This is a genomic window from Nonomuraea sp. NPDC050202 (assembly GCF_040656115.1).
In the GTDB taxonomy this organism is placed as follows: domain Bacteria; phylum Actinomycetota; class Actinomycetes; order Streptosporangiales; family Streptosporangiaceae; genus Nonomuraea.
In genome coordinates, this window is record NZ_JBFALF010000031.1 from 1 (window position 1) to 55,850 (window position 55,850).

General features: G+C 69.0%; 59 protein-coding genes (1 of these 59 running past the window's edge). 16 read left to right on the top strand and 43 right to left on the bottom strand.

Features of this window, described 5'->3' with window-relative positions; translation table 11 throughout:
• The 3 genes from AB0I79_RS47075 to AB0I79_RS47085 form a co-directional block, all read left to right on the top strand.
• The coding region (locus tag AB0I79_RS47075) for a transposase (protein ID WP_357888131.1) at window positions 1-196 on the top strand (196 nt) is incomplete at its 5' end.
• A gap of 376 nt (window positions 197-572) precedes the next feature.
• Entirely contained in the window at window positions 573-1,304 is a 732-nt protein-coding gene (locus AB0I79_RS47080; protein WP_357888134.1) for a DUF6461 domain-containing protein, read from the top strand.
• Window positions 1,259-1,708 (top strand): hypothetical protein, encoded by a 450-nt coding sequence (locus tag AB0I79_RS47085; protein ID WP_357888137.1) that lies wholly within the window; start codon window positions 1,259-1,261, stop codon window positions 1,706-1,708. The genes AB0I79_RS47080 and AB0I79_RS47085 overlap by 46 nt, the downstream gene beginning before the upstream one ends.
• Window positions 1,709-1,759: 51 nt before the next feature.
• On the opposite strand, the gene AB0I79_RS47090 is transcribed toward AB0I79_RS47085, so the two are convergent.
• Entirely contained in the window at window positions 1,760-2,956 is a 1,197-nt protein-coding gene (locus AB0I79_RS47090) for an FAD-dependent monooxygenase (protein ID WP_357888140.1), read from the bottom strand.
• Between the two features lie 893 nt (window positions 2,957-3,849).
• A complete protein-coding gene (locus AB0I79_RS47095; protein ID WP_357888143.1) occupies window positions 3,850-4,302 on the bottom strand; it encodes a MarR family transcriptional regulator in 453 nt (150 codons plus the stop codon).
• Between the two features lie 59 nt (window positions 4,303-4,361).
• Here AB0I79_RS47095 and AB0I79_RS47100 point away from each other — a divergent pair, with 59 nt between their 5' ends.
• A complete protein-coding gene (locus tag AB0I79_RS47100) occupies window positions 4,362-5,498 on the top strand; it encodes an NAD(P)/FAD-dependent oxidoreductase (RefSeq protein ID WP_357888146.1) in 1,137 nt (378 codons plus the stop codon).
• Window positions 5,499-5,527: 29 nt separating this feature from the next.
• Here AB0I79_RS47100 and AB0I79_RS47105 read toward each other — a convergent pair whose 3' ends face one another.
• From AB0I79_RS47105 to AB0I79_RS47155, 11 genes are all read right to left on the bottom strand, one after another.
• On the bottom strand, window positions 5,528-5,935 hold the full coding sequence (locus tag AB0I79_RS47105) for a hypothetical protein (protein WP_357888149.1): 408 nt from the start codon (window positions 5,933-5,935) through the stop codon (window positions 5,528-5,530).
• Window positions 5,881-6,213, bottom strand: a complete 333-nt coding sequence (locus tag AB0I79_RS47110; RefSeq protein ID WP_357888152.1) for a hypothetical protein — start codon at window positions 6,211-6,213, stop codon at window positions 5,881-5,883. The genes AB0I79_RS47105 and AB0I79_RS47110 overlap by 55 nt, the downstream gene beginning before the upstream one ends.
• A gap of 392 nt (window positions 6,214-6,605) precedes the next feature.
• A complete protein-coding gene (locus AB0I79_RS47115; protein ID WP_357888155.1) occupies window positions 6,606-7,895 on the bottom strand; it encodes an MFS transporter in 1,290 nt (429 codons plus the stop codon).
• Window positions 7,895-8,233 carry a hypothetical protein gene (locus AB0I79_RS47120; RefSeq protein WP_357888158.1) on the bottom strand — a complete coding sequence of 113 codons (339 nt, stop codon included), beginning with the start codon at window positions 8,231-8,233 and terminating at the stop codon, window positions 7,895-7,897. The genes AB0I79_RS47115 and AB0I79_RS47120 overlap by 1 nt, the downstream gene beginning before the upstream one ends.
• 138 nt (window positions 8,234-8,371) lie before the next feature.
• Complete coding sequence (locus AB0I79_RS47125) at window positions 8,372-9,508, bottom strand: methyltransferase (RefSeq protein WP_357888161.1); 1,137 nt, start codon at window positions 9,506-9,508, stop codon at window positions 8,372-8,374.
• Window positions 9,505-10,497, bottom strand: a complete 993-nt coding sequence (locus tag AB0I79_RS47130) for an ABC transporter substrate-binding protein (RefSeq protein ID WP_357888434.1) — start codon at window positions 10,495-10,497, stop codon at window positions 9,505-9,507. Before AB0I79_RS47130 ends, AB0I79_RS47125 begins: the two co-directional genes overlap by 4 nt.
• Window positions 10,498-10,904: 407 nt before the next feature.
• Window positions 10,905-11,840 carry an SAM-dependent methyltransferase gene (locus tag AB0I79_RS47135; RefSeq protein ID WP_357888164.1) on the bottom strand — a complete coding sequence of 312 codons (936 nt, stop codon included), beginning with the start codon at window positions 11,838-11,840 and terminating at the stop codon, window positions 10,905-10,907.
• Complete coding sequence (locus AB0I79_RS47140; protein WP_357888167.1) at window positions 11,837-12,343, bottom strand: hypothetical protein; 507 nt, start codon at window positions 12,341-12,343, stop codon at window positions 11,837-11,839. The genes AB0I79_RS47135 and AB0I79_RS47140 overlap by 4 nt, the downstream gene beginning before the upstream one ends.
• Window positions 12,344-12,469: 126 nt before the next feature.
• On the bottom strand, window positions 12,470-13,396 hold the full coding sequence (locus AB0I79_RS47145) for a hypothetical protein (protein ID WP_357888170.1): 927 nt from the start codon (window positions 13,394-13,396) through the stop codon (window positions 12,470-12,472).
• A gap of 821 nt (window positions 13,397-14,217) precedes the next feature.
• Window positions 14,218-15,099 carry a hypothetical protein gene (locus AB0I79_RS47150; protein WP_357888173.1) on the bottom strand — a complete coding sequence of 294 codons (882 nt, stop codon included), beginning with the start codon at window positions 15,097-15,099 and terminating at the stop codon, window positions 14,218-14,220.
• 319 nt (window positions 15,100-15,418) lie between these two features.
• Window positions 15,419-15,697, bottom strand: a complete 279-nt coding sequence (locus AB0I79_RS47155) for a hypothetical protein (protein WP_357888176.1) — start codon at window positions 15,695-15,697, stop codon at window positions 15,419-15,421.
• Between the two features lie 64 nt (window positions 15,698-15,761).
• On the opposite strand from AB0I79_RS47155, the gene AB0I79_RS47160 reads away from it, so the two are divergent.
• Both AB0I79_RS47160 and AB0I79_RS47165 read left to right on the top strand, forming a co-directional pair.
• Complete coding sequence (locus tag AB0I79_RS47160) at window positions 15,762-16,220, top strand: hypothetical protein (RefSeq protein WP_357888179.1); 459 nt, start codon at window positions 15,762-15,764, stop codon at window positions 16,218-16,220.
• Between the two features lie 26 nt (window positions 16,221-16,246).
• Window positions 16,247-17,590, top strand: a complete 1,344-nt coding sequence (locus tag AB0I79_RS47165) for a hypothetical protein (RefSeq protein WP_357888182.1) — start codon at window positions 16,247-16,249, stop codon at window positions 17,588-17,590.
• Window positions 17,591-18,269: 679 nt separating this feature from the next.
• Here the strand turns inward: AB0I79_RS47165 and AB0I79_RS47170 are convergent.
• Window positions 18,270-19,088, bottom strand: a complete 819-nt coding sequence (locus AB0I79_RS47170) for an aminoglycoside phosphotransferase family protein (protein WP_357888185.1) — start codon at window positions 19,086-19,088, stop codon at window positions 18,270-18,272.
• Window positions 19,089-19,341: 253 nt separating this feature from the next.
• Here AB0I79_RS47170 and AB0I79_RS47175 point away from each other — a divergent pair, with 253 nt between their 5' ends.
• Both AB0I79_RS47175 and AB0I79_RS47180 read left to right on the top strand, forming a co-directional pair.
• Window positions 19,342-19,590, top strand: a complete 249-nt coding sequence (locus AB0I79_RS47175; protein ID WP_357888188.1) for a hypothetical protein — start codon at window positions 19,342-19,344, stop codon at window positions 19,588-19,590.
• A 112-nt stretch (window positions 19,591-19,702) separates the two neighbouring features.
• Window positions 19,703-19,921, top strand: a complete 219-nt coding sequence (locus AB0I79_RS47180) for a hypothetical protein (RefSeq protein WP_357888191.1) — start codon at window positions 19,703-19,705, stop codon at window positions 19,919-19,921.
• Here AB0I79_RS47180 and AB0I79_RS47185 read toward each other — a convergent pair.
• Complete coding sequence (locus AB0I79_RS47185; protein ID WP_357888194.1) at window positions 19,900-20,394, bottom strand: NUDIX hydrolase; 495 nt, start codon at window positions 20,392-20,394, stop codon at window positions 19,900-19,902. The genes AB0I79_RS47180 and AB0I79_RS47185 overlap by 22 nt on opposite strands.
• 150 nt (window positions 20,395-20,544) lie before the next feature.
• On the opposite strand from AB0I79_RS47185, the gene AB0I79_RS47190 reads away from it, so the two are divergent.
• From AB0I79_RS47190 to AB0I79_RS47205, 4 genes are all read left to right on the top strand, one after another.
• Window positions 20,545-20,991 (top strand): hypothetical protein, encoded by a 447-nt coding sequence (locus AB0I79_RS47190; RefSeq protein ID WP_357888197.1) that lies wholly within the window; start codon window positions 20,545-20,547, stop codon window positions 20,989-20,991.
• Window positions 20,992-21,094: 103 nt separating this feature from the next.
• Window positions 21,095-21,325, top strand: coding sequence for a hypothetical protein (locus tag AB0I79_RS47195; protein ID WP_357888200.1), 231 nt, complete (start codon window positions 21,095-21,097; stop codon window positions 21,323-21,325).
• Complete coding sequence (locus AB0I79_RS47200; RefSeq protein ID WP_357888203.1) at window positions 21,322-21,519, top strand: hypothetical protein; 198 nt, start codon at window positions 21,322-21,324, stop codon at window positions 21,517-21,519. The genes AB0I79_RS47195 and AB0I79_RS47200 overlap by 4 nt, the downstream gene beginning before the upstream one ends.
• A 182-nt stretch (window positions 21,520-21,701) precedes the next feature.
• Entirely contained in the window at window positions 21,702-21,875 is a 174-nt protein-coding gene (locus tag AB0I79_RS47205) for a hypothetical protein (RefSeq protein ID WP_357888206.1), read from the top strand.
• A gap of 713 nt (window positions 21,876-22,588) precedes the next feature.
• Here the strand turns inward: AB0I79_RS47205 and AB0I79_RS47210 are convergent.
• The 18 genes from AB0I79_RS47210 to AB0I79_RS47295 all read right to left on the bottom strand — a co-directional run bounded on the left by AB0I79_RS47210 (window position 22,589) and on the right by AB0I79_RS47295 (window position 36,178).
• Window positions 22,589-22,717 carry a hypothetical protein gene (locus AB0I79_RS47210; protein WP_357888209.1) on the bottom strand — a complete coding sequence of 43 codons (129 nt, stop codon included), beginning with the start codon at window positions 22,715-22,717 and terminating at the stop codon, window positions 22,589-22,591.
• A gap of 197 nt (window positions 22,718-22,914) precedes the next feature.
• Complete coding sequence (locus AB0I79_RS47215) at window positions 22,915-23,316, bottom strand: hypothetical protein (protein ID WP_357888212.1); 402 nt, start codon at window positions 23,314-23,316, stop codon at window positions 22,915-22,917.
• 254 nt (window positions 23,317-23,570) lie between these two features.
• On the bottom strand, window positions 23,571-23,792 hold the full coding sequence (locus AB0I79_RS47220; RefSeq protein ID WP_357888215.1) for a helix-turn-helix domain-containing protein: 222 nt from the start codon (window positions 23,790-23,792) through the stop codon (window positions 23,571-23,573).
• Between the two features lie 458 nt (window positions 23,793-24,250).
• Entirely contained in the window at window positions 24,251-25,009 is a 759-nt protein-coding gene (locus tag AB0I79_RS47225; protein ID WP_357888217.1) for a 6-carboxytetrahydropterin synthase, read from the bottom strand.
• A gap of 99 nt (window positions 25,010-25,108) precedes the next feature.
• Complete coding sequence (locus AB0I79_RS47230) at window positions 25,109-25,273, bottom strand: hypothetical protein (RefSeq protein ID WP_357888220.1); 165 nt, start codon at window positions 25,271-25,273, stop codon at window positions 25,109-25,111.
• The gene (locus AB0I79_RS47235) at window positions 25,270-25,548 is read right to left on the bottom strand and encodes a hypothetical protein (protein ID WP_357888223.1); all 279 of its coding nucleotides are present in this window, start codon (window positions 25,546-25,548) and stop codon (window positions 25,270-25,272) included. Before AB0I79_RS47235 ends, AB0I79_RS47230 begins: the two co-directional genes overlap by 4 nt.
• Before the next feature lie 66 nt (window positions 25,549-25,614).
• Window positions 25,615-25,848: a hypothetical protein gene (locus AB0I79_RS47240; protein ID WP_357888226.1), complete on the bottom strand. Its 234-nt coding sequence runs from the start codon at window positions 25,846-25,848 to the stop codon at window positions 25,615-25,617.
• Window positions 25,849-26,983: 1,135 nt separating this feature from the next.
• Entirely contained in the window at window positions 26,984-27,229 is a 246-nt protein-coding gene (locus AB0I79_RS47245) for a hypothetical protein (protein ID WP_357888229.1), read from the bottom strand.
• A gap of 184 nt (window positions 27,230-27,413) precedes the next feature.
• On the bottom strand, window positions 27,414-28,022 hold the full coding sequence (locus tag AB0I79_RS47250; RefSeq protein WP_357888231.1) for a hypothetical protein: 609 nt from the start codon (window positions 28,020-28,022) through the stop codon (window positions 27,414-27,416).
• A 24-nt stretch (window positions 28,023-28,046) separates the two neighbouring features.
• On the bottom strand, window positions 28,047-28,721 hold the full coding sequence (locus AB0I79_RS47255) for a hypothetical protein (RefSeq protein ID WP_357888234.1): 675 nt from the start codon (window positions 28,719-28,721) through the stop codon (window positions 28,047-28,049).
• 91 nt (window positions 28,722-28,812) lie between these two features.
• Window positions 28,813-29,907, bottom strand: a complete 1,095-nt coding sequence (locus AB0I79_RS47260; RefSeq protein WP_357888237.1) for a DUF3560 domain-containing protein — start codon at window positions 29,905-29,907, stop codon at window positions 28,813-28,815.
• Between the two features lie 86 nt (window positions 29,908-29,993).
• Window positions 29,994-30,464, bottom strand: a complete 471-nt coding sequence (locus tag AB0I79_RS47265) for a hypothetical protein (RefSeq protein WP_357888240.1) — start codon at window positions 30,462-30,464, stop codon at window positions 29,994-29,996.
• Window positions 30,465-30,516: 52 nt separating this feature from the next.
• The gene (locus AB0I79_RS47270) at window positions 30,517-31,659 is read right to left on the bottom strand and encodes a DUF932 domain-containing protein (protein WP_357888243.1); all 1,143 of its coding nucleotides are present in this window, start codon (window positions 31,657-31,659) and stop codon (window positions 30,517-30,519) included.
• Window positions 31,660-31,740: 81 nt separating this feature from the next.
• Entirely contained in the window at window positions 31,741-32,589 is an 849-nt protein-coding gene (locus AB0I79_RS47275) for a hypothetical protein (RefSeq protein WP_357888246.1), read from the bottom strand.
• A 71-nt stretch (window positions 32,590-32,660) separates the two neighbouring features.
• A complete protein-coding gene (locus AB0I79_RS47280) occupies window positions 32,661-33,320 on the bottom strand; it encodes a hypothetical protein (RefSeq protein WP_357888249.1) in 660 nt (219 codons plus the stop codon).
• Window positions 33,317-33,664 carry a hypothetical protein gene (locus AB0I79_RS47285; protein WP_357888252.1) on the bottom strand — a complete coding sequence of 116 codons (348 nt, stop codon included), beginning with the start codon at window positions 33,662-33,664 and terminating at the stop codon, window positions 33,317-33,319. The genes AB0I79_RS47280 and AB0I79_RS47285 overlap by 4 nt, the downstream gene beginning before the upstream one ends.
• 81 nt (window positions 33,665-33,745) lie before the next feature.
• Entirely contained in the window at window positions 33,746-35,521 is a 1,776-nt protein-coding gene (locus AB0I79_RS47290) for a hypothetical protein (protein ID WP_357888255.1), read from the bottom strand.
• Window positions 35,522-35,716: 195 nt separating this feature from the next.
• Complete coding sequence (locus AB0I79_RS47295) at window positions 35,717-36,178, bottom strand: hypothetical protein (RefSeq protein ID WP_357888258.1); 462 nt, start codon at window positions 36,176-36,178, stop codon at window positions 35,717-35,719.
• 1,137 nt (window positions 36,179-37,315) lie between these two features.
• Between AB0I79_RS47295 and AB0I79_RS47300 the strand changes: the two genes are divergently transcribed.
• On the top strand, window positions 37,316-37,855 hold the full coding sequence (locus AB0I79_RS47300; protein WP_357888261.1) for a GntR family transcriptional regulator: 540 nt from the start codon (window positions 37,316-37,318) through the stop codon (window positions 37,853-37,855).
• Here AB0I79_RS47300 and AB0I79_RS47305 read toward each other — a convergent pair.
• Window positions 37,837-38,193, bottom strand: coding sequence for an immunity 8 family protein (locus AB0I79_RS47305; protein ID WP_357888264.1), 357 nt, complete (start codon window positions 38,191-38,193; stop codon window positions 37,837-37,839). The genes AB0I79_RS47300 and AB0I79_RS47305 overlap by 19 nt on opposite strands.
• Window positions 38,194-39,132: 939 nt before the next feature.
• Between AB0I79_RS47305 and AB0I79_RS47310 the strand changes: the two genes are divergently transcribed.
• From AB0I79_RS47310 to AB0I79_RS47320, 3 genes are all read left to right on the top strand, one after another.
• Window positions 39,133-39,642, top strand: a complete 510-nt coding sequence (locus AB0I79_RS47310) for a hypothetical protein (protein WP_357888267.1) — start codon at window positions 39,133-39,135, stop codon at window positions 39,640-39,642.
• Between the two features lie 801 nt (window positions 39,643-40,443).
• Window positions 40,444-40,884 carry a hypothetical protein gene (locus AB0I79_RS47315; RefSeq protein WP_357888270.1) on the top strand — a complete coding sequence of 147 codons (441 nt, stop codon included), beginning with the start codon at window positions 40,444-40,446 and terminating at the stop codon, window positions 40,882-40,884.
• A gap of 461 nt (window positions 40,885-41,345) precedes the next feature.
• On the top strand, window positions 41,346-44,825 hold the full coding sequence (locus AB0I79_RS47320) for an NB-ARC domain-containing protein (RefSeq protein WP_357888273.1): 3,480 nt from the start codon (window positions 41,346-41,348) through the stop codon (window positions 44,823-44,825).
• A gap of 163 nt (window positions 44,826-44,988) precedes the next feature.
• Here AB0I79_RS47320 and AB0I79_RS47325 read toward each other — a convergent pair whose 3' ends face one another.
• The 9 genes from AB0I79_RS47325 to AB0I79_RS47365 all read right to left on the bottom strand — a co-directional run.
• Window positions 44,989-45,516: a hypothetical protein gene (locus AB0I79_RS47325; protein WP_357888276.1), complete on the bottom strand. Its 528-nt coding sequence runs from the start codon at window positions 45,514-45,516 to the stop codon at window positions 44,989-44,991.
• Window positions 45,517-45,527: 11 nt separating this feature from the next.
• Entirely contained in the window at window positions 45,528-47,255 is a 1,728-nt protein-coding gene (locus tag AB0I79_RS47330) for a TraM recognition domain-containing protein (protein ID WP_357888279.1), read from the bottom strand.
• Window positions 47,256-47,295: 40 nt separating this feature from the next.
• Entirely contained in the window at window positions 47,296-48,006 is a 711-nt protein-coding gene (locus AB0I79_RS47335; RefSeq protein WP_357888282.1) for a hypothetical protein, read from the bottom strand.
• 59 nt (window positions 48,007-48,065) lie between these two features.
• On the bottom strand, window positions 48,066-49,823 hold the full coding sequence (locus AB0I79_RS47340) for a hypothetical protein (protein ID WP_357888285.1): 1,758 nt from the start codon (window positions 49,821-49,823) through the stop codon (window positions 48,066-48,068).
• 15 nt (window positions 49,824-49,838) lie between these two features.
• Window positions 49,839-51,605 (bottom strand): hypothetical protein, encoded by a 1,767-nt coding sequence (locus AB0I79_RS47345; protein WP_357888288.1) that lies wholly within the window; start codon window positions 51,603-51,605, stop codon window positions 49,839-49,841.
• 99 nt (window positions 51,606-51,704) lie between these two features.
• On the bottom strand, window positions 51,705-52,388 hold the full coding sequence (locus AB0I79_RS47350) for an isochorismatase family protein (protein ID WP_357888291.1): 684 nt from the start codon (window positions 52,386-52,388) through the stop codon (window positions 51,705-51,707).
• A 73-nt stretch (window positions 52,389-52,461) separates the two neighbouring features.
• Window positions 52,462-53,622, bottom strand: a complete 1,161-nt coding sequence (locus AB0I79_RS47355) for an isochorismate synthase (protein WP_357888437.1) — start codon at window positions 53,620-53,622, stop codon at window positions 52,462-52,464.
• A 63-nt stretch (window positions 53,623-53,685) separates the two neighbouring features.
• Complete coding sequence (locus AB0I79_RS47360; RefSeq protein WP_357888440.1) at window positions 53,686-54,435, bottom strand: 2,3-dihydro-2,3-dihydroxybenzoate dehydrogenase; 750 nt, start codon at window positions 54,433-54,435, stop codon at window positions 53,686-53,688.
• Between the two features lie 92 nt (window positions 54,436-54,527).
• A protein-coding gene (locus tag AB0I79_RS47365; RefSeq protein WP_357888294.1) for a thiamine pyrophosphate-binding protein crosses the window boundary here: on the bottom strand, window positions 54,528-55,850 show its 3' portion. The gene runs 312 nt beyond the window's last position; the window shows 1,323 of its 1,635 coding nt (coding positions 313-1,635); its start codon lies beyond the right edge, outside the window — the gene reads right to left on this strand; it ends in the stop codon at window positions 54,528-54,530.

The following is a 55,850-nucleotide window of genomic DNA, read 5'->3' on the forward strand; positions in this document are numbered from 1 at the left end:
AGACCTGGTTCGCCTGGCCAAGATCCGCTGGCGCATCGAGCATGACTATCGCGAGCTCAAGACCGGCCTGGGCCTGACCCACTTCGAGGGGCGCTCCTACAACGGCTGGCATCGGCATGTCACCTTGGTCTCGGCTGCCCACCTGTTCCTCACCGAGCTGCGGTTGACCAGCCCAAAAGCGGCTCGCGCGGGCTGACCTTCTACAAGATCCTGGCCGTTCTCCAGGTGTTGTTAGCCACCTGGAGTGGACGCTGTCCCACCTGCCATCAGCGCCCACCCTAACGAACTAACAAAGTACTACTAGCGAGTTACGGCCAAGGGAGTCCTGCACCACTGGAAGGGTTCCGTGCTCCGCGTCGAGGCGGACACTCGCTACTCCGCTGGGGACAACAGATCACCGTTGCGCTGCCCCTGAAGGGCGAGGTACTCGACCAGGAGCAACTCGAAGGCAAGGTGCCCTACCAGGTGCCCGGCGCCTGGAATTAGCCACTTGGCGATCGAGTCGGTGCTCGCCGCTAGCGTGGGCGTCCGCATCGTCGAACACAGCCACCACCGATCGAGCGAGGCCATCCGTGACGCATGCGACAACGCAGGATTACCTCTGGTGGGAGGAATTCCGAAGCAGCCTCGGCGTCTCGGGGTTCTGCTTCACCCTTGTTGCCGGTCCGCAGCCCGCAGAGGTACTGGAACGCCTCGCGGTCAAACCGGACGAACCTCTACAGGCAGGGGGCTACATCGAGGTGGGCCCTGCTGAGGGCGGCTCGGTCATCGTCGAGCCTGCAGGCTATCTGGGGATCATGCGCGACGCCGTTCGCCCGCTATCGGCGGCTACTGTGCTGGCCAGCGTTCACAACAACGTCAATCACCACGCCAGGTTCATCTACGCCGTCGATGGAAAGGTGATCACTGGTCTCGACCCGATGTTCCCCGATGAACCGCGCTGGGGCGCCGAACCGGACCGACTCCTGCCGCATCAGGAAGACCTCGGACTGGTCGATGAGTTCGATGAGGATGACGAGGAATGGCAAGCGCCCCGTGGGCGGTTCGTCGAGGCGGCGTTAGCGCTGGCCGAACGTTGTACTGGCATCCGGCTGACACCTGAGCACGTACGCGGCCCGCTGCCACATGCAGCTTCCGTCGCGCACCTGTATGAGGTCCGGGACGGGCAGGCTCCCGTGCGAACGACCCTTCATGCCGGTCGGAGGGGTTGGTCCTGCTTTCTTCGGCAGTTGCGGGGCGGGGTGGGCCAGTCCTCGTCGTGGAGGTCGTCGCGCAGGATGCGGGCAAGTTCGGCCATGGTGTGAAGGAGCACCACACGAAGGTCTCCTTGAGGGTCGGCGAGTTCGCTGCCGAGGTAGCCGAGCAGTTCGGTGAGGTCGGCTCGTACTGTGGTCGTCATCATGGCGGGGCCTTTCGTGGCGGGCCGGGGACAGTCACCGGCATGCGCGTCGGCGGCTGGGCGGGTTGCGGGCCGGCGTTATCGGTGGGGATCGTTGGGCGTAGCTGCGAGGTGGTCTGGTGTTCGGGCGAAGGCCCCGGCGTCGGCGGCGTTGGTGACGGCGTTGGTGACGGCGTTGGTGAGGGCGTTGGTGAGGGCGGCGCGGCTTTCGGTCGAGGAGCCCAGATCCGCTGTTGGCCGTCGTCGGTGGTGGTGTCGATGCGCAGGTGTAGGGGCATCCGCTCGCCGGGTGTTGCTGGGTGTGTGTGAGGCGGACGTGCCAGCCCGGGTGGAGGTCCCGGGCTGGCCGGTAGGGACCGCTCAGGCGGGAACCGGTGTGGGGTTCAGGCCGAGGCCCATGGCGGCGCCCAGGTAGGGGCCCAGGTGGAGCGCGTGATGGACGGCGGGCAGGGAGCGTTCCTGCCATCCGGCCAGGGCGGCGTCGAGGTCGGCGCCGTGGTGGAGGTGCTGGCTGAGGGCGATGGCCAGGCCGTGGGCCTGGTGGATGCCGTGGTTGGCGCCGCGGCCGGTGTGCGGGCGGACGGGGGCTAGGGCGTCGCCGAGCAGGATGGCCGGCGCCTGCCCTACGGCGTGGAGCATGCGCTGGGGTGGGTCGATGTCCAGGACGGGGGCGGCGTTCCACTCGCTGGTCGCGCTGATCATTGCGACGGCCGGTGGGGGCAGCAGCCGTTCTGCTTCGGACAATACGACGGTGCGGGCGGCGGTGCCGATCTGGTGGGGCAGGACGTAGGTGCGGTGGGTGGGGTCGTAGCCGAGCAGGTCGCGGAAGCGCTGGCTGGTCATGTTGAGGTAGAAGGTCCAGTCGACGGCGATGGTGCCGTCCTTGCGCAGGATGGGGAAGAGGTTGAACTGGCCGCTGTCGGGCTCGTAGCGGGTGAAGGCGCACAGGTTGGGCAGGTGCTCGGGGAGCTGGCCGCGCCAGGCGACGTAGCCGGCGTAGCGCAGGGGCCGGGAGGGGTCGAGCAGGCGGCGGCCGAGGGAGCGGCGCCCGTCGGCGAACACCACCACGTCGGCGTGGATCGGGGCGGCGCCGGCGATGTCGAGCACCGCCGTGCCGTCGTCGGCGGCGCGTAGGGCGCGGACGCGGCGGCCGGGTTGCAGCCATCCTTCGGGGAGCCGGTTGAGCAGGGCGGTGTTGAGCAGGTGCCAGCCGGTGTTGCGGCCGGGGTAGACGAAGTGGATGCGGCCGGTCTCCCGGCGGTCGGCGACTTGGATGGCGGTGACGCGTTCGCTGGGGAAGGGCACCAGCTCGGTCTGGGGGATGCCGAGGGTGTCGAGGGTGGCGAGCGAGACGTGGTCGAGTCCGAGGACGCCGCCGGATTGGGCGTATGGGGTTGACGAGGCTTCCAGGACGGTCACGTGGGTGAAGCCGGCCTGGTGGAGCAGTAGAGCGAGGGCGGGGCCGGTGATCGAGCCGCCGACGATGGCGATCGACGGCTGGGGCTCGCCGGCGGGCGTCGTGGTCGACGCTGGGGAGGGCGGGACGAGCGTGATCATGGCAGCTCCTTGGGGGTGCGACGGTAGGGGCTGCCGGAAGGCGGCTACGGTGCTCGGCCGATGTTGTGGGCTGGGGCGGGGTGGCCCCCCTTCCGGCGCTCGAGCCGTCGGCGGTGCGGCGGACTGCCCTCGCAACCGTGTGGTTGCGGCCTGGCTGAAGATGTTTTGCGCCAGCAAAAGATCTCTCAGGCAGGCCGCAACTCGCCCACCAGGGGCGGCGGAGCCGGGGCGAGAACACGGTTGCGAGGGTGGGAAGCCGTGCCGCAGGCTGCGAAGCCGGAAGGGGACCCCGCCGCTACGCCAGCAGGAGCTGGAACCGGGGGACTCGCCGACAGGAACATCAGGCGTCGGCCGCCCAGACGCCCCAGATGGGTTCCCGCCTCGGTCCCTGCGTGAGCTGCAGCGCCTATCGGGACCGGCGACGAGCAGCCACGGCGGCGACCGGGCAGACATCGTCGCGCCCCGCCATCTGGTCTTCCTGGACGTGCGGTCCCCTTACCGAGTGACGAGCACCGCGGGCACGGCTGTGACCATTCAGTAAGGGGCGTCCGGCGCGAAGTGACCGGGGCGGACGGAGGTCGAGCGCCGAGATGTGGAATCTCAGGACTATGGGCCAGCTTGTCCACACTGCGGAGACCGTAAGGGAGCCGCGAGGTGCATCCACACCCGTACGAGCGCTACCGCCATGATGATCCCAGGGGCGGTCCACACCTTGTAGTCCAAGGACGGCAGGACGGGAAGCTGCGCGAAGTTGACAGCTGCCACGATCAGCGCGCCAAGGTGCAAGCCATCCGGGAGGGAGAACCGGCCGCGGCGGCCGCCACGTCGGCCTGTTGAGAAACTCGCTGGTCAGGGACAAGGACAGCCGGAAGGGAACGGGCGGATGGGGCGGTTCAGGGTGTGTCCTCTCGTAGTTCTTCGCTGGCCGAGCGGTAAGCGGTGGCGACGCGGGCGAACATGTCCAGCAGCAATGGCGCCTGCTCCGGCTCGTAATGCTGGGCGATCGTATCCAGGTGCCGCCTGGAGGTCTGGCAGGCGGCGTTGTAGTCGTCCAGGCCGTCCTCGACCAGTTCGACGGTGACGGTGCGCCGATCGCGTTCGCCGCGCAGTCGCCGTACGTATCCCGCTTTCTCCAGCCTGTCGATCAGCCGCGTCGTCGAGGCGGACGGCAGCCGCAGCTCTTCGGAGATCGAGCCTACGGGGAGCGGGCCGCGTGTCTCCAGCAGCATCGTGGCGGCGACGTCGATCGGTTGCAGGCCGAGCCTGTCGGCGACCGCCTCGTTGTGCAGCAGGACCGCGATCATGAACTCGCGGAAGATCGTCTCTTCTGGGTGCTGGGCGGCCACCCGACCAACCTACTCCACAGTGATGTATCTTCAAATCGGAGATACTTTGAAACGGAGAAATGATGGATGTTCTCGTCATCGGCGCGGGGGTGGGCGGCCTGGCCGTCGCGCGGGTGCTGCTGGCCATGGGCCACCGGGTACGGGTCTACGAGCAGGCCCCGGCCCGCCGCACAGGAGGCAAGGCGCTGCTCGTCTGGAGCAACGGCAACGCCATCCTGAACGATCTGGGCATCAGCCTGGACGACGTCGGCGCGCGCATCGACAGGATCGACGCGCTGACCTCCGGCGGCAGGCTGCGTACCAGCATGGACCTCGCCCACGCGGCCGGCCGCTACGGTTTTCCCACCAAGGCGGTTCCCCGCCACCACCTGCTGCAACGCTTGGCCGACGGGCTGCCCGACGACGTCGTCCGCTACGGCGTGACCTGCGAACGCGTCACGCAGGACGGCGGCGGCGTCATGGTGACCTTCGCCGACGGATCGACGGTTACGGGGGATGTGCTTGTCGGCGCCGACGGCCACCACTCGGTCGTACGCCGCACGCTGTGGGGCGACGGTGCCGTCCAGCCGGCGACCTTCGGAACCTGGCAGGGCCTGAGCCCGATCGACATCGCCATCACCGACACGACTCGCCATCTCATGGTCTCGGGACGGGAAGGCGCGTGCGGCCTCATGCCCGCCGGCAAGGGGCTGCTGCAGTGGTGGTTCGACGTGCGCTGGTCACCCACCGACCCGCGACCCGCCTCACCGCTGGCCGAACTGCGCCGCCGCTTCGGGCACTGGGCCTCGCCCGTCTCCGAGGTGCTCGCCGCCGCCACCGACGACGATCTCGAGTTCTTCGGCCACCACTGGAACAAGGTCCGCCCGGTGTGGGGCGAAGGTCGCATCACGCTGGTCGGCGACGCCGCCCACACGATGCCGCCCACGCTGGGGCAGGGCGCCAACCAGACCCTTGAGGACGCCTGGGTGCTCGGGCGCGAGCTCGCCAAGGACGGCGACGATCCCGCGGCCCGGTTGCGCGCCTACGAAAAGGCCCGCTACCCGCACATCTCGCTGGTCTCGAAGCTGGCCAAGCGCAATCCCGCCAACTGGCGCACCCCGCCGATGCTCGCCCGGCTGGTCCCTGACACGATCCAGACCACCATGCTCGCCCGGTTCAGCAACCGCCTGACCGCGGCCGCTGCGCGAGAGCCCTGACCGTGTCAATGTGAGGTCTCAAGACATGGTTAACCAGTTGTCCTCAGGACTTGGTTGACGAGTCGTTGGTCTGGGGTGCCCACGCCGCGGACATGGATCCGGGTGATCGGAGCGGTGTTCTTGCGCGGTCTGATGGCGAGTTCTTCTTCGCCGTGCAGGACCTGAAAGTGGGTGTCTTCGATGATGACGGTGACGAGCTTGCCGGCGTGCCGGGGTCCGACCTTGATGTACTGCCCGTCGACCATGAATCTGCCCTGGGCGTGGACACGACGCTGGACGCGAATGGAACCCGGCGCCAGCGGAGGTGGAGGTAGCGGCGTGGCCGCCGAGCGCGCTCCGGTCAGCTTGGCAAGTTGGTCGGCGGGTATCGGGCAGGTGCCGATCAGAGCGTTGTCGGCGATGGCGTGCAGGAGGTGGCCGTCCAGGCGGAGCACCACGGTCGGCCGAGATAGCCAGGCCCGATGACGATCTTCTGGCCGGCCAGTTTCACATGACCGTCGCGGCTGTGGACCTTGCGTTCGACTTCGACAGGTTCCCCGGCGGCGAGAATGGTCCGGCCGATGGCGCGGGGCAGCGCTGCGGTCGCCGGCTCCGGTCCAGCGGGCCGGGCGCCACGCATGGTCATGGAGGCGAGGTCTTGCGGAAGGAGCCGGGAGGCGAGGGTGCGCACCAGATGGCCCTCAAGCAGACCTACCTGTCCACCCGCGTCGCTCACAGCGTCTTGCATGGTCTGCGCTCAACGGTCTACGTCCGGCTGCAGCGCATGTCGCTGTCCCCGCCGAGCGCCGGCAGGCCGGCTTCCCCGCCTACTACGAGCACATGCCATGACGGCCCGGCGGCCGCCCCGGCGGCACGGCCGTCCAGCTCTACCGGCGCCTGCGCTGGGGCGTCCTCGCCGCCCTGCACGTTCGACACCCGGCAGTACCGCGACCCGCACCTGTGCGGCGCCAGCATCGGGGCGGTTCAGCCTGTCCGTCAGCTGACACCGTGCTGTACGTCATCGTGCGCCAACGTTCTCCAGCATGGCTGACACAGATAGCTCGAACCGTAACGATCACAAACTGTGGGCCAGATCCCGTTTGGCACGCGAACCAGCATCGTTGAAGATCACCGAACGGGGACCGAGTCCATCACCAGGCGGGCCTGTCCTTCACGCGAGAAGTCAGGTGAGGCGGGTGCGCCGAGGTGGCGCACGTCACGCACGCTGAAGGCAGCGGCCGCGCCGGTTACGGCGATGGCGGCGCAGCCGGCGAGCACGAGCCGCACTCCGACGGCGTCAGCCAGCGGGCCGGCCAGCGCGGAGAAGACAGGCGCGAGCGCACTTCCGACCGTTGAGGCCGTGGCGGTGACCCGGCTGAGTTGTCCGTGCGGGATCTCGCGTTGTTGCAGGCTGGTGTAGGAGACGAGTTTCAGCGTCGCTGCGGCTCCGGCCAGCGCGCTGGCGATGGCGATCCACCATGTGGGGGCTGCGGCGGCCATGCTGGCCAACAGCAGCGCCTCGGGTAGGGCAGCGGCGCACAGCAGCATGCCCATGCGGGAGGGTGGCAGCAGCAGGGCGGTGACTGAGCCGATGATCAGGCCTGCGCCGAAGGCGGAGCCGATGATGCCCCAGCTGAGCGCGCCGTCCTCGAGGTGGCGTAGTGCGAACAGCGGTCCGAGGACCGTGAATCCGGCGCTCCAGCAGGCCGAGGTCAGGGCGTGCAGGCTGGTCAGTACTCGTAGCCAGCGGCGGTTGGCGAAGGCGGACAGCCCTTCGAGCAGTTCTCTGCCGATCCCGTGGCGCTGGTCTGGGGTGTGGGCGTCTGGGCGGCGCACCGTGAGGAACATCGCGCCGGACAGCAGGTGGGCGGCTCCGGTCCAGGCGAGGATCCAGCCGGGCGAGCCGAGCGCGATCACCAGCCCGGCAGTGGCGGGACCGATGATCGCGGCAAGGCTTGCGGCGATCTGCAGGAGGGCGTTGGCTGGGACGAGCGCGTCGAGGGTGACGAGGGCGGCGAGCATGCCTTTGGCCGCGGGCTGGAAGAACGCGGCAGCGGCGGCGGTCAGCATGGCCAAGCCGCCGAGGGACCAGGTGGTGGCCGAGCCGTTGATGACCAGCGCGCCTGACAGGCCTTGGCTGAGGCCGCAGACGAGCTGGGAGGCCACGATGATGCAGTGCCGGGGTAGGCGGTCAGCCAGCACGCCGGCGATCGGGGTGACGGCCAGGTAAGCGAGCAGGCCGATGGTCGTCACCAGGCCGAGGGTGGCAGCTGCGCCGTCCTCGGCGAGGAGCGCGAAGGCGAGCCCGGCCGGTGCCGTGGTGGTGCCCAGAACGAAGGCGGTGCGAGCCGCGGTGTAGCGGCGCAGGTGCCGGTTGCGGCGCATCAGCTTCGCGGCGGCCCCGAGGCGTTTGCGCATCACCTCGGCCTGCTGCTGATCGGCTGCTGTGCTGACAGTGGTGAGGGGGCTAGACGGGGCCGGGCGCCGGAGTGGGCCGCGATCCGCGCTTCGCTCTGCTCAGCCTCGACATCGGGGTGGAGATGCCCGGCCGACGGGGTGGCGATGCGGTCGGTCCGGGCAGAGCCGGCGTGCTGCAGCGCGGCAGGGCGGGTGGTGATGTGCCGGATGTGGTCGAGGTGGCGCCGCCAGGAGAGCTGGTCAGGTGTTGGGCTGGCGGGTTCCGGCCAGATGGGGAGCTGTTGATACGGCTGCCGCATTGCCGCGCAGGGCAGCGCGGCGTCGGCGTGTTCGTCCATGGTTGTCCTGGAGGGGTGGCGTCCCTGGCCTGCCGATGTGGTGTGTCGGCTTGGCCAGGGACGCGGCTATTTCGGGGGTTCAGCGTCCGGTCAGGGCCAAAAGCGCGCGCAGCTCACGGCGTGGGTGGGGCCGGCTGTTCAGGGGTGGGTGATCATCAGGGTCTGCTGTGACGTCGGGAGCTGGTTGGTCTTGCGGACGTGCAGGCCGGCCTCTCGCGCCATCCGGAACATGGCGTCGCGGTCCTGTACCCCGTCGCCGGGGAACAGCGACAGCATGCGCGCGTCGGTGCTGTACCAGCGGCTTGGCTGGCCTGCCAGGCCGGGCAGCATGCCCTGGATGATCCACACCTCGGCGGGATGGTCGCCAGCTTCGATGGTGTGGCGCACCGTGGTGAGCAGGTCCACGCCTTGGGCGGTGCTGTAGTTGTGCAGCACCGACGACAGGAGGTACACCTCTGCGCCGTGCGGGATGCGGTCGAACAGGTCGCCTGCGGCGAGCTGGATGCGGTCGGCCAGCCCTTGGGTGGCGAGGTGGTCGCGGGCGCGGTCGAGAACGTCCTGGCGGTCGGCGAGGATGCCGCGCAGGTGCGGGTGTTTGCGCAGGATGGCGGTCAGGACGCCGCCGAGTCCTCCGCCGAGGTCGGCGATGGTTCGCACGTGGTCGTAGTCGAAGGCTGCCAGGTCCTGGCTGACGGCGGCGCTGCGGGCTGTCATGAACAGGTCGAATTCGCGGCCGATGGCCGGGTGGTGGGCCAGGTAGTCGTAGGGGGGCAGGCCGGTGGGCCATGCGGGGTGGCCGCGGCGGACGGTCTCGGTCAGGTTGCCGGCGGCGTCCCACCAGTACGACGATCCGGTGACCAGGACGGCGTGCCGCTGGGAGCGTTCGGCGGCTGCGGTGAGGACCTGCCCGTACGGGGTCAGCTGGTAGCGGTCGCAGTCGAGGGTGACGAACCGGCCGCCGTGCAGCCAGCGCATCAGCCGGCGCGTGGCTGCCGGGTCGCATGCGCAGCAGGCCGCCAGTTCGTCGCTGGTCAGCTTCTCGTGGCAGAGGAGTTCGAAGATGCCGAGCTCGACGGCGGCGTGCAGGGCGGCGAAGTCGGGCACGGCGTCCATCATGTGCTGGATGAGGTCGAACGGGCTGATGCCGAGGTCGGCGCCGCGGGCCGCGGCGGTGGTGGCGCGGGTGCGCTGGGGCAGCGCCGGCGGCGGGGCCGCCTGGTCGTGCTGTTGGCCGGAGGGGTCGGTGGGCTGGCCGGTGAACGGGTCGGCGGTCATGGGGTCAGTTCCTGGTGGCGTCGGCTGGCGGGCGGCGGCGGGAGGATCGAGGCGGACGGTGTGGTGGGGATGGGCGGCGGCGGCATCAGGATGGGGCGGACGTCGAGGGCGTCGGCGAGGTAGTCGTATTCGAGCATGAGGTCGGCGACTTTCTGGATCCGGCTGGGCGCCAGGTCGAGCGGGAAGATGCCGATCGTGATGTTGGCGGCGGCGTCAGCGTCGATCTTGGTGTAGGTGGGCAGGAGCCTGGCGATGAGTCCGCGGTCGGCGGCGACGTCGGCTTGAGCCCGCTGCATGGCGCGTTGGAAGGCCAGCACGGTGCTGGGGTGGTTTTTGGCGAAGGTGGCGGAGGTGGCCCAGCCGGCGATGGGCAGGTCGGCGGTTTGGCCGGTCATCATGTCGGCGAGTTTGCGTCCGCCGTGCTGGGCGTAGTAGGCGCTGATGAAGGGTTCGGTCATCCAGGCCGCGTCGATCTGTCCGCGTTCCAGGAGGTTCATCATCTCGGTCACGGGCTGCTCGGACAGGTGCACGTCGTGCTTGGTGAGGCCGGCGACTTTCAGCGCGGCTTCCAGGGTGAGGGTGCCGACGGAGTTGAGGGTGAGCACGGCGATGCGCTTGCCGTGCAGGTCGCTGACGGTCTTGAGGGGGCTGTTGCCGGGGACCATGAGCACGAAGGCGTTGGGGGCGGCCTGGTAGGCGTCGGTGACGAGTTTGATCACGCCGGGTTCGCGGGATTGTTTCTGGATGGCGGCGACGTAGTTCATGATCGCGAACTGGAGTTCGCCGGATTCGAGCTTGGGCAGGGCGATGCCGCCGCCTTGGACCTGCACGGTGGTGACGCGTAGGCCTTCGGCTGTGAAGTATCCCTTTTGCTGGGCGGCGGCGATGGTGGCGCAGTCGGGGATGGGCATGATCCCGACCGTGATGGCGGTCGGGGGCGCGCCAGTGTCGGCGGTGTGCGGGGTGGGGGCGCCGCAGCCCCCCAACATTACCACGAGTGATAGAGCAATCACTATTTGTAACTGTCGCATGGGTGGCTGATCTTTCTGGGTGGTGGGTGTGGGTCAGGCGCCGTCGGCGGTGGACGTGCGCGCTGGCGGTGGCTTCCTCACCGGCCGCAGGCACCGCGCGGCCGGTGAGGAAGGGCTATGGGCGGTGGCGGGGCGCACCGTCTGGGGTGCCCGCTTCGCCGTCTCACCGTCGAGGACGGGGACAGGGAAGGGGATGGGGATTGGGGATGGGGGTGGGCAGGGCGTGCGGAGCGGGGCCGCGAGGCAGGCGAAAGGGTGTGCGGCCTGCCTGCCTCGCGGCCTGCCGGGGCCAGGTTCGGGCGAAACCCGGCCTCCTGGGAGTGCGGCACGGCTTGCGACGGGGTGTGGCGCGTGCCGCGGAAGGTCTAGGTCATGCTGCTGCCGTTGTGGCCGGGGTGGGTGGTCGGGGTGGGCTGGTGCGGGGGCGGGATGGCGACACCACCGATGATCTTGGCTCGGGTTGCGTCGAGCCGAGCGGTGACCTCGTCGCTGCGCCAATCCGAGACAGGAACGATCCGGCCCGGAGGATCCGCCCACGTCCAGTCCGGCAGCAGGGCCTGGAGACGTTCGCTGTCGCGCAGGGTCATCGGGGCGTTGGAGTTGCCGTTGTAGATCTTCAGGCCTTCGCTCACGAGGCCTGGCGGCAGGTCCTGATCGCTGCCGTGGGACAGGACCAGGCGGCTGCCGTCGGCCATGTGCTCGCGCGCGGTGTCGACGATCGCGGCGACCTGATCATCGTCGGGCAGGAAGTGCAGCACGGCAACCATGAGCATGGCGACCGGCCGGTCGAAGTCGATCAGCGCGGTCACCTCGGGCATGGCGAGGATCCAGCGCATGTCGCGGATGTCGGCCTGCACCATGCTGGTTCGGTGGTCGCTGGCCAGCAGCGCGCGCCCGTGGCAGGCCACCTGCACGTCCATGTCCACGTAGACGACGCTCACGTCCGGATTGACCTGTTGGGCGATCTCGTGCACGTTGCTCTGCGTGGGCAGTCCGGAGCCGAAGTCGAGGAACTGGTCGATGCCTTCTTCGGCCAGTGCCGTGACGGCGCGGCCGAGGAAGTTGCGGTTGGCCCGGGCGGTGTCGCGCAGTTCCGGAATCTTCTTCAGCGTTCGTTCGGCGGTGTCCCGGTCGATCTGGTAGTTGTCCTTACCGCCGAGGAAGTAGTCGTACATGCGGGCCACGTTGGCGGTGCTCGGGTCGATGCCCTCGGGTGCCCGCTCGCGCGGTGCCGGCGAGTGGATGGCTCGACTTGCGCTCGGGGTGGGCGGTGGGCCGAGGTTGGGCAGGTCCGCGCTCATCGCGGCGCCGTTTCGGGCGTTGAGCCGCGCAGCGGGCAGGCGCCGCCGGCCAGGAGCGGGGTGAGGCGGTCGTTGCTGCGCGTTGCGGCGCAGGGCGGCCCGCTGGCCGCAGTCACGTGGGCGGTCGCAGGCCGCGGGTCCATGCGCCAAAGCGGGTGGGGCGGCGGGACCGGACGCGCCTGCATCGCCAGGGGGATCCGCGGCTCGGCCGCTGGCGGGCTTTCGGCCGCTGGGCGGAGTTCGCCGCCGCTCCCCCAGGTCAGCGCCTGATCCATCAAGGAGTGCGGGTGGGCGATGCTGGATTCTCCCGGAGTGCTGACCTGGTGGAGATGGAAGCCGCCGTAGCCGGGGGACGGGACGGGCACCGCGGTGGTGGGTGCGGTGGTGGGTGCGGTGGTGGGTGCGGTGGTGGGTGCGGTGGTGGGTGCGGCGGTCACGGCGTCGGTGAAAAGCGATGCCGATGGCGTCGCCGCGGCGGCCGATGTTCGTCTGTTGTTCGTCATGGTCGGATCTCCGTCCGATGGGCTTTGGTCGTGCCGCTGCGGTGGTGTGAGCGGCTTATGCGTGGTCCGGGACGCCGGTTGCTGCTGAGGTGCGAGCGCCGTGCGATCCGGTCCCGGGTCGGGGGCTCAGTCCGGGCGTGTCCGGTGGCGCAGCCAGAGCAGCCCGGCGGGGACGAGCACGGCGGCGCCCTGCTGCTGGGGGTGCCGGACGGCGCGGAAGATGTGGTCGGCCGTCCACGCCGCGATCAGCCCGGTCACCGCCTTGTGCGGCGCCGCACGCCAGCTGCCGAAGGAGTCGGCCAGTAGTGTCTCGGCCTGGCCGGGGGCGTGGCCGTCGTGGATGAGGTGCAGCCCGAACGGCACCGCGTCGAGCCAGGCTGCTCCGTAGGCCGCCCGGCCCCAGTCCAGGAGGTGGACACCGCCGGGGGTCAACAGGATGTTGCGCGGGTCGAGGTTGCCGTTGAGCAGGGTGGTGCCGGCGGCGGCGTCCATCTCGAAACCGTGCAGCGCTCGCTCGAGGAGTCCTCGTTCCTCGCGCGCCAGGTGCGGCGTGTGGCTGTCGAGGATGGTCCACGCGTCGTCCACCACGCGGCTGAGGTCTGCCTCGGCCAGGACCGCGTCGTCCGGGACGCTGCCGGCGGTGAGCCGCGGGGCGAGGCCGGCCAGGGCCGCCAGCACGGGTTCGAGGTGGGCCGAGTCGGGGTGCAGGCGGGCGTTGGAGCCGCTGACGTGGCGCAGGAGCGTGACGTACCAGTCGTCGATGGTGTCGGCCAGCACCAGGCCGGGGGCGGGCAGGTCGTCGCGGAGGGCTCGGGTCCGCTGCTCGCGCCGCACCGCCAGGCCGGCCGCGGTGCCGACGCGGGCGGCTTTGAGGCAGACGCGTTGTTCCGCTTCGGTGCGCAGGAAGATCAGGCTTCCGTTCGGATGGGGCTTGGCGTGCCGGACGGGACCGCAGGCGTCGATCACGGCAGCCCGAACGGCGTCCGGTAGGTGGTGCCACGCGAGCCGGGTCGTCGTCGCCTCCGGTGCGTCTGGCTCGCCTCGGTTGGTCATGCGTTGATCTCCTTGGGGGGTTGGGGGTGGCGGATCGGGTTGGGTGGCCGTCGTGGTTCATCCGGGGATGGCTTGTCGGTCTCGCCGAGAAGCCGGAGCAGGTGGGCGAGCCATGGCCAGCGCGGCGGCTTGCCGGCCGTCGGCGCGCTGCCGTAGAAGCCTCCGTCCGGGGGCAGGAGCTCGCCGCCTGCCTCGGGTAGGTCGTTGAGGTGAGCGGGCCGTGGGACGGCGTCAGCGATTCGCCGTCCCACGGCCGGTCGCCTCGGCCGGAGCCTCACCGGGGCGGCTGCTGCGAGGGCTCCGACCGGGCGCGTGCGCTGCCCTCCGCAGCGGAGGGTGGCTGGGACGTGGGCGGATCTCCTGCGTGTGCGCCGTCGGACGCGAGCGGCGACGGCTTGCCGCGACTGGCTCCTTCCTTGTCCAGTCCGGTGGGGAAGTTCTGGTTCATGGCGAGGAGGATGGCGTTGAGCATGAAGGTGCCTTTGCAGGTGGACGGGCGTTGGAGCCCGAAAGGGGTCGGGGTAGGCAGGGGCCGGCGGTGGTGTGCCGAACCTGCTCTGTCGCCAGGATCCAGCGGCGGGCGGCCGCCCGAAAGGGCGCGGCCGGCGGTGCCTAGAGCGCCGGACATGGTGGGTGGCGCAGGCCGGGCGTCAGGAGCCGATGGTGAGCCGACGCCCGGCCTGCTGCCGGGTGGTGCGGTGCGGCGGGGACGTCGACACCGGGCCGCCCGCACACGGCGTGGCAGCGCGGCGCCGGTGACGGCGTCGCACCTGGCCAGAGTTGGCCACGCCACGATCATCATGTCCTTGAGGTGGGCCGGGTCAGAGCCTGGCCAGCCGGTGCGTCAGCCACGCTGGGCAGGCGTGGGCGAGGCGCAGCGCATCGTCTCGGCGGTTGTCGGGCCCGTGCTCGGCCTGGTACAGGTGGTGGGAGCCGCAGATCGCCGTCAGACCGATCACGTCACGCGCGGGTGCGTTCGCCCAGGCGGGCGCCGCGGCGGACAGCAGCTCGTCGACCTGCTGCGGGCTGTGTCCTTCGGCGATGAGCTGCGGTGCGAGCAGGGCCAGGTCGATCCACCAGGCGCCGAGGGACGCCGTCGACCAGTCGATCGCGTAGATGACGGTGTCCTTGGTGAGCAGGGTGCGGGGGCCGAGATCGCCGTGGATGAGCGTGCTGCCGCCCAGCCGGTCGATGTTGAATCCTTCCAGCGCGGGCAGGTAGGGGTTGCGCACGTGCGGCTGGTCCAGCATCAGGCGTCCTTTGGCGTACAGGCTGCTGAAGTGCTCGACTGCCGATGGGCCGGGTATCGCGCAGTGCTGGGCGGCGAGCCATCCCACCGCGTCCAGCACGAGGGGCAGGTCTTCGGAGTCGTGTCGCAGATCCACGTGGCGGGCGTGATCGTTGACGAGTTCGGAGGCCAGCACGAGCCAGCCGTCGATCTCCAGGCTCCACAGTGAGCGCGGCGCAGGGGCCTCCACTGGCAGGTGCCAGCCCGCCCACTGTTCCCGCCGGTAGGGCTCGGCGGCGGGGCTGTCGGCCGGGATGGCTTTGATGAAGATGTCGTCCTGTGCGGCGTACAGGTGCGCGGCGAGCCCCGGCCGACGGCCGATGACGGTTTCGGCCTTGATGACGGTGCCGGTCTTGTCTTCGATGACGTCTCGTACGCTCTGGGGAAGGTGCTCCCAGTCCAGGCGGTCGTTCATTGAGGTCTCCAGCAAGAAGGTGAGGGTTTCAGGGACGATCGGTCATCCATATGAGGGAGGAAGTGCGGGGCGGGGACGGACGTCGGCCTTTACCGGTTCCGGCGCGAACTCGATCGTGCGCACTACTCCCGGCTCGCGGATGACGAAGGGGCCTGCCAGAGCCGTGATCTCATCTCGTCCCTGGTGCGGGGGTAGATGTCGATGCCGTGCTTGGCCTTGCAGGCCGCCGCTCCAGCGGCCGCCTTCGCTGGATCAGCATCGGCGCTGGTGAAATAGATGGCGACCATCACGCTGCCGAGCCCAGAGGGAGGATCGGTTATCACGCGGCGCCTCGACAGGGCCGCTGTGGCGCTACGCGTGACGTGCGAGGGATCCCGAGGAGATAACCAAGACGATCAGCTGTCGCCAGCTCGTCACCTCGCTCTCCGAGTTCATATCCGTAGTCGGTCAGATAGCTGCCGTTGATGGCACCCACGGCTTCACCAATGCGCGGATACAGCGGGTTTCTGACGATTACCGACCCGTTGTCACCGTTCGTCACGGACAGTCCGCGCGCCCTGAGGATCTCGGCCAGAATGGCGAGACGGTTCGCGTGCATGGGTCAATCGCATCTCAGTGGGCACGCGAGCGGGATCTGACAACCTATGACACGGAGTTGATCAATGCCTCTCGCTGTGGCGATAACCGGTACACGGTCGACAGGACACCGTGAGCTCTCCTGGTACGCGGACCTGTTCGATGCCTTTCTCGGGCCGTTCGCGAGGGAAGATGCGCATTTCTATATCGGCGGCGCGGCGGGCATCGACAGTTTGTCCCTGCTATGGCTTGCCGGGAACTCAAGCTCGCGGATCACGATCGTCACGCCCGGCACTGTCGAACAGCAACCCGCTGAGGCACGGCAAGCCGTCGCCCGCTGTCGTGATCGCATCATGGAGATCATCGAGCTGAGTGCTCCCACGCTCCGAACGCCCGCGTATCATGCGCGAAACCAGTGGATGGTCGATCACGCTGCCATGGTGATCGGATTCCCCCTCCAGGGGCCAGAAGGCACGTCCGGCACCTGGCAGACGATCAATTATGCAGCCTCACAGGGAAAACCACGGCTGATCGTACCCGTGTGAGGCACGGGAGCGGGCATCATGAGCCTATGAACGCCCGCGACAAGCTCGTCGGCGCTGCCATCATGAAGCGACTCCGACTGGCCCGGGGCTGGTCCCTGGCCGACACGGCCCGAGCCATCATCGACACGGCTGCCCGGCTCGGGCAGCCCTTCGACGTCAGCATCGCGAGCGTGCAGCGAACCGTCGCCCGATGGGAAACCAGCACGAAGCCGATCCTGCCCAGCGAGCGGTATCAACTGCTCCTCGCGCACCTGTACGCGGGTGACACCGAAGGACGGCCATCCCTCGGCACCGGCAGCGACTTTGCCGAACTCCTCGATGCCCTCAGGCACCTCGGCGAGAGCGAGCAGCGTCTCAGCGAACTCCACACCCTGCTCGTGCGTACGACCACCGACGCCGGTGCCGGCCTGCTCGCGCTGCTCGGTCCGCCAACGCAGCAGTTGCTCTCCGCAGCTCTGGCCGATCCATCTCGTATCGACGAAGAGCTGCTTGTGGCGCTGCGTGAGGCGGTATCCAACGTGAACGGGCAAGTCGGGAGTATCCCGTTCGTACGGCTGCATCTCATGCTGGCGCCGATCGTGGAGTCCTGCCGTCGGCTGACCACCGGAGCGCTTCCTCCGGCACATGTGGCCGACCTGCAGTGGATCGCTGCGCAGGCGTTCATGCTGGCCGGCCGATTCGCCTTCGAGACCAGAGACGACGAAGCCTCGAGGGCCTTGTATCTTGCGGCAACCGATGCGGCCGGCAGGGTCGGCGCGCCATGGCATCGTGCAGTCGTTCGCTTGAGTCACGCGCTCGTCACCCTGTATTCAGCGCCGGGCCTCGACGCCGCCAAGGCACTCGTCGACGCCGCCGTGCGTGACGCCCGAGCCGGGGAGAGCGTGACGGTGCGGGCACGGGCCCACGCCTTGCAGGCGGAGATCGCAGCTCGAGCCGGTCAGAAGAAGCACGCGGAGACCGCGCTCGCTCTCGCTTGGTACGACATGGACAGTGATCGCGACGGGGACCCGGCGACCGGCTCGTTCTCGCCCGCTCTCCTGCGTGGTTTCGAGGGCGTCACGAAGCTGTATGTGGGGGACGTGTCCGAGGCGCACGACTACTTCGCTCGCTCCACCGAGTCGCTTGTCGCGCCACGCGAGCGGGTACAGCGCGCGATCGTGGCCACGGATCAGGCCATCGCGCGGATCCGCCTTGACGATCCACGATCAGGCACCGACCTGCTGCATGGTTGCATCGACGCCGCGTCGGAGACGGGTGGCCGAGTCGTCATGATCAGGCTGCGCGGTGCACGCCACGACTTGCGGCAATGGAGGCGCGAGGATTTTGTCGCTGACCTTGACGATCACCTCATCGAGTTGTTTGGCGTGTGAGGGGTCCTACGGGAGTGACCGCCCTGCCAGATCAGATTCCTGTCGCCGTCCTCGTTTTCGATGACATTTCTCTTCGCGACTGTCTGGATTGGGTGCCAAAGATGGGAGATCAGGAAAGTGCCGGCCCCGGTTCAGAGCCGCCTGGCCATGCCGAGGCTGTGTTCGCGGCTCAGGGTGAAGGCGATGTCACCAGCACGCACCGATTCATCGGTCTCCGCCGTTGGCGGGAAGCTCCTGTCGCGTGAGCCTCTTGGGAGACGTACTTGGCGTCGAGCGGAAGGGCAGTTCCCGTGACCACGAACCGGCTCGTTCTCTGGGACATCGATCACACCTTGATCGAGACTGGCGGCGTGGGGAGGGAGGTCTTCGCCGACGCCTTCACGCAGGTGACTGGTACGCCCATGCAGGGTATGGCCGAGGTCAGCGGCCGAACCGAGCTCGTGATCTTCGGCGAGACCCTCGACATGCATGGGATCCCTCGCTCAGATGAGTACTTTGCACAGTTCGTCAAGCTTCAAGCACGCGGATACGAGCTGCGGGCTCACGAACTGCGCCTGCGTGGCCGCGTGCTTCCGGGTGCGCTAAACGCGTTGCAGACACTTGATCGCAGACCGACTGTCACTCAATCCGTGTTGACCGGAAACACACGAGCATCGGCTGGTGTTGCCCGTGCGGCTGGTCAGCCGAGGAGTTCCAGAACTCTCTCGGCCTGGCGCTTCACGGCGCCTACCGGGTTGTGCGGTGTCGCCGGCCCCGAGGGACCGAGTTGAAGGAACCAGCCGAGCGCGATCAGGCGGCGGAAGTCGTGCACGCGCTCGGCTTCGCCGGCGGCCAGGTCGAGGTGGGCCAGGAGTTGCGCCGCGTCCAGGGTGCCGTCGAGGCGGGAGATGTGCTCGCAGAGCTCGCCGAGCTCGAATGCCCGATCGCTGCGGCCGGAGTCCTCCCAGTCGATCAGCCGGACGTGCCTCTCGTGGCTGGACCACAGGTAGTTCGCCCGGTTCCCGTCCGCCAGGCCGAGGACGGGCGGCAGCGGGTTCACGGTGAGCCTGTCGGGGGCGGTGGAAGCCAGCCACGCGGCGCCTGTGCGGAAGGCCTCCCGCACGAGGGAGTTGTCGCCGAGGTCGGGCCGCCTGCCGGCCCAAGCCCGGGTCTTGTCCACCGCTGCGGCGGGTCCCCACGGGGCGGGCTCGACGTTTTCCACCACGCGGGCGGGGATCTGGTGCAGCCGGTTCAGGGCGGCGGCCATGGCCGTGATCTGGTCGTCGGTGGCGTGTTCGCCGCGCAGGACGTGGCCGGGCAGCCTGCTCATCACGATCATGGGCGGGTGGGCCTCCAGCGCGGCCTCGACCGGCGCGGGTGCGAGGTCGGGGCCGTGTTCGGCGAGCAGGGTGAGCGCCGCCCATTCCCTGCGCGGCTCACCTCTCCCCCACGAGGTGTAACGCTTGACCACGACGTCGTCACGAATGTCGAGGCTGTGGGTGCATCGGCCAGCCGTCATACGTCCGTTTCGCCCTTTCTGATTCTCGGGCCGGAGGTCAGCGCAGCCTCCGGCCACGTCCCCTGAAGGGGAAGGGCTGAGATTACCGCAGGCTGTGGCCTGTTCTCAGGACGAGTGGAGATCGAGCACGGTTAGTGCCTGCGTCGCTATTCGCGGTCGGACAGGGTGAACCGGGCGCGGCCCAAGCCGGTGTCCCGAGCAGTCTTCACCGAGCTTGCCCGGTTCGACGACGCGACTTTCGTCAACGACCCCCGTGTTCGACGGGGTGATCGTCACCGAGTTCTCTGGGTCTCGAGTAAACAAGGCCGAATGGGTCGAAATCACCGACGATCCGGCTCAGGTGTGGCCGCCAGGCTGGCGTACGGCGACCGGTCCGGATGACAGTATCGTTCTGGTCCGCCAGGAGGGTCTTTCGGGCGAGGGAAACGGCGAAGGCACCGTCACGGCGTCGTCCATATCGCCAGAAGAGCCGATTGGCGCGGCGGAGCAGCCCAGCGAATAAAGAGCGGGTGCCATGGGAATCGAGGACCTGAGAGCAGTGAGGCCAGAGTCGCGGGTCTGGCTGCATGTGCGCCCTGATTATGCCGCTGTGTCTGATATGTATAGTTTTGCTTGTGAGGGTATGGCGCGGCCCCAACGGCTTCCAGATCGAGGTCATCACACTCGACCGGCGTGCCTGCTACCGCATCACCCAGCGCGTGAACGACCGCCGCTACATCCTCGCCTACACTCGCAGCATCTACGAGATCGCCGCCCATGTCGACTTGGCCGACCTGGTCGAGGTCGTCCACCTCCACCAGCGGCGCCGAGCTCAGCCGCCTGCGGGCCGATAGACCGTGATCCCGCGCTCCCGCGCGGCCAGCGCCACCGGGACCCGGGCCGCAACCCCCGCCGCCAGCCGGGCCGCCGCCTCGCCAGGTTCGAAGAACCCGGCGTCGTCCAGCTCGGCATCCTGCAGCCGGAAACCGGCCCGTCCACGGTGCCCGCGTCGAACAGCAGATACAGCAGGGGCCGCGTCCGGTGGCCGGACGGCGGCGCCCAGTCGACCACGAGCAGCCGCCCCACCTCGACACGCAGCCCCAGTTCCTCGTCCAGTTCGCGCGCACGCGACCTCGGGCGGCTCGCCTTCGTAGGCCATACCGCCGGGCAGCAGCCAGTGCGGCCGGGAGAAGGGCTTGACCAGCAGGACGCGGTCGGCCGGATCGGTGATGAGAGCGCCGGTGGCCACGTGAACCGCGGCGAGCTGGGCGTAGTAGGTTTCCGGCGCGATGAAGGTCCGCTGCTGGCCGGCGTCCGACTGGTTCATGGTTGCGTGAGCGCTTCCCGGGATCGCTCGATGTAGTCGCGAATGCATCGTACGTCCCGGTGCGGGCGCAGGCGGCGATCAACATCATGAAGCCTGGCCTCCAGCCGCGCCGACGCCAGATACGGGGAGGCCACCAGAGCCTGGCGGGCGGTGTCGCAGGCGGGCGTCGAGGTCGCCGCGGCCGGCGTGCACGGTGGCCAGCAGCACCTGGTGCAAGGCGTGGGCGCGGACATTGCAGGCGGGCAGTTCAAGGGCGGCCTTGGCGTACCGTTCGGCCTCACGGCACAGGCCGAGGTCACGCAGCGCGTGCATGACCGATCCGGCGTGGTGGGCCGGGGTGAAAGTGCTCAGCCACCCCGGATCAGCGGCAGGATCGGATCGCGTCATGGCCTGATCAGCGCGGCGGATCGCGGCCCGTGCCTCGCGCCGGTCGCCGGCCAGGGCCCAGCCGCGCCCGCCGAGCAGGCCGCGCCCGTCGAGCGTCAGGCCCCCCGCGTCACACCGCGCCGCCGGGCCTGGCCGGGCCCCGCGCACTCGGCACCGGCCTCCCGCCGCCTCGACATCGGCCGCCGCCGCCGTTCGACCTTGACCCGCTGACCCGACATCGTGCGGGCCCGTACCCACGAGCCCGCACCTCGCGGAGCCGCGGCGATCGGCCCGCGCCACCCCCGCAACCAAGCCCCAGGAACAGGAACCCCGAGTGAACTACTCGCAGCTTGCCGACATCATCCGCGCCGCCCAGCTCGACGAGCGCGGCCCCCACCAGCACCACGCCCACATCAGCCTCAACCGGATCGAGGTGTGCATCCGGCCGTGCGTCGGCGTGCTCGGCCTCGCCCGCGCCTACTTCGACGCGATCCGCCCGCTCCTGGCGCCGGGCTTGGAGCTGGAGGTGGTCACCTACCACGGCGAGGACGGGAGCGCACGGTGACGTTCTCGGGCCGGTCCGCCCCGGCCGTCGAGGACGACGGGAACCCGCCGAACGGCTGCCTCCTGCGCGGGCTCGAAGAGTACGACCACGGCCAGCGGTACAAGACGGGCACCGGCTACCACTACTGGATCGACCCGGGCGACGCGCTACGCAAGGCGCGCATGCTCGCCCGCCGCGCCCGCGCCACGGCATAGCCATGGCCGCGACATATCGCGAGTGCCCGTAGTCAAGGAGAAAGGTGCGTCCCAACGGAACCGCGCGCGGGGCACACGCGTCCGGCCTTGTATAAGGCACGCCACAAGGGCCGAACCGCTTGCGGTTCGGTCCTTTCGCTTTGCCGGTCACTGATCTGAGTCAGTTCCCGAACGGAGTCCCCATGCCAGCCGAACGCGTCGTACTAGTCGCTCTCGCAGTCGTCGCCGCCATCACCATCGCTGCCGCACTCATGCTTGCGGACGGCTCGACGTGGCCCGCTGCACTCCTCACGGGGCTCGCCGCGGGCGGCGCGACCATGTGGGGACTGCTCGGCTGGTTCGGCCGGCACCCGTAGAGACGAGGAGCCCGAACCCGCCACATGGGTTCGGGCTTTCCTCTACCATGTGCCCTGATCCACCAAGAAACGGCGGAAGGGAGCTGCGGCAGAGGCACGCATCAGGTCTTGGGCGAAATGTATGCGGCCAGGGCGGACGAACCGCCTGGTCACTGCCCCAGGCCGTATTGTGTCCGCTCTCAGATTGGTGGGTCGACTTCATGTCACCTGATCGCATGATCTTGATTGTTCTTGCGGCCCTCGCCGCTGTCGCCATCGCTACTGCCCTCATGCTCGCGGATGGCAAGACACGTGGCCGGCGTCCCTCTTCGCTGGGCTCGCCGCTGGAGGAGTCACTTTGTGGGGGCTGCTTGCCTACCTCGGCCACCCATAGACGACGAAGGGCCCGAACCCCCCTTTGCCGAGATTCGGGCCCTTCCGCATGCCGTACGGCTACCAGCCGCCCATGTGCGCCCGCATACCGCCAAAGTGCCGCATGCCGCCTGTAGAGCGGACACCGCCCCCCACGCTGGCCGTCCAGCCGCCCGTGTCGCTCGCGGCCCATCCGCCGTTGTCGCCGTGTCTGATCACGACCTGGAGCCTGCCAGGGCCCACCCGCCCGCCACAAGCCCCGCCGCTCGGCTGTCTCGCGCCCATCCAGCGAGTGATGAACCTGATGAACTTCCAGCCACCCGCTCACCCAGACCCCCAGGGCGGGTAGGCGTGCAACTCGTTCACAGCTCGACCATGCGCGGCTTCTCGCTCGCGAGCGTGGACACCTCGATCATGTCGCGGCCCTCCACCACGGCGAGACGCGCCTCCCAGCTCGGCCACGCGCGCCTCCAGCGCCGTGTACCGCCCAACCACCGCCCCCTGCGACACCGGCTCGGGCCGCTCGACAGGCACGACGGGCTCCGGCGGCGAGAGCCACGAATGCGACTGGGAGAAGATCCCCGTCAGCGCCCGCCCGGCGGGGTGTCGACGCTTCGCCTCCTCCCGGGCCCGCCACTCGTCGAACGCGCCCGCAGCAGATTGCCGTACGGGTCCGTTTCCACCTCGATCACCACCCGCACGTAACGCTCCGTGGGGAGGTCTCCCGAATCCCCCCCGCCTCATGACTACCCACCGTGCTCCCCCGCCTTCTGCCGCTCCAGCTCGGCGCGGGCTGCCGCCTCGGCCGCCGACGCTCCTTCGCCTTCCGCACCCGCTCCCGGATGCCCTCCACCACACCCTCCTGACCAGCCACCCGCACCGGACCGCCGTCCGGGCCCGACACCTCCAGCTCGACCGCCTTCACCGGCCGCCACTCATCCGGGTCCATCCGCGACATCAACTCCAGCGCGATCTTCCCGTTCGGCGGCGTCGTCTGGACCTCCTGCGTCCCATCCGGCCGGACCGCCCGCTTGATCTCCACCCCACCGATCGCATCCTGGTAGGCCGCGTTGAACAGCTCCCCCAGCACCTTCGTACGCGCACGCGTACATCTGTCCGCGAAGTCCGCGAACCAGCTCGTGGGCGTTGTCCTGTTCTCCTTGGGCGAGCCAGTCGTAGAGGGCGCTGCGGCTGACGCCTACGAGGGCTGCGGTTCGGCGTACGGAGTTGCCTGCCTCGAACCGGCGACGATCTGGTCTGCGAGTTCGGGGGTGAGCGTGTTGCGGCGCACCATGGTGTGGTGCGTCCTCTCGTGCGGGCGGGGGGTGGGCGGGGCTGGACGGGTTATGCGGCGGGCGGGGTGTTGGCCGGCTCGGTGGTGGGCGGGGTGCCGATGGTGTCGATGTAGGCGAGGGCGCCCTTGCGGTGGACCATGGTTACCTTGCCGACGCGGCGGCCGTCGAGCTGCCCGGTCTCGACCATCTCGCGGATGCGGGGGATGGACAGGCCGAGGGCGTCGGAGGCTTCGGCGGCGGTGAGGTCGTGCTGGGGGATGCGGCGGCGCATGGCGGTGGTGACCGTGTTGCGGTGTTCGGTGGTGTACCAGCGGTTGACGCCGTGGCCGGTGTGGAAGACGCGGCCGCGGGCTTCGAGGGTGCGGATGGCTGAGTGGACGCGGGCCGCGGTCTGGCCGTTGGTGGCGGCGAGGTCGGATGTGGTGGCGCCCTGCGGGCGGTGGCGGCGATCTGCTGGTAGAGGTGCTCGCGGTTAGCGGCGGCATCGGCGTGGCTGGCGCGGCTCTTGACGGCCGCGGGCTCGGCCGCCGGCGCGGAGATGGGGATGGGGATGGGGATGGTGGTCTGCTCGCGGGTGGAGACGGGCTGGGCGAGCGAGGAGACGAGCTGCTGGGCGGCGGCGCCGAGCTGGTCGGCGAGGCTGGTGACGCGGGTGAGCTCGGCGATCGGGGCGAGGGTGTACGCGTCGGCGGGGAAGCGGTTGGCCATGGTCGGTTCTCCTTCAGGGGGTTACTTGTCGGGGGTGTCGAGGATCTGGGCGATCTCGTGGTCGAACTTGGCCTGCTGCTCGGCGACGACTTCGGCGTACACCTGGTCGACGCAGTAGCGGGCGACGGAGAGGGGGACTCCCATCTGGGCGGCGATCTCGGCGGCCGTCTGGGGGGCGGTCGCGGTGAGGAGTTCGCGCAGGACGTCAGGCGGCAGGTTGCCGAACGCCCGGGTGGCCTCGACGCGTACGGCCGACGCCGTGGCGTTGGCGGCCGTGGGCGGGTCGGGGTTGTGCCAGGTGGCCGAGTTGTGGTCGGTCTCCCGGACGGTCACCTGGGAGATGTAGACGTCGCGGCGGGTGGTGGCCTGCTCCAGCCGCGTGTGGGCATGGTGGGCGAGCAGCTGCGCCACGCCCTCGACGCTGGGCCATGGGGCGTCGGGGAAGTCGCGGCCGAACACGAATAGCCGCTGGGAGCGCTCGATGAACGCGGCGGCGAGCGGGGACCGGGGTTCGCCGGCGGGCTGGTCGAGGTCGAGGAGCGGGATCAGGTTGTCTCCGGCGCCGAGCATGAGCGAGTGGTCAAGCCGGGAGTCGATCCAGTCGCGCATGCGCTGCTTGAAGGCGCCGAACTCGACCAGGATGCCGGCCTGGTCGAGGGAGGGGCCGGCCACGGTGATGGAGGCCCGCCAGGTGTGGCCGTGGAGGCTGGAGCACTTGCCGGGCAGGTGCGGGAGGGAGTGGCCTGCCTCCCAGGTGTGTTCGACGGTCTCGGTGAACATCGGCGGGTCTCGAGGTCCTTCGGTTGGTGGTACGGGGTTGTGCGGGCGGGAGTGTGACAGGTTTCGTCGTTAACGTCCTGCCGGCCGATCAGGGGCCGGTTAGTCGACCAGGACGTCGGCGATGAGGACCAGGACGGCGCTGCCGACGAGGACCCAGCACAGGACGGCGAGGGCGGTGATGTCGGTGGTGGCGCCGCTCCAGACGAGCGCGGCGAGCGTGGCGAGGTAGCCGAGGACGGGCGCGCACCCGGCGTCGCGCCTCATGCGAGGGGCCCGGTCGTGAGGACGAAGGGCCGGGGGTCGTTGACGGCGAGGCCGATGTGCGCCGTGGCGAGGATGTTGGCGATGCCGCGCAGGCCGTGCGGCGTCGGCTCGGGCCGGGCCTGGACGGGCTCGGTCGGCTCGGCGGGGGCGAACCAGTCGTGCGAGCGGCGCTCGGCGGGCAGGGTGGCGGCGGCCGCGGAGCGGCGGGACGGGACGGTGTTCTGACGCTGTTCGCGCAGCTCGGCGACCAGGGCGTCGTAGATCGGTGTGTTCACGCCGTGTTGGGTAGCAGGTCTGTTCGTTAACGTCGCGCGGCCCAGCTCAGGGGGCCGCGCCGGCTGCTACGCGGCGGGGGTCTTGCGGGGGCGTCCCCGCTTCTTGGCCGGGGCCTGGTCGTGGTTGCAGACGCCGCACGCGCAGGGCAGCTCGATCATCTCGACCGGGCAATCCGGGTCGGGGTTGATGTACCGGCCGGTGCAGTCCTCGTGCTTGCCGGTGGCGCACACGTTCGACCAGGTGTCGAGGTCGGCGAGGGTGTAGCCCGCGGGGATGACGACGTCGGGGTTCACGACCATGCCTCAAGGATCGCACGCCGTTACCGCTGCACAGCAATACGTACAGATGTTCGAAACTGTCTCTGACTAGGCCATGGACAGGCCCATCTCACCACGTGTCAGAGCCGTCCGAATCTGGGCATGGCAAACCGTCAGAAACCCCTTATGACCAGGCAAAAGAGGCTTCTGATGGACGGGCGTCTAATGGCGGCGCGCGCACACAACAGAAGAGGGGCCTCATGACGGTTTCCACCGTAGCGGCCCCACCGCTCGACGGAACGACACTTCTCGAACTACTCCTCATCCGAGGCCACCCCTCGGACCTGCGGGAAGCTGACCGGGATGCGGCATCGCCGCTGCAGCTCTGGACCGACTGCAGAACGCTCAACATCCGGCGGCTGATTGGCTGGTGTACGCGCTACTAAAAGCATCAGCGCGACGACTGTGGAAATTATCGGTGGCAGTAATCGGCACTCACAATGAAGGGCCTGACATGCAAATCTAAATAGTCAAGGATATAGCGCCGGACATTATGGCTGGGGGGTGTGCAGTGTGTAGCGCACTACACGTTGCACCTGCGGCTGGGCAGTGGGCAGCCCACTGCCCGCGCAGGTAACGGAATCGCAACGCCCGGCTTGTCGCGTCTTTTCCGCGCAGCCTCTGCGGCGTGCCGGGTAAGCGCTCGAATTTGCTGCGGGTGGGGCAGGAGTGGCATTAGGCTGACCCATGAACACGAGAGCCCGGCACGCCATCGGGTGCCGGGCTTCGAGTGTCCGGCCTGGGGCATGGTGGCCCGGGGGCACGGACTGGTAGATCTGAGCAATCGCCAGTGTAGTGCTTCCCTTGCACCGTTGTCCCAGGCCCAGCACCTTTCGGTCATGGCGCGGGCAGAGTGCCCGCAGGGAGGGGAGCCCACCTTGGAGCTCATCGGTTCGCACATCACCGTCTCAATGCTGAAGCCGGCGGCCCGGCTCGTCTGGGGCGCGATGGTGTTCGTGCTCGTGATCGTCGTGATCGTGCAGCACGGGGCGGCGATCAGCTTCACGATCGGCTGATGCCGCGTCGTAGGAGCTTGTAGGGCGTGAAGAAGGCGGCCGTCCCCAGGGTGTGCGGGGAGGCCGCCTTTACGTTGTAGACACGTTCCGTCCGGGTTTGGTCAATTGCCGGCCTGCTCGGCGGGGAGCTGGGTGAGGTGCAGCCGGAACGGCTTGCCCTCCAGGATGACCGTCACCTCGGGCTGGTCGTCCTGGCCGTACACCACGGTGGTGTCGATGCCGACGTCGTCCAGGGTGTCGGCGACGAACACCGTGGCGATGTTGGCGAAGTCCACGGTGGGCGCGGTCGTGGTCATGCTGGTCTCCTTGCTGTTGGTGAAGAGGTCGAGGCGGGTCTGTCCGGTCACGTACTGCCACGCGCGTGCAGGGCGGCCGTGACCGCGTCGGCGGTGGCCTCGGCCGCGGCACTGCCGGCCGCGGCGGTGGAGCAGGGACTTGGTGGACCAGATGCGGTGTCCACACCCGAGGCATCGGGCCCAGGGCCGCCGCCGAGCCGCTGCTGGTGTTTCGGTGGGCGTCCCCGGAGGGGTGTCAGTGGCGTGTGCTGTCGCGGTCGTCGTCGGTGAAGCCGTCTTCGCCGTGGGAGTGACGCGTCCGAGGCGGGTGAGCACCTCGAGGGTGTGGTCGGTGCTGAACGGCGGCGTGGTGTCTCGTTTGATGCCGCGGTCCGCGGCTTGGTGAAGGCGTCCGGGGTGGCGTCGAGGTAGTGGAACTTCCAGCCTTGGGAGGTTTGCTCCTCGATGAGGCGGCGGATCTCGGTATGTGAGCGCCATCGGGTGGAGGCGTTGTCGTGGGCCATCGGTGAGGATGACCACGATGATCTCGCAGGGGCGTTGCCCCCTCGGGCATCGCCTCGAGGTGCTCCCTCATCCGGGTGATGCTCGTGCCGACGGCGTCCAGGAGCGCGGCCTTGCCGCCGGGGAGCAGCACGAAGTCTGGGGTGTCGGCCAAGGTCTGGTATGCGTGGGCCGCCTCGTAGCGGTGGTCGAACAGGTACAGCGACACCAGCATTTCGGCGGGGTGGGTCTGCTGGGCGGCGAGGAAGGCGCTGAGTCCGCCTTCGGCGTCGTCCTTGATGCGGTTCATGGAGCCGGAGCCGTCGAGGATGACGGCGAGGTGGCGGCGGTTCGCCTTCGGCAAGGCCGGCCTCGTAGCGGGCTGTGTTCAGGCGGCCTGGCCGGTGTTCGGGGAACGCGATGAAGGCGAGGTGTGGTCGGCCAGGAGGGCGGTCATGCGGGCCAGTTGAGCGCGTTGTTCGGCGAGCTCGCGCCGGCGGTCGGCGATGAGGGCTTCGAGTTCGGCAATGGTGGCGCGCTTACGGTGCAGCCCGATGCGCTGCAGAAGGGTGCGGGCCGCGGCGCGGCGGAGCTGGTCCAGGTCGGGGCGCTGGAGCCAGTGGGTGGCCAGCGCGGCGAGCACGGTGGTGACGCGCCGGGCGATGAGGGCGGGGACGCGGGCGCGCCGGTGGGAGCTGGTGGCATCGCGGTGGTAGATCCGCAGGCGATGGTCACGTGCGGTGCGGGCGTCGAGGGTGGTGGAGTCGACCAGCCGGATGGTGCCGTCGATCAGGGGGCGGTGGGGCCGGTAGGTGCCGGTGTGGGCTCCGGCGGGCAGTTCGTCGCCGTGGTGGATGTACAGCCGGGTGGTGACGGGGTCGGGGTTGTCGCAATCGAAGGCCGGTTCGAGGAGGAACACGCCAGTGATGAAGGTGCCGCGGACCAGGCAGCGCAGTGTGCCGGTGGCGGGGTTGGGCCGGGCCTGGAGACATAGGTCGCCGTAGGGGGCGGCGGACAGCGTGATGGTGTCGACCGGAACGGGCGCCGATCCGGTGCAGGGCAAGGCGGACCTCCCTTCGGGACAGGTAGCGGTGGGGTGGGGCAGGGCCGGCGCTTCGGGGAAAGGAAGCGCCGGCCCTGGCTTTCGGGAGTGGTCAGCCAGCCGACGCGGACGGGAACTGCGCGGCGGCGTCGCTGCTGCTCAGGTGGCCTTGGACGTCGGCGTAGGGGATGCGTCCGGTGGCGCGGGAGGACCGGCCGGAGCGATCGACGTTGTCGCTGCGGCGCAGGATCTGCCGGCCGACCTCGAGGGGGCCGGTGGGAACGGTCAGGCTCTTGGCGTTGACGCGGATCACCTCGTACCAGGTGCCGAGGTAGAGGGCGAAGTCGCCGACGTCGAAATCGTCCGGGCGCCAGATCTTGACGCCCTCGGCCGCGGCCTGGGCCACGACGTCCTCCCAGTAGGTGATCCTGGCGGACAATCGCGACTTCTCCAGGAGGAGGCGGTCGCGGTATTCGCCGGTGGCGGGCTGCCACTGCAGCAGCGGCGCGCCATCGTCTCCATAGACGATGTGGCCGTCGCGTTCGGCGAACTGGGGGTGGGCTTGGCCGCTCAGCTCGCGTTCCACGCGCCGCAGCCGTTGTTGCAGGCGGTCGATGCGGCGCAGCGTGGCCCGGGGGTCGCGGCGGTGCTGCTGCAGGTCGGCTGCCCGGGCCCGGCTGATCCAGTACCGGTGCCGGTCGGCCTCCTCGATGGCCTGGCGGGTGTGCGTGTGGTGGCGTTCGATCGCCTTGTCGTGGGCGTGCTGCCGTGAGCTGCCGAGCAGGATCGGCTGGCCGGCCGGGTAGCCGGGGGTGGCCGCTGCCGCTTGTTCGCGGTGCCGCTCAGCTCGGGCGGCGGCGTTGGCGGTGAAAGCGTGATAGGGGCGGGCCCGGTCGGTGGCGCGTTCGGACAGGTCGGTCTCGGCCTGCTCAATGGGGCGGGTCTGTTCGGTGATGTCGAGGCTGGTGGGCAGGCCGGCGGCCTGGAGCGCTGTGGCGATCTCCTGGGCGCGGTCGCGATGCTGGCTGGGATGCCGGTCGCGGGAGTAGGGCTCGTACCAGGCGCCGCGCCGGCCGTGGTGTGTGATGCGGTCGGACCATCGCAGGCCGAGACCGCCGCGTTGGCGGCTGCCGAGCAGGCTGCGCTGGTGTTGGCTGGTGCTGGTGACGATGATGCCCTGGGCGGGCGACACATGGACGGTGATCACAAGATCCTCCCTTCACGAGACGCCGCTCATGCGGCGGCGCCTCCTGCCTGCCGGGCAGGCAGGAGCCGCCGGGCGGCGTGAGGGTTTCAGGGGCGCGGGCCGACCCGTCGCTCCAGCAGGTCGGCCAGGGCGGTGGCGGTGAGGCGGGGGTCGAAGATGCCGCCGAATTCGTGGGGCTCTTCGGGGTCGAGGCCGATGAGGCGAGCCGCTCGGAAGCGCACGTGGATGACCTTCTTGCCGCGAACCGTCTCCAGGAGATGGGATGGATCGCCGGTCTCGGCGATCAGGTATTGCTCGACGGATCCGTTCAGCTGCGCGGTGTCGGCCTCGGTGACGGGATGTGCGTCGATCCACTCCTGCCGTTCGGCGTCGATGCGTACGAGCCAGCGGCCGCCTGCGGCGAGCGCCAGGTGGCTGCCGTAGCAGCACACGGTTCCGCAACGCTCGTGTGATCGCCACGTGGTCTGGTCCCACGTAGCGCAGTCGGGGGCGGTGACGAGGTCGTATCCATGCCAGGCGAGCGCGGCTCCGCGGAGCGCAACAGTCTGGATAGCCATGGAGGCGGTGTCCTTTCTCGTGGCAGGGGGTTGTCGGTGGGGGTTGGCCGGTTTAGAGGGCGGCGGCCAGGTGCATGGCCTGGACGCCGCGGCTTTCCAGCTCGAAGGCTTTCTCCGCGTCGTCCAGGACCTGGGCGGCGCTGGTGACGGCGTGCATGACGCCGCCGGCGGTGATCGCGCCGCCCTTGATGAAGTGCTGCAGGATGAGCTGCTGCTGGTCCTTGGTGAAGGACAGCTTGGTGGCGACGAATTCGATCGTCTTGTCGGGCTCGGCGACTTCGACGCTCGCTTCCCGGCTCAGTTCGGCGATCTTGGCGCGGACGTAGCCGACGTCGAGGAAGGTGCGCACGGCGTCGCGTGCCCGGGCGGTGACCAGCGCCATGCTCTTGGCCAGCGTGTCGGGGCTCCAGCGCACGATCCCGTCGTCCATGCGGCCGCCGAGGTGGATCTCGCGCATCACGTCCCGGTTGATGGTCATGCCGTTGCGGCACACCTGCAGCGTCAGCCGGGGGGTGATGGTGAAGGCGCCGTCGCCGGTCTCGCTGTTGGCCAGCAGGAATCCGGCGAACACGACGGGGTAGCTTGCTGCGTCGGCGCCGGAGAAGGGGCTGCGGTAGCCGGTGACCAGGTCGGGGGCATAGGCCTGGATCTGCTCGCAGGCCACGCGCAGGAACATGCGGCGTTCAGTGAGGTCGGCGCCGTCGATCTGGACGGCGACGCCGCTGTCGGCGATGCCGGCCAGGGCGGCCATGAGCACGTCGAGGTTGTCGACGATCTTGTAGCTGTTGGACAGCAGGGCCCGGCCGACGCCGGTGCGGCCGTTGCCGGCCAGGGCGCGGAACAGGAAGCGGCGGTGCGGGTCGGCCTGCAGCCAGCCATTGATGTTCGCCTCATACAGGCGGGGGTGCTCCTGTCGGGTGCGGCGCAGATACGGCGAAGGGATGCCGAGCTTGGTGGCGATGTCCTGGTCGCAGTGCGCGGTGGGCAGGTAACGCCCGGCGGTGGCGGTGACGCCGTCCTCGGTGACGAGGGGTTCGGTGCCGACCAGCTCGATGTGGGTGCCCACGGCACGCAGACGTTCGGCCGGCACGATGACGTCGATCTTGCGGGCGTGCTGGGCGCGCAGCACGTCGACCAGGTCGTCCAAGGTGGCGTTGCGGAGAGTCAAGGGTGGGACGGGTGCGGCGATCGTCATGCGAAGTCCTTCAGGTCGGGTGTTCGAGATGTGTGGCTCACGGGAGCTTCGGCTTGGCCGATGGGTCGTGGCCGATGCTGGTCAGGCGGCGCGCAGCAGCGGCGAGGCGTGGCGTTCGAGCGGCGCCGGCTCGCCAGACGGGGCGGGGACGGGCCGCCGCAGGGGCGCGAGTGCCTGGGCGGTGCCGGGACTGTCGAGGGTGGGCAGGTCGATGACGGCGACGGTGAGGTTGTCGAGCGCGCCGCGTTGCGTGGCGGCGTCGATGAGTTGCGCACAGGCCGTGGCGGCGGAGTTGTAGCGGCGCAGGAGCCGAGTGAGGTCAGCGGTGCCGAGCGGGAGGGTGAGGCTGTCGGAGCACAGCAGCAGCCTGCGGATGTTGAGGATGCGCTCGTCGTGGAGGTCGCCGCCGGGCGGTTCGCGCCACAGCTGCTGCCGCCGGACCGGCCGGACCGCGTGCAGGGGTCCTGCTCGCTGCTCGCGGCGGGGATGGACCAGCGCGTGCAGGGCCAGATCACCGGTCAGGGCGAACGCGTGCACCCTCTCCCCCATCCAGCACAAATCGACCGTCCAGTCGGTGACCACCGCGGTGAGGAGAGAATCGACGATGCCAGTGGTCTCCGGCGAGAACGGCAGCCCCTCATCGGCGATGCTGGTCTCCAGAGCGCATCGGCCCGCGTAGAGGCCGGCGGCGGCGTTGGCGGTGTGGGCCGCGGCGACCGCGCTGGCTTCGGAGGCGATCCGGGCGTGAGCGCGGGCGCGTTCCTTGTCGGGGTCGAGGCTGTCGCCTTCGCAGATCGACACGGCGAAGCTGGCGCGGTAGCCGGCTACGCAGACGCGGTGGACGTTCCAGGGGTGCGGCCCGGGATCGGACTGCACGGCGAGTTCACCACCGATGGACAGGGGCAAGTGGCGCGTGTATGTGGTGGACATCGAAACTCCCTACGGGCATCAAGACGGCGCCCCGGCCATGGCCGGGGCGCCGTGAGAATCAGGAACGCATGTCAGGAGGTGGCGGGCGGCTGCCAGGGCAGGCCGAGCAGCAGGATGCGAGCGACCTCGAGGTCGTCGGGATGGCCCGGCGTCACCAGCCGCGCCGTTTCTGCGGACCGGGCATCGATTCGGATGCCCCGCACCCGGCCGCCTTCTTCCTGGTGCAGCCGGTAGGTGTGCAGCGGGCTGCGGATCCGGTAGAAGGGGGATTCGCGGGCACCGGCTCGGGCCTGGATGTCGGCGGCGTTGGCCCACCCTCGGCACTCACAGGCCGCATCTGTGCATCGGTCGGATGCCAGATCGAGGGCGCGGCGGTAGTGGGTACGGCTGCCGTTCAGCATCGGGCAGGCGCGCTCGGCGTAGGCGGCGCACTCGGCGTGCAGGCCCGGCTCGCTGCTGTACCCCTGCAGCAGGTCGCTGGGGCGCAGGAGCAGGACGAAGGCGTGGTCGGCGATGAGGCTGGGCAGCGGTTGCCGGTTGAGGCGGTCGGCCAAGGGCTGGCCGCACACGCTGCACCGTGCCTGGAGCAGGCATCGGTGATGGCGGCGTGGGTCGTTGGTGCTGAAGTGGGCTCGTCCGTCGCGGTGACGGACGGTGATGTACGGGATGACCATCCCGCCTTGTGTTGGTGCCGTGTTCAGCCGGATCGGCACCGTCAGGCGGCTGGTCATGGCCGGCTCGGCATGAGGTTGGGTGGTGGTGGAGCGAGGTGCGCGCCGGCCAGCAGGGCTTGGGCGTGCTGGCGAAGAGCCGGATCGGCGATCTGTTCGATGCTGTCGTAGCGTCCCGTCCAGTCGCCGGCGCGGCTGCTGTCGTGGACGGCGTCGGCGTGGTTGAGGAGCATCAGGCAACCGCATCCGCCGTCACACGGTTGCAGCAGGTAGAGGGTCCACGTGGCCCGAGATTCGTCGTTGCCCCTGGTGCAGGCTCGGCAGCCGGGGTCGTGGCCGGTGTCGGCGAAATTCTGGGCTGACTCCTTGATCTGGAAGAAGTACGGGGGTGCGGTGTCGGTCATGGTGGTGAAGCTCTTTCAAGGGGAGGGAACGGTCTGGTCCTGGCTCGCAGCGCCCAGGACCAGACCGGAGCTCGGACAGGGTTAGGCCGCCTCTGCGTTGCCGAGGTTGCTGTCCTGGACGTCCTGGCCCGCCTCGGCGAAGTCCGTCACCTCGACCAGGTCCTGGCTGGAAGGAGCCTCAGCGAGCACATCGTGCAGGAGGATCGGCTCGTCATCGGGCGTTGGCGCAGGCTCGCTCAGCTCGCTGGAGGCGCCATCACCTCCGTCGCCGTCCTCGCGTCCGATGTTCACGACCTCGCTTGTCTCCGGCTCGGTTTCGGTGGGCTCCTCCCCCACCACTTCCGCCTGATCAGCTGGGGCGTCTCCCCGGTACGGGGTGCCGTCGATCAGCGCTCGCTCGATCGGGGCCGGCTGGTAGGGCTGAATCGTCCGCGTGCCGAGCTCCGGCCCGAGCGTGTTGACCAGGAACCGCAGCCACAAGGCCGCGTCCGCCCTCGAACAGGGGCTGTACTTGTCCGGCCGCCAGGTGTTCTTGCAGTCCTGGCTGGCCTTGGTCATCTGGTGCTCGAACGCCACCGCGATGAGCCGCAGCAACATCATGGCCTGCTGCCCGGCCGAGGCGCCTTTCAGCGCCTGGTCGAGGTCGGTCGGGCCGCCGAACTCCGCGTACAGCGGGCTGCGGTGCGCCGCCGTCAGAAAGTCACGCACCGGCCCCGGCATGTCCAGCAGCATCTGGGTGACGAAGGGCAGCACCGGCTTGGGCGCGCTCTTGCGCTGGAAGAACTCCGCCAGCCACTGCTGGCGCAGGGTACCAGCGCGCGGCCAGGCGTTACGCCCTTCGATCACGATCTTCCGCGACGGCTCGTCCCCGCTGGGCTTGGCGGGTCCGCTGGCCGAGGCTGCCAGCATCGCCGCTGCGGTGGTGGTCGAAGGCGCGGGCGGGGCGTAGCCGTGTTCGGAGGGGGTGGTGCAGTAGTACTCCGGCTGGGTCTTGTTGTAGCTGTAGAAGAACACGCCGTGCCCCGGGCAGGAGGCGTGCTCGGCCGGGTCGGGGTCGAAGCCGTCGACCAGCCGGGCCAGGCTGTACAGCAGCAGCGCCTCCGGTGGCCGTGACTCAGTGATGCGGACGCCGGCCTGCTCCAGCTCTGCGATGAGCCTGTTCTGGGCGGCTTGCTCGGCCAGTTCGTCACGAACGGATTCGACGGCGTAGGCGACGGGGTGACCCCAATCGATGCGCTGCTGGATCTTCGCCAGCGCCCGCTCGTCGCCGTCGAACTCCGCCAGCAGCGCGACATCGTCCAGCGTCCAGGCGTAGTCCATGGCTCGGGCGGCGCGCCTGGTCTGCTCGCTGATCTTCCCGGCTCTGATGCCGGCGATGATCTGCTGCTTGGTACGGCCGGTGCGCTGGCGCAGCTCAGTTCGGCTGGCGCCTGCTTGGTGCGCCTGGAACAGGGCCTGGGCTTGTTCGAAGGCCGACAGCGGAAGGCGGAAGTCGCCGTCGTTCTCGACGAGCTGGTCGATGAACAGGCCCGCCCGGTCGCCGACCATCGTGCGGTCGACCAGGCACAGCATCGTCTCCAGCTGGAGCTTGCGTCCTGCCTCGAGGCGGCGGTTGCCCTTGATCACCCAGAAGAGGAACTCCTCCTCTCCTTCCTGGCGGTCGTAGTCGTCCGGGATGGGGATAGCGGTGAGGACGACCTGCTGCTTGGCGAGCAGCGACTTGCAGAAGGCGGGCGTGATGCCGTAGTCCTCGCGGACGTTGTCCGGGAAGTGCGTCAGGTACTTCAGCGGGATGTGCAACAGGTGGAGGTTCTCCGGCTGGGCGATATCCGGCAGATCCACAGGGACAGCTGACACGAGATGAAACTCCCTTCAGCAGAACTGACAAATGTGATCTCGGAGTGGGCTCAGGTACAGAGCCGAGACGCGCCCTGCGACCTCGAGGCAGAGGCGCAGGGCGGATGGTGCGCGGCTCCGCGCAGATGCCCGTTCAGGTCCAGGCATACAAACGAGCGGTCCCCGCGGCCGGGGACCGCTCGCGTGCTGGCGCGATCAGGTGGCCGGAGCGGGCTCCGCCTGGTCTTCCTCGATGGCGGGGGACGCCGCGCCCTGTACCAGGCGGGGTGACGGCGCCGGCGGCCAGGCGCCGGGCTGCCGGCGAACCGCGTCATAGCGGGTCGACATGGCCAAAGTCTTGGCGACCACCTGGACGACTCCGCGAACGACCGGCCTGTTGTGGCGGTCCTTGGTCTCGTAGGCGCGGGCGATCAGATCGCGGCCCTGCACGGTGATGACATGGCCGACGTGGTAGGACTCGCTGGCGCGGATGGCGTCCAGGCCGTGGGCGATCACCTCGATCCGGCGGGTCGGCACGTAGGTGCCGTTACGGCCCTGCGTCGGCGGACCGGCCACCTCTACCAAGGCCGACCACATCGCAGGCTTGTCGTCGCTGGCAGGCCAGAACTTCGGGTCGTAGGCGATGCGTCCGGTGAAGCTGATCTGCATGTCGTCCATGTGCGCTCCTTGCCTGGGGCGGCGAGTGCCGCAGCACCTGCGTCTTGGCTGGCGGGGCGCCTGAGTGAGTGGGCTCCCCGTCCCGGTGAGCCGATACGGCGACGACGGGACCGGCTCCGGCAATCCGGGTGGCGGGGTGGTTCAAGATGTTTTGCGCAGCAAAAGATCTTGAACCACCCCGCTCGCCGCCAAGCCAGTACTCGGGCGAGAAGCCGGATTGCCGGAGCCGGGGACGGCGGCGCATGATCGGCACGACCGGGACGGGGAGCCCACCACAGGCAGCACCGGACCGACAAGGGGCAGGCCAGACGAAGCTCCCACCCGCTGCGCACTCTTGGGCCGCACTGCATCGGCCCTGTAACTTGTCCTGCGCCCGCCAAAGGCCGACCAATCTGGGACGATCCACTTCAGGACGGGGTACTTGGCCATTCCGCGCATGTGCAGGACCGACGCCTCGGCCCAGGCGATGCTCTCCTACCGGTACGGACGCCCCACGCGTGCGAATCCGACTTGCAAGCGGGGGACGTGGTGGCCGAAGGTGGGGATGATCCCCGCGCATGCGGGGCCGACCGTCAGCGACCCCGATGCCCCCTGCGCGCCCCGGGACGATCCCCGCGCGCGGGTGTTCCGGTCGAACGCATAATGCGGTCGCGACGGTGCCCCAGCCGGACACAGGCCGCTACCGGAAGATCCCAAAAGCGGTTGCGTCGTCCCCACGACGCCGTTGTCGAGGTACGACTCCTGGAGCGTCGTCACAATACCGATCACGGCAGCGCGCCGGGGCAAGTGCCGCTCGACGGCGACCCAGATGACGGTCACTGCGTGCAGGTCTGCTCGGTGTTGAGGCCAATGTTGCCGACCTTATTGGCGGTTCCGCCAATGTCGCAGATCGATGAGGGCGCGCTAGCGTCACCGGCGGATGCCCGCGCGTCCACCACGCAGGCGGCTCCGGAAGCCTTGGCCCGCCACTCGTCACGAAGCCATCGGCACCCCCGAACACCAAGCGGCAGTGACACGCATGTCCATCGAGCAGCTGAAGGCACGCAACGTGCCCGGAGGTTATTGGGTCGCTACGGCCGAGCGTGAGGCCGCGTTCAACGCGATCGCCGGCGAAGTGCCATGGATCAGGTTCAAGAGGTGGCCATCTTCACGGACGGGGCGTCCCGCGCGGTGGACACGTTCGAGGAAATGGACTGGACAGCCTGCCTTGATTACCTGCAAGAGCACGGATCCCGCAGTCTGATCCAACACGTAAGACGCATTGAGGAGACTGACCCCGCAGGTCAACGCTGGCCCCGCTTCAAGAAGTCCGACGACGCCACGGTGGGCTTTGTCGAGCTGGTCGAGGCGCCCAAGGCGCGCTATCCGGAGATTGCGGACGCCCTGCGGGCAAGGGTTGATGCAGGCGAGTGGACGCCCGGGACCCCTCTTCCCCTGGACGACATTGCTGTGGAGTGCCGCGCCGGGCGTGACACCGTCACTCGCGCGGTCGACGTCCTGGAGCGGGAGGGTTACCTCTGGCCCGTGCAAGGGCGTGGCGCCCTTGTCTGGCACGGCATGATGCGGCTGCGCAGACCACGCGGCGACCTCGTGAAGCGCAACATGGCCACCCCCGCGCTGGCTACTCCAAACGCAACATTAACCTCCTCGATGCACTCCTATTCTTCTTCTACGTAGTCCTCAAACTCCCATCGTCCGATCCGGGTCAGCTTGCCAGCAAGTTGTTCCCAGTCCGGGGCGCTGTAATTAGCCACCTCTGCTTTCAAATATGACGCGATTGCCGACACATCGAAAGTGGACACCACAAGGTGATGGCGGCCAATAATAGGTCCTCCTTTGACGATCTGCCCCAGCCAACTCGGGGTGCAAACTATCAAGTCAAACGATTCACTTCCCGGCGCATCCTTGGGTCCAATAAATAGCTGCAGGAGGATACCAAAGTTTTGCGGGTCCGCCGGAGCTCCCCCCTCCCAGTTTACGTCGGGACTATGGAATCCTTTAATCTCTGCCTTCATTCTACTCCGTAATATCGATATGCCCATTTCCTTGCCAGCCCCCCTAGTGTCATGACGCCACTCTAGGTTCGCCTGATATTTCCCAAGCTTTAGCTTATAGCTGGGCGGCCTGTACTGACGCAATCCGTCCTTGCTAATATAGATCACCTGCCCGCTTTTAGTTGTGTGCTTAACGAAGTCCGGGCCCACCCAAGCCATGCCTGCCGCGTCCGCCTGTGCTCGAGTAGCCGCCCCGATGCCGAAGTTGCCCTTACCTTTTCTTGCACGAACGATGCCGCTCTAATTTTCTCCCAGCCGCATATAGATCCAGCGCCACACGTTTTAGCTGCCTTTGTGGTCGCGATACCGAATTTGGTGGCGACTTTACCTAGGGCCTTCAACGCAGCCTTGGAGAGCTTTCCTCCCGCCCCGGTGAAAAGGTCACTGACTAGATCGAGACACCCGAGCGGGTCTCCCCGCTGGCAAGCCATCGCGTTGTGGGTGAACAAGTCTAGCACTTGAAAGAGGTCGCTTCCCTTGAATGCCTCCGTTATCATCTCCCCCAGGCCTTGACGCTTATGCCACGCTTTTGCGCAAGAAGCATACAACCACGATCGCGTGCACCCTTTTCAGAGATGCAGCTCTTGCCGAACTTCTTCGCCATTTCTATTTGCTGTGTTGCCTGTCTCCAAGCGTCGCAGTTCTTCTTGCCGAAAGCGTCAGCGCAGTACTCCCAGAAGTTTATGGGACTCGATCGAGCTTGGTTTGGGCGCGGGGTCCTGGATGGCCTCGCGGAGGAGCTACAGAGGCATTACCACGCTAACAGCGGCCGCCGGATCCCGGCAGCTCTGGGCTCTGTTCCATGGTTCGACAACGCCACCATCGGGCAGCTGCTGGCCGACATGCAGTGCTGCATCATCGTGGATAAGCCCGCCCCCCTGACGAGCCCTTCAGCGAGACGTGCAGAAGCTGCAGGCAGAGGGAGATGGACTGCCGACCAACACGCTCAGAGCACTGGCGGATCTCATGCCCTTAACCGACGGTCGCCCCGCTATTGTCGGCCCATCTGACAAGATGAGCGTGATGGTTGGCCCGGTACGACTTGCTGGCTACGGAGGACACCGAAGGCAGGGCCCGCTGCTTCACGCGAAGATGATCGTGTTGGGATTCCTTTGGGATGATGATGAATTCTTCATGGGCGATGTCTTTGTGCCTGAGTCAGTGTGGCTCAGCAGCGCTAACTGGACCAATGCTTCCTTCAGCGGCCATTTAGAGTTTGGCATCTTCTCCACGGATCGCGCCTTAGTTCGTGGAGCATACGATTTTCTAGCGGACTTGTTATCTGTCAGTGAGCCCTTCGATTCAAAGGCACGGCGGCCAACTCCCGATATGGCGCCGGTTGAGTACGATGAGGCGTTCGGGAATGCTGCGCGCGCCATGTGGGGGCACCTGTCAGAGGAGCCTGACTAACCAGCCGCGACGACTTCCCGCCGCAGATCGCGTCTCGCGGCGGGGAAGATCTCGGTTGGGCGTAGCGGCATGCCAGCGGCTGACCGGCTGAAAGGGCAAACGCAGACCTACCGACCTGAGCGGACGACCAGTGACATGCCAGGGGCCGCAAGCGTCACCTGGCGTGGGCTCTGTGGCAGGAGACCGCCGCATTTGCCACGGTCAGCCGGACGATCCGCATCGCCGTCCGTGAAGCCATCAAGTACGTCGACGATGTCCGCCTCGATCTTCCCATCGACGTCCTCGCCGATCGAGCGGCGCTGCTGCGCTGGGTGCGCGACCATCCCGATGAGTGGCTCTATGACCTCTACATGGGCCCGCGCGAGACCGAGGGCACCTACGCGATCGGCGCCGAAGTGGAGAGCGTCTCGTGATCCTTCCTCGCGCCATCGTGCACCAATCGGCTGTGGACCTCACGCGGCACGCCATTGAGGACGGCGGGAAGGCTGGCTGCCCGGCGCCTCTCGCGGTCGCTGCCCTGCATCGGAGCTTCCGCGTCCCCGCCATGCCGCACGGGGTGATCACGTGGATGACGTAGCGTCGCCGGCCCGCGTGCCGGGTACCGATGGCCTGCCTGTGTTCGAAGCTCGTGCGCGCTCGCGCGGGCTCTGTCGCGACGATGTCGAGAGAAGGTGTGCGCACAGATGACGGCTCAAATAGGACCTGCGGTCTTCCGCGATGAGTTTGAGTTCTCCTTCGACACCCGCCAGCAGACGGTGGCCCTTGCTCACTTCATCCCGGGGCAATCCCGAGCTGCGTGCGATGGCCATCCGGCTGGGGTGGCAAGCGCGCGGAGATCTCGACGTTCTCGGCGCCGGCCTTGAGACGTGTCTGGGCGAGGTCGCCTGGGAACAGCTGGGGGAACCCACCGTGGACGCTCTCGTCTCGAAGATCGTCCGCAACTGGCTGGAAGATGTCGAGTGGTACAGCCTGTCGGAGTTCGTCCGGCACATCGCCGATCGCGAGCCTTTGGTGTGGCGCTGCGTAGGGCCGCGAGCGTACGCGGCCGCCGAGGGGAGTGTGCAGGTGTCATACTGCCGCGACGGCAAGCGAGGTCGTCGGTGGCGCCTGCTGGACGAACGTGGGATGGGAGCCGCCGGTGATGCGTCGACGGCCGCTGTGAGCTTCCATCCGACGCTGGCCACGGCCCAACATCGGGCGCGCTGTTCAATGTGGCAGCGGCCTCGCCCCGACGACTCTTGATCAGTTGGCCGCGCTGATCCGGACCCGGCTCAAGCGCATGCAGTACCGACCCGCCCTGCTGGACGCCTTCATCGCACACACCGGCCTGCCCCCCAGGCGGCGCCATGAACCCTGACCTTTCAACCTCTGTAGCAACCCGCGTGTCGACCGGTATGGGAGGCAGTTGTCCTGGCTGGGGCAGTGAACGGACCTGGTGAGGGCTGACACGAGAAGGCAGTGAAAGACGTGCGGCGTGAGCAACGCGAGAAGTGCCGACGCGTCATAGCGAATCTGTCTGCGGCCAGTGGGTGGCTGCCTATTGGGTTTCTGCCGTAATATCCTGAGCGGTGCGGTGGACGCCGCGTCACCGGCCGACTCGGCCCGCCGGTTCATCCCACATCGTGGGGTCAGGTGACCAATTGGTGCGTTCCAGAGGAAGGCTCTCAGGCTCCTTACTGGTCCTGGCTAGTCTCCTGGGGATCTTGATTGGCCTGCCGGTGAATGTTGTGAGCAATTACCTCCCAGACACGGTGGTGAGCCACAAGGCGGCTTGGGTAGCGGGTCTCGTATTGCTGTCCTTGGTGGTCGGGTCGCTCACGTGGGCCATTCCGCGGTTGCAGGAACGTCGCCGGCCTCACGTCCTGTTCAGCGTGCCGTCCACTGACTTTTGGATTGACCGGGCTGAACTCGCAATGACGATCAGGGTGCTGATCGGCAGGCGGGGCCGATTCTCATCGCTGGCCGGTTCTGTCAGGGAGAAGCGCAATTATGTGTTCCCTCCCTTAGATCGCCATGGCGCCATCAACTCATGGGGCAATCCACCGCCTCCCAATGGCGTTGCGAACGATGTCCGCGTGGTTGGCATTGTCGGCCATGGAGGGGCAGGGAAAACCAGCCTGGCGGCCGCAGTCTGCTCCCGGCCAGAAGTACGCCGCCATTTCGCGGGTGGGATGATCTGGATCACGCTGGGCCGCGACAAAGACATCCAGGGCCTGGTGGAGCGGCTCAATGACGCCGTGGCCGCGTTGACCGGAGAACGTCCGGCCGCCTCCGACCCTGAACAGGCAAGTCAGCATCTCAAGCGAGCGCTGGCGGCGCAGAAGAGAACGCTGCTGATCATCGATGATGTGTGGAATGACCGAGAGCTCGAGCTATTTCTGCCCAATGAGCCCACATACCATCTGCTGTTCACGACCCGAACGCATGCTCTCCTGCCGACCTCCGCCACATCCGTGAGCCTGGACCACCTGCCTGATGATACGGCTTCGAGCATTCTAGGCAGCAATCTCCCGATATTACCGCGAAGCGCTGAAGCCGAACTGCTCGACGCCACGGGCCGTCTGCCTTTGTTGCTAAGCCTGGTAAACCGACGGCTACGGGAGGAACTGGCGCGGGGAAGCGACATCAGCGTCGCAGCAGACCAGGCCATCGGACAACTCAGAGAAAGGGGCCCTGCCGCTCTCGATGTGCAATCACGGTCGAAGCGTGAAAAACTGGTCGCTGACACAATTGAGTACAGCCTTGAGAGGCTCGCACCGGACGAGCGGCAGAGATTCCTGGAGCTGTCAATCTTCCCCGAAGACACCGGCATACCCGTCAGCGTAGTCGAACTGCTCTGGGCAAGGACTGGCGCTCTCATGGCTACGGACGTGGCCCGGCTCTGCGAACGTCTGGAGGAACTATCGCTCCTCACCAGGAAGTGGAGCAATAGCCTGCTGCTGCTGAGACTCCATTCAATCATTCGAAGATACGCACGAATGGCGCTCACGGAGCGTAGAGTCGCACATTGTAGCACCCTGCTCCTCAAAGCGATCCAAATACCCTCCGAGGGTATACCCAAGAACCGTCTGTGGTGGAAGCCGCTGGTCGGGGTCGACTATTTTTCGGACAATCTCGTATATCACCTCGTGGAAGCTCACGCAACCCGGAGCTTGGAACTGGTCATTGGCGACCTGGCGTGGCTCAGCGACAGAATTGTGCGGGGCGGAGTCTACGCCGCCGAGAAGGATCTGGCACAGACGCGGATGGCGCTCGCCGAAAAGCTCGGCAGCACACTCTTACAAAACGCCCATCTCTTCGATCCGGCGGATTCTGCCGACATCGTGGCAGGCACATTGCTGACGCGCGTGCATGACATTCCTGAGTTCCTCGACAGAGTCAACGAGTCCACTTGGCATCTCAAGCCGCAGTGGCCGTTCCCGGATGAGGCCGCCGACCCTTTGATGGTCAAGCGGGGCCATCGCTCCAGCGTGGCCGAGATCGCCGTCGCGCCGGGAGGCGTGTGGTTCGTGTCAGCGGGTCTCGACGGAGTGCTTAACAAATACGAGGCCGACGGACGTAGACAATGGACGCTGTTGCAGCAGAAGGCCGGGATGACATCGGTGGCCATCGCACCCACGGGCGACCGCATCGTGGCCGGCGACGCCAAGGGCAGCGTCCACGTGATGTCAGCAGACGGAAGCGGCCAAGTATCTCTGCGTGCTCATCAAGAGCGGGTGAACTCCGTCGCCATATCGCATGACGGCTGCTGGTTTGTATCCGCCGGCAGTGATGGAAGCATCCTGTTGTGGGAAATTGATGGGGCACGACGAGGACGTCTACACGCTAGAGACGGCGAAGTGCAGGCAGTTGCCATTCCGGCCAAGGGACCCTGGCTGGTTTCAGCGGACTCCGACGGTGCGGTGCGGTTATGGGAGGAGAACGGAGGTATCAGCCGAGTGCTCTTTAGCCGTTCGCGACGCTTGTTCGACTTGACGGTATCGCCAGACGGCAGTTGGCTTGCCGCGACGGGGGACATGGGTCTGGTTCAACTTTGGGGAACCGACGGCACAGAGCGCGCCGTCTTGCGTGGGCATCGCGGCACGGTCCGTTCGGTGGCCATAGCTCCCGACGGTAGCTGGCTAGCCTCGGGCGGATTGGATGGGTCTCTTCGGCTGTGGACCCCAGATGCGACGAAGAAACGCGTCGTCGACTACCGCTGCGGTGGGGTGTCAACGGTGGCGATCGAGCCTCACGGCGCCTGGCTGGCGTCAGGAGGGCTGGACGGCAGCATACGCGCCTGGGCGTCGAAGACCCTATGGCAGGCGGGCTCTGCGAGCCGTGGCGTGGACATCAGGTCGGTCGCCGTTTCACCTGATGGCGGCTGGCTCGCATCCGCCTGCAGCGACGGGTCCGTCCGTCTGTGGGAGGCGAATGGAGCTCCGGGAGAAGTACTTAACCAGCACGATCGCTGGGTCAGCCAGGTGGCGATAGCCCGAGACGGGTTGTGGTTCGCCTCCGCCAGTTGGGACGGGAAGGTTTGCATCTGGAGTCCGGACGGTTCGCCGAGCGGGACGCTACCTGGCCACCCCGGCGGTGCTACGGCGGTGGCGATCGCACCTGACAGTTCGTGGCTGGCGGCGGGGGCATGGGACGGCTCGCTGTACATCTGGGACATGGCGTTCAGAGAGCTGCGTCAGGTGCTGTCCGGCAGTCTGCTCTGGGTGAGCTCCATCGCGATCGCCCCCGATGGCACCTGGTGGGCCACGGCTGCGGAGGACGGAAAACTACTTCTTTGGAACGCCGATGGCACGTCTCGGGGCCAGTTCTACGGACACAGAAGCGCCATTCGGTCGGTGGCGATCGCTCCCGATGGTCAGTGGTTTGCATCTGCCGATATAAGTGGCGAAGTGCGCTTATGGGACGCCGAGGGCGACCTCCGATGTGTTCTCGACAGGGATGGCTTGCCCATCGCGAGCGTAGCGATCTCCTTCGACGGCTCCATGCTCGCGGTGACGTACTCCGACGGTCTGATTCGTGTTTGGGACGCGCGCCAGGCGGTCAGTCTGACGGCGGCGAGGTTACCGGGACCGCTACGCTCGTGCGCCTGGTTTCCCAATAGCAACAGTCTGTGCGTGAGCGGCGCGAAGGGCCTGTACAGGTTTGCGGCCATGGGCCCGGCCCCATCGGCTCAGGTGTACTGACTATGGGGTTGGTGACAGGAGAACGGGAACTGCAGTTGGAGCCCTGCGCCTGCCGCCTATTCCATCCATGCTGGTCAAGCGGCATATGAGTATTCATGGAGGGCGCTGCCGAGGTCTCGTCGGTGTATGTCCAAACATCGCAATGCTTTGACTGTGAAGAATGTCAGAGCCAGCGCAGCTCGTCCTGGACGGCTGCGAGCGTTGCGGTGTCGTCTCGTCGGGGGCCATCGGGCTGGTGGGTCTGGCCGCAGGGGCGCAGTCTGATCTCGATTCTGTCGAGGGCGTTGGGCAGCCACCGGTCGAGGTATTCGGCGGCGTCACTTGCGGTTGCGCCTTCCCAGAGGTAGGCGGTCTTCCAGGTGCAGTAGAGCATGGAGATCTCTTCGATGACGTCCCAGTGGCGGGGCCAGCAGGGCTGGATGGCCCGTTGGGCGGCCGGCCATCCGAAGAGCACTTGGGTCAGCCAGTCGCCGAGTTCGCCAAGCCGGTCGGCTTTGCGCGGGTGCGGCATCTTGGGCCAGCACCAAGGGCGGGGCGGTGGCTCGAGCTGGGGCGTTGCGCTTGGTGTTGTGCTGGTGGTCGTGGTCAGGCTCGTGACGATGCGGGACAGTTGCTCAAGGTCGGCGGCGAGGGCGGCGATGGTCTCGGCCGGGTCGTCTGGGTCAGTAGAGCTGGCGTCGGCTTCGCTCATGGCAGGTCAGCTCAGCGGCGTTTGATATGCCATGGCCGGGAGGAGCGTGCCTGTCTGGTCGGCGGCGGCATGCTGGAGGAGCCGCTCACGGGTGATTCGTGTGGGGCGGGTGTCTGCTTCGCGGTTGCGGCCGGTGGTGTGGGGTTGAGGCGGGGGAAGGGGATGGTGCCGTCTTGGGTTTTCCAGCGTTTGTAGTCGGCGCGTTTCCAGACCTGTTCAGCTCGGACGATGGTGGGTGTGGCGTTGCGGCGGACGACCAGGGCGCGCCAGGTGGGTAGCCGGCGGGCCTGGTCGGCCGGTAGGACGGGGACGGTTTCCCAGCGGCGGGTGTAGTGGGGCTTGCCGGAGCTGTCGATGGATTTTTCGCGGTAGGGCAGGGTGATGTCGCCGCAGAGGTCGGACATGACTTTCAGGTCGTAGGGGTCGGAGGTGGCGCCGAACAGCATTTTGGCTTTGCAGTTGTTCCAGATGGTTTTGGCGCCGTGTTCGGTCCAGCGGTGCTGGAATTGCGACCAGGATTGGCCGGCGATGATGAAGATGAAGCCGGAGCCTGCTGCGGTGGCGATCCATCCGGGCAGTTGGGGGATGGGGCAGATTTCGGGGGCCTCGTCGAGGAGGAAGGTGACGGGCGGGTCGGTGCGCCGGTTGGGTTGTGGGGTGGCGAGCATGCGGGCTTGGTGGTGGATTTCGGAGACCAGGGTGGCGAACAGGATGGGGGTGGCGGGGTTGGTGCTGTCTCCGGAGATGAGGTAGAGGGTGCCGCGGCGGCGGAGGAACGCTTCGAGGTCGAGGCCTTGGCCGGGTGGTGGGCAGAGTATGTGGGCGATGGCGGGGTCGTCCATGCAGCGCAGGACTTGGCGCAGGGTGAGGTAGATGGAGTCGCGGGTGCGGACGTGGAGGTTGTGGTAGCGGCGGACCAGGGCGGCGGCGCGTTTGGTGTTGTGGCCGGGGCGGGGCCGGGTGAGGATCTTCAGGGGGGTGGGGTCTTCGTTCAGGGTCCAGGCGTCGACGTGTTCCAGGGTGAGGTTTTCCAGGTCTGCGGCGTACAGGAGGGCGGCCAGGGTCATGGCGGCTTGGTTGGTCCAGAAGGCTTGGTCGGTCAGGCCGCCGGTTTCGGTGGCGGCGACCATGGTGGCGGCTCGGCGCAGGGCGGTGGCTTGTTCGTGGCAGCCGTGGACGGGTGACCAGCGGACGGTGGAGGCCCAGGTGCCGAAGCGTTCGGGGTTGAACAGTTCGACGTTGCCGCGCAGGCCGGCGGTGTGTTCGACGATGTCGTCGCGGACGCTGGTGACGATGGCGGCGCCGGGGGCGTCGATGATCCAGCCTGCCAGGTGGGCGGTTTTGCCTTCCTTGTGTGGGGCTAGGCACAGGATGTGGTCTTCGAGGGTGGCGTAGGTACGCCAGCGGATGATCCATCCTTGGGCCCAGCCGAGGAACAGGGCGATTTCGTTGCGGCGGACGACGTGCCGCGCCCACCAGCCGCGCAGGCAGGGGCGGGCGCGGCGGGCGACCTTGCGGGCGGCGGGCAGCCCGTAGTGGAGGTAGAGCTCGAGTCTGCGGGCGAAGCCGCGTCCGGGGTACAGGCGCCACCGCAGGCGCCACCACAGGGCCAGGCCGCTGCGGCGGCGGGGGTTGCGGAGCCGGTCCACGACCAGGGCGAGGAGTACGAGGGCCAGCAGGGCGGCGGCGGTGGCCAAGGGCCATGACGTGAGGGCGGCCGCGAGGAGCAACTTGGTCATCGGGTGGTCCTGGTGGGGGGTGAGGGCGGGCGGCATCGGGTCAGCCGGTGGGCGGGTCGTCGTGGCAGTCGTCCCAGGTCAGGCAGGCGAGCGTGGGTGCTGTGGGCGTTGCGGGGCGGGGTGGTTCTTCGGGGCCGCTGTCGGCTCGGGCGCGGGTGGGGCGGAGGGTGAGGGTCACGGTGGTGGTGATGGCGGGGTGTGGGTCTGGGGAGGGGCGGGGCGTTGTCTTCTTCGGTCGTGGCGCGGGGGTCCGGGTCGGTTCGGCTCTTGGGGTGGGTGAGGTGCCGCGGGGTGAGGTTGGGTGAGGGGTGAGGGTGCGGCGGGCGGTCGGTGTGTCGCTCGACGGCGCCGGCGGGGCGGCGGAGGAGGGTGGCGGCGGCGCGCTTGCTTGCGGAGGGGCCGTGGTGGGCAGGGCGAGCCAGATGCCGAGGCCGGCGCTGGCGACGAGCACGGCGATCGGGGTGATGATCCGCCAGCGGGAGCGGGCCGGTTGTGGGCCGTACCAGTCGTCCTCCATGGCGGCGGCCGGCGGGGCGGCGGGGATGGGGTTGTGCAGGGCACGGCCGCGGATGGGCGAGGGTGGCGGGGGCATGTCCTCGTCCGCCGGGGCGTTGTTCGGGGCTGGTGGCGGGCCGGGTTCGAGGTCGGTTTCGATGGGGTAGCCGCCGTCGGCGGCGTCGGTGAAGGCCCGTGGCGCTTCGGATTCGGGGTCGGGGTCGGGGTTGGGGAAGAGCCGGTCGTGGGGTCGCATCCGAGGGTTGTGGCCTCTCCACGGGCTGGGTGCGGGGGCATGCCCGTTCGGGGCGGTGGTCACAGGAGGATGAAGACTTCGCTCACTGCCTTGGCGAGTTCGGCGAGGTCGGCGGTGATGCTGCGTTCGGTGGAGGCCGGGTTGACGATGACGGCCAGGCGTCCGCGCAGGCGCTGGCTGGTCAGGGCGGTCCACAGCGCGTTGGGGGCGAGGCCTGCGTCGAGGAGCCGGTAGGTCTGGTTGCCGTCGACGGCCTTGTGCCCCCACAGGGTGATGGTGGGCACGCCGAGGGCGATGGCGGTGCCGATGCGGGCGTCGACTTGGCTGGTGGCGGTGGCCTTGTCCCAGGGTGAGGTGTCGCCGGTGTGGGCGAGGCCGTATTCGCGGGCGCCGATCTGGGCCAGGGTGTCCCATTCCAGCGCTCTGATGCTCATCCATTGGGTGCGGGCGGCCAGGGCGGGGGTGATCGGGGTGGGCTTGCCGGTTTTCGGGTCGGGCACCTGGTGTTGGCGGTAGGTGCGGCCGAACAGGCCGGTGGCGATGTCGACGCGGTCGGCGGCTCTGGTCTTGAGGTAGCGGGTGATGTTCTCCTTGGTGGCCAGCGGGGCTTTGGCGCGCATGGCCTGGATGCATCCTTGGGAGGATCCGCAGCCGAGTTCGGGGACCACGACGCCGATGCTGAGGCGTTTGCCGGGCAGGGCGGCCCGCAGGGCGCCGCTGGCGCGGATGAGGAACTGGGTGACGTCTTCTGCGCTGGTGAAGCCGGTGTAGCCGAGGTTGTCGGCGAATTTGACGCCGACCACGCCTGGTCGTTCGGCGGCGGTGATGAGGGCCTGCAGCGCTGTGGTGAACGGGGTGTCGCCGGCGGCGTAGTCGTCGGCGAGGTCGGTCTCCAGCCAGACGCGCGGCCGTGGTCGTGCGGCGGCCGCGGCCTCGATGGCCTGCGCGGTGATGCTGTCGGCAGTGGTTGCTGTGGTGGTTGGCTCAGTGGTGGGCGTGGCGGGCGTGCCGGGGGGTGCGGTGGTGGGGGTGATGGTGGGTGGCTGGCTTGTCGCTGTCACAACCGCGCTGGTGGGGGTGGGCGCGACGGTGGGTGCTGGGGTGGCGGGGTTGCCGTCGGGTGGAGGTTCGCTCTGCGCGGCGGGGCCGGTCAGGGCGGCGTTGACCGAGTTGCTGGCCGATGCGGTGGGCGCCTGATTGGGTGGGGCGGGAACTACGGCGGTGGCGTCGATCGTCCGGGCCGGGGTGTGGGACGGCGCGGTCGAGGGCGTCGCGGCAGTGGGCGTCGCGGTCGAGGATGGGGCGGTCGATGGCGGCGTGGATCGCACGACCCACTTGCCGTTGACGTACCCCTCGTAGGTGACCTTGCGGGTGACTTGGTTGGTGCACCGGTACCGTCCGATGCGCTGCTGCTTGCAAAGTGTCTGGCCGCCTTTGCAGGTGCCGGTCTTGGCCAGGTCGCTCTTTTGGTTGCAGCGGATGAACTCCAGCGGCAGGGGCTGGGCGCGTTCGAGGTTGACGCCGTCCTCGGCCAGCCAGAACTCGGCCACCGCGGCGGCGTCCTGGGGCGGGTTCAGCCAGCGGCAGACGACGTCGCTGGGGGTGTCGGCGGGCAGCATGTCGCGGCAGGAGTCGCCTCGCTGGACGTCGACCGGCTGCTCGGAGGGCGGGGAGGTTCCCGCTCCGGGCCCGGTGCCGGGCACCAGGCCGGGCTCGGCGACGGCCACCACCGGCAAGAGCAGCGTCAGGGTGATGACGATGCCGGCGGCGGCGAAGCGTCTCTCCCGCTGGGTGATGCTGGCGAGGAATCGTGTCACGTCCTTCTCCAGGGGTCAGCTGTTGCGGCAGTGGGACCAGTAGCCCTGCCGGTCGCCTCCGTGGGTGATCGATCCGGTGGGGATCCACTCGCCCTTGTCGGCCTCGACGGTCCAGGTGACGGTGAGCGTCAGGGTGCCGCCGCCGGTGACGGTGCCTGCGGTGGTGCGGCCGTCGCCGGTGGCGGTGCCGGTCCAGGTGATGGTGACGGTGGCGGATTCGGTGGTGGCGGCGCAGCCGGGCCGGGAGGCGGGGGCCGTGACGGTGACGCGGGTGCCGGTGATGGTGACGCCGTTCGATCCGACGGCGGAGGCGACGCTGCAGGTGCCGGTGGTGCAGTGCAGCGTGAAGGAGCCGGTTCGGCCGCTGCCCAGGGCCAGCGACGACGGTGACAGGCTCGCGGTGGGGGGCGGTGGCTTGGGCAGTTTCCGTGCGGTGGTGGCGGAGGCGATGGGCTGCCGGGTGGGCCGGGGCGGGTCCTGGGGTCCGGCCGGCCGGGACGGTCTGGCCTGGGGGGCCTCGTGTGCGGCCTTGGTGGGCTGCCCGGCGGGGCTGGGCGTGCGCGTGGCGGGGGATCTGGTGGGCGCGTGGGTCGGCCGGCGGGCCGCAGGGCTGCCGGTGGGCGGGCGGGTGGACTGGCTGGGCGGCGGGCCGGTGGGGGGCTCTTCCGGCAGCAGGATGGTCGGCGGGGGCTGGCTGGGCGGCGGGGTGAGGGTGGAAGGGGCGGCGGCCGGGGCCATGGTCGCCGGCGCGCTCTGATCGGGTTGTAGCGCTGACCAGAGCGCTCCGGCCGCGAGCACGGCCGCGACTGCGGCGGCGATGAGGCCGCCGACCCGCAGTGCGGGCAGCAGTGGCCGCAGCGACAGGCGCGCCTCGGGATCGGCTTCGTCGGCGCGCGGTGTCCAGAACTCCTGGCTGTGGTGGCGGGGCTGCTCCCAGGCGCGGAACTCCGGCGCCCGGTCGGGCGCCGGGCTGGGGCTGGCAGGTCGGAGGGCCCGGCGGGGGGTGGTGTCGAGGGATGCGCCGCGAACGGTGGCCAGCGCGTCCTGCAGAGTGAGGGTCTGCTCGGGGAATCCGTCGACGCGCCAGGTGGTGGCGGCGGGCAGGGGCTGTGCGGAGGCCAGGCGTGCGGCCAAGGTGGCGGGCGCGGCCGCGATCGGCAGCTGGGCGAGCAGGCCGGCGGCGGTGGCAGTCGGCGGCGCGGCGCGGCAGCGCGCGCAGCCGGCAACGTGGCGGGCGGTCCAGGCGCGGTGGCGGGCGGTGCCGGGGGTGGCCAGCAGGTCGGTCAGCGCCATGCAGCCGTCCCCGGCGCGGGCTGCGTCCACGGCGGCGATCAGCTGCTCCAGGTGGGCGGCTGCCGCGTCGATCAGGTGCTCGATCTCCACCGCGCCGGCGTCGTAGATGAGGGCGATCTGCGTGGGGGTCAGTCCGTGCCGCAACGCCAGGTCCAGCACCTCCTGGTGCGCGGGGTCCAGCGCGGCCAGCGCCGTGACCAGCGCCGGGTCGGCGGTACTGCCCGGACGCGTCCAGGCGTCGGTGCCGGCGGCGATGCCACCGCGTCGGGTGCGGTGCGCGTGGGCCAGGGCATACAGCCAAGCGCGCTGGTGGCCGGGCTCGCGTAGCCGGTCGGCGTAGAGGTGGCCGCTCAGCAGGGCGCCCCGCGCCGCCCGTTCGGCGTCGGCGGGCGGCAGCCGCATGCCGCAGTAGTCGAACAAGGCTGCGCCGTAGAGGTGGCACAGCTGCTGCAGCTCGGCGTGGACGTCGTCGTCGCGGGGGTGCTGCATGACGGGCGGCTCCTCCAGGAGACGGGGTCGGCGCGCCGCACCCCTGGGGTGCCGGTGGGTGCCTCCGGCCGGGGGCGCGGCGCGCCGGGTCTGAGGTGGTCAGCGCGCGAGGGCCGGCTGGCCGGTTCGGGTCAGCGCGGCGCGGACGTGCTCGGTGGAGCGCACCGCGCCGCAGCGCTGGCCGATGTAGCGCAGGGCTGTTGCGTGGTGGTCGGCGGAGAAGTCGGCGACCGCGTCGGCGACGACGAACGCCTGGATGTCGTGCATGAACGCGTCCAGCGTGGTGGCCAGGACGCCGATGTGGGCGTACACGCCGACGATGATGAGCTGGTCGCGGCCCAGCTCGGTCAGTGTCTCGTCCAGCAGGGTGCCGAAGAAGGCGCTGTAGCGGCGCTTGGTCAGGCGCACGTCGCCGGGCCGGGGCGCTAGAGCGTCCGGGACGCCGGTGTCGCTCGGGTCGGGGCCGGGCCCGGTGCCCCACAGGTCGGCCAGCAGGCCGCGGTCGTCGAGGTGCTGGCCGCCCGGCTGCAGGCTGTACAGGATCGGGATGCCGAGCTCGGTGCACCGCTCGCGCAGCGCGAGGATGTTGGCCATCAGGTCGGCCAGTGGTGCTTGGTCGGCGGCGAACGGGCGCAGGAAGTAGTGCTGCATGTCGTGGATGAGCAGCGCGGCGCGGCTGCGGTCGAGCTGCCAGCCGGCGCTGGCTCCGCCGAGGTCGGCGGTCAGGGTGGAGGTGTCGGAGGGCGGCATGTCGTAGGCGGGCAGCGCGGTGGGCAGCGACATCACGGGGTTCCTTCGGTTGTGGGGGCGAACCGGCGGCGGGCCGGTCGGGGAGCAGGGAAGGGGGCTGGAGGGGTTATCGGGCGGGGCGGACATCGAGGGCGTCGAGCATGATGCCGAACTTGGCGTTCGTTTCGGCCAGCTCGGCGGCCGGGTCGGAGTCGGCCACGATGCCGGCGCCCGCGTACAGGCGCAGCCGCCGGTCGCCGTCGAGCACGGCGCAGCGCAGTGCGAGGGCCCATTCGCCGTCGCCGGTGGCGTCCGTCCAGCCGACGAGGCCGCAGTAGTAGCCGCGTTCGACGCCGCCGCCTCCTTCCAGTTCGCTGATGAGTGCCAGCGCGGGCTTGGTCGGTGTGCCGGCGATGGCGGGGGTGGGGTGCAGCGCGGCGGCCAGGGCGAGGCTGGAGGGTGCCGGGTCGGCGAGCGTGCCGGTGATCAGCGTGGACAGGTGCCACAGGGTGGGGGTGGCCAGGGGGGTGGGTTCGGCGGGCACGTGCAGGTCCCGGCAGAAAGGGTCCAGCGCGCGGGCCACCTCCTCGACGACCAGGCGGTGCTCGTGCCGGTCCTTGGCCGAGGCCAGCAGTTCCTGGGCGGCTTGCCGGTCGGCGGCCGGGCCGGCGCCGCGGGGGGTGGATCCGGCCAGCGGGTTGGCCACGATCATGCTGATGCCGTCCCGGGTGCGGCGGGAGATGAGCAGTTCGGGGCTAGCGCCGATGAGGGTGCGGCGGGTGCCGATCGGGACCGCGAAGGTGTAGCCGTGGCCGCCGAGGTGGCGCAGCAGGCCGGGCACGCTGAGGCGGCGGGCGCTGGTGACGGCGAGCGCGCGGGACAGCACCGCCTTGTCCAGCTCGCCGGCGGCGATGCGGTCGATGGCGCGCCGCACGGCCTTGACGTAGTCCTCTTCGCTCGGCACGGCGGTGATGGTCACCGGGTTGACGCCGCAGCGGAAGTGGTGCTGGCGCGGCAGGGGCCCGGCGCGGGTGACGGTGTCACACAGGGTGAGGCGGCAGGCCAGGCCGTCGAAGCTGACGGCGCCGACGGCCAGGCACCCGGTGGGGCGGCGGGCCAGCAGGGCGGCCAGCGCGTCAGGCAGATAGTCCAGGCCGACGCCGGTGAGCGGTTCACCGTTGTGCGCGAGCAGCGTGGCGGTGGGGCCGGCGAACAGGGTGTCTCCGGGGCGGTAGTCGCGGATCGCCGGTGCGACGTACTCGGCGAGGGCGGGCGCCTTGGGGGGCATCAGCACGAGCGGGTTCTCCTTCGATATGAGGTGCCGAAGACGCGGGGTGAGGAGGGTCGGCGGTCAGTCGGCGAGGCTGGCGCCGCCGTCCAGGTGCAGGGTCTGCATGGTGATGTGGCGGGCGTGCTCCGACAGCAGGAACAGCGCCGCGGCGGCGATGTCGGCCGGGGTGGCGATGCGGCGCAGCGGGATGCCGAGGCGGAATTGTTCCGGCACGCCGGCGATGGCGCTGGCCGGGTCGTGCCCGGCCTGGCGGAGCATGGGCGTGTCGGTGGAGCCGGGCGCGATGACGTTGCATCGGATGCCGAAGCCGGCCAGTTCCAGGCCGAGACAGCGGGTGAACATGGTCGCGGCGGCCTTGGACGCGGCGTAGGCGGCCAGGCCCAGGCGGGGCACGCTGGCGGCGTTGGAGGTGATGGTGACGATCGCCCCCTGCCGGTGGGGGATCATCTGGCGGGCCACTGCCCGGCACATGTGGAAGACGCCGTCGACGTTGACGGAGAAGAGCTGGTGCCAGTCGGCGTCGCCGAAGTCGGTGACCGGGCCACGGTGCAGCACTCCGGCCACGTTGACCAGCAGCCGCGGCGGCCCGTGCTCGGCTGCGGCGGCGGCCAGCACGGCGTTCACGGCGACAGGGTCGGTGACGTCCAGGCGGTGGGCGCTGGCCGTGTGCCCGGCCGCACTCAGCTCGGCGGCCAACTGGTGTGCTCGCTCGCCGTCGTGGTCGAGCGCGACCACGGCGGCCCCGGCACGGGCCAGCGCGGTGGTGATGGCCGCGCCGATGCCGCCGGCTGCCCCGGTCACCAGCGCCATCTGACCGTCCAGCCCCCATCCGGCGGTGTATGGTGCCGACGAGGTCCGGTCGGCCTCGGCTGCCGGGGATGCGGGCGGCACCCTGAGGCCGTTCATGATGTGCCCGCATCGGTGAGCTGATCCGCCCACCACCGGCAGGGGGTGATGTGGGCGTGCAGCAGCAACGGGTATCGCTCCGGCGCCGCCAGCCAGTCCGCCAGCGGCGACAGATCGGCCGCGCGGCGCACGACGATGCTGGGGCAGCCGTGTCCGGCCGCGATCAGCGTCAGGTCGGCTGCCTGTTCGGTCGTGCCCTCGCCCAGGTGCTGTTCCTGGTCCTCGTCATAGACGACGATCAGCAACCGAGCGCGTAGGCGGGCCGCGCTTTCCAGGTCCGCGGCGGTCGTCAGGGCGCTGCCGAGGCCGAGCGTGGTCACGGCCAGCCGGTCCGGTCTGGCCAGCGCCGCGCCGATGCCGCTGGCCAGACCGAGCCGGGAGCCGGCCAGGCGGAAGGCGCCGGCGTCGGGGCTCCGCAGATAACTGAGCGGGTGGCCCATGAGGTGGCCGTGCTCGACGGTCAGGGTCCGCTGGTCGGGCAGGACCGCATCCAGCGCCAGCGTCAGGGTGCGCGGGTCGATCCGGTCGGCGGGCTCCAGCATCGGCTGGTAGCCGATGTCGTGCCAGTGTCCCCGCGTCGCGATCCGATGCCGCACCGCCTGGGTGCGGTAGCCGTCCTGCGCGGGTAAGGCCTGCTGGACGGCGTGGGCGGTGCGCGCGCAGTCGCCGAGCACGCCGACGTCGATGCGCTGGTGCAGGCCCAGCGCGGCAGGGTCGAGGTCGATCTGGGCCAGGCGAGCCTTCGGTGCCATCTGGCCATGCCGGGTCGTCCACGCATCCAGCGAGCACCCCCAGGCCATCACCACGTCCGCGGCGGCCAGGAGTTCGGCCATGTCGGGCGGTGCCAGCACTCCGGCGATGCCGAGACTCCACGGATTGCCGGTGAACAGCCCACAGGCGGCGGCTGAGGTGGCCAGCAGCGCGCCGGCCTGCTCGGCGAGCGCTTCGAGTTCGGCCCGGGCGCGCACGCTGCCACGGCCCGCGAGGAACACCGGACGGCGGGCGCGGCTGAGCAGCTGAGCCAGTTCCTCCACGACGGCGGGGGCGGCCATCGGCGCGGCCAGCAGATCCATCGGGGGCTCGGCGTCGTGCGGCTCACCGGCGCTGCTGTCGGGGACGCTGCCGCAGGCCTGCGTGTCGGGCAGCCGGACGACCACGGGCAGCAGGTGCTCCTCGGCCACGCGCGCCGCCTCTGCCACGACGCTGCCCACCGGCCGCGAGCCGGGCAGGTCGTAGGTCAGCGCGCCGGCGGCGTCGGCAAGCGTCAGATCGGCCAGTACGCGATCGCCGGGATCGGGGCGGGTGGGAGGGGTGAAGAC

Bases quoted from the DNA above. Each gene is read 5' to 3' on its own strand.
- AB0I79_RS47090 (WP_357888140.1), bottom strand. From the start codon at position 2,956: ATGATCACGCTCGTCCCGCCCTCCCCAGCGTCGACCACGACGCCCGCC.
- AB0I79_RS47100 (WP_357888146.1), top strand. From the start codon at position 4,362: ATGATGGATGTTCTCGTCATCGGCGCGGGGGTGGGCGGCCTGGCCGTC.
- AB0I79_RS47115 (WP_357888155.1), bottom strand. From the start codon at position 7,895: ATGCGCAAACGCCTCGGGGCCGCCGCGAAGCTGATGCGCCGCAACCGG.
- AB0I79_RS47120 (WP_357888158.1), bottom strand. From the start codon at position 8,233: ATGGACGAACACGCCGACGCCGCGCTGCCCTGCGCGGCAATGCGGCAG.
- AB0I79_RS47125 (WP_357888161.1), bottom strand. From the start codon at position 9,508: ATGACCGCCGACCCGTTCACCGGCCAGCCCACCGACCCCTCCGGCCAA.
- AB0I79_RS47130 (WP_357888434.1), bottom strand. From the start codon at position 10,497: ATGTTGGGGGGCTGCGGCGCCCCCACCCCGCACACCGCCGACACTGGC.
- AB0I79_RS47135 (WP_357888164.1), bottom strand. From the start codon at position 11,840: ATGAGCGCGGACCTGCCCAACCTCGGCCCACCGCCCACCCCGAGCGCA.
- AB0I79_RS47140 (WP_357888167.1), bottom strand. From the start codon at position 12,343: ATGACGAACAACAGACGAACATCGGCCGCCGCGGCGACGCCATCGGCA.
- AB0I79_RS47145 (WP_357888170.1), bottom strand. From the start codon at position 13,396: ATGACCAACCGAGGCGAGCCAGACGCACCGGAGGCGACGACGACCCGG.
- AB0I79_RS47150 (WP_357888173.1), bottom strand. From the start codon at position 15,099: ATGAACGACCGCCTGGACTGGGAGCACCTTCCCCAGAGCGTACGAGAC.
- AB0I79_RS47155 (WP_357888176.1), bottom strand. From the start codon at position 15,697: ATGCACGCGAACCGTCTCGCCATTCTGGCCGAGATCCTCAGGGCGCGC.
- AB0I79_RS47160 (WP_357888179.1), top strand. From the start codon at position 15,762: ATGCCTCTCGCTGTGGCGATAACCGGTACACGGTCGACAGGACACCGT.
- AB0I79_RS47165 (WP_357888182.1), top strand. From the start codon at position 16,247: ATGAACGCCCGCGACAAGCTCGTCGGCGCTGCCATCATGAAGCGACTC.
- AB0I79_RS47170 (WP_357888185.1), bottom strand. From the start codon at position 19,088: ATGACGGCTGGCCGATGCACCCACAGCCTCGACATTCGTGACGACGTC.
- AB0I79_RS47185 (WP_357888194.1), bottom strand. From the start codon at position 20,394: ATGAACCAGTCGGACGCCGGCCAGCAGCGGACCTTCATCGCGCCGGAA.
- AB0I79_RS47205 (WP_357888206.1), top strand. From the start codon at position 21,702: ATGCCAGCCGAACGCGTCGTACTAGTCGCTCTCGCAGTCGTCGCCGCC.
- AB0I79_RS47220 (WP_357888215.1), bottom strand. From the start codon at position 23,792: ATGCGCCGCCGCATCCCCCAGCACGACCTCACCGCCGCCGAAGCCTCC.
- AB0I79_RS47225 (WP_357888217.1), bottom strand. From the start codon at position 25,009: ATGTTCACCGAGACCGTCGAACACACCTGGGAGGCAGGCCACTCCCTC.
- AB0I79_RS47230 (WP_357888220.1), bottom strand. From the start codon at position 25,273: ATGAGGCGCGACGCCGGGTGCGCGCCCGTCCTCGGCTACCTCGCCACG.
- AB0I79_RS47240 (WP_357888226.1), bottom strand. From the start codon at position 25,848: ATGGTCGTGAACCCCGACGTCGTCATCCCCGCGGGCTACACCCTCGCC.
- AB0I79_RS47265 (WP_357888240.1), bottom strand. From the start codon at position 30,464: ATGGCTATCCAGACTGTTGCGCTCCGCGGAGCCGCGCTCGCCTGGCAT.
- AB0I79_RS47270 (WP_357888243.1), bottom strand. From the start codon at position 31,659: ATGACGATCGCCGCACCCGTCCCACCCTTGACTCTCCGCAACGCCACC.
- AB0I79_RS47275 (WP_357888246.1), bottom strand. From the start codon at position 32,589: ATGTCCACCACATACACGCGCCACTTGCCCCTGTCCATCGGTGGTGAA.
- AB0I79_RS47280 (WP_357888249.1), bottom strand. From the start codon at position 33,320: ATGACCAGCCGCCTGACGGTGCCGATCCGGCTGAACACGGCACCAACA.
- AB0I79_RS47285 (WP_357888252.1), bottom strand. From the start codon at position 33,664: ATGACCGACACCGCACCCCCGTACTTCTTCCAGATCAAGGAGTCAGCC.
- AB0I79_RS47295 (WP_357888258.1), bottom strand. From the start codon at position 36,178: ATGGACGACATGCAGATCAGCTTCACCGGACGCATCGCCTACGACCCG.
- AB0I79_RS47305 (WP_357888264.1), bottom strand. From the start codon at position 38,193: ATGAAGGCAGAGATTAAAGGATTCCATAGTCCCGACGTAAACTGGGAG.
- AB0I79_RS47315 (WP_357888270.1), top strand. From the start codon at position 40,444: ATGGCCATCCGGCTGGGGTGGCAAGCGCGCGGAGATCTCGACGTTCTC.
- AB0I79_RS47325 (WP_357888276.1), bottom strand. From the start codon at position 45,516: ATGAGCGAAGCCGACGCCAGCTCTACTGACCCAGACGACCCGGCCGAG.
- AB0I79_RS47330 (WP_357888279.1), bottom strand. From the start codon at position 47,255: ATGACCAAGTTGCTCCTCGCGGCCGCCCTCACGTCATGGCCCTTGGCC.
- AB0I79_RS47335 (WP_357888282.1), bottom strand. From the start codon at position 48,006: ATGCGACCCCACGACCGGCTCTTCCCCAACCCCGACCCCGACCCCGAA.
- AB0I79_RS47345 (WP_357888288.1), bottom strand. From the start codon at position 51,605: ATGCAGCACCCCCGCGACGACGACGTCCACGCCGAGCTGCAGCAGCTG.
- AB0I79_RS47350 (WP_357888291.1), bottom strand. From the start codon at position 52,388: ATGTCGCTGCCCACCGCGCTGCCCGCCTACGACATGCCGCCCTCCGAC.
- AB0I79_RS47355 (WP_357888437.1), bottom strand. From the start codon at position 53,622: ATGCCCCCCAAGGCGCCCGCCCTCGCCGAGTACGTCGCACCGGCGATC.
- AB0I79_RS47360 (WP_357888440.1), bottom strand. From the start codon at position 54,435: ATGGCGCTGGTGACCGGGGCAGCCGGCGGCATCGGCGCGGCCATCACC.